Origin of the sequence: Campylobacter sp. BCW_6460, from assembly GCF_001762705.1 — a bacterium.
Lineage (GTDB): Bacteria > Campylobacterota > Campylobacteria > Campylobacterales > Campylobacteraceae > Campylobacter_D > Campylobacter_D jejuni.
Map to the genome: position 1 here is coordinate 1 of NZ_MJXI01000033.1, position 57671 is coordinate 57671.

A 57671-nucleotide genomic window follows, 5' to 3' on the forward strand; every position below is an offset into this window, starting at 1 on the left:
AAGATGGCAATACCCATACAGGATTTGCTCAGTTTAATTATCTTTGGTAATCTTATAAAAGATAATACTTAGTTTAATTAGTTTACTTCCCTACTTGTTAAAAATTTCATCCTGATAATTTTAAAATTATTGGGATGGATGTTGTTATATTTTTTTATTTTTGTTTTATTATTTAATTTTATAAAAATATAATTATCTTTTTATGCAACTTATAAGATAATATTAGATTTTAATGTAACTATCAAGGAAAAATATGTTTGATAAAATTCATTATTATTATTTTAATGCTAATTATGAAAAATGCTTAAACTTGAGTGAGCAATTTTTAAAAGAAAGTCCAAAATTTGCTTTAGAATTTGCTATGCTTTCTTCTTATAAACTTTCTCTTTTTCAAAAAGCTTTATATTATGCTCAAGAGCTTTTTTCTTTAAATCCTACAAGTTTTAATGGTCTTATGCTTGCTAAAAGCTATATTGAAAATTTAAGATTTGATGAAGCCTTGAATTTATTACAAACACTTTTAATTCGCAAAGATGATTTAGAGGATGAACTTAAGTTAGAATTGGCTTTTATTTATAAGCTGAGTAATAAATTAGAAGAATCTGAACAAATTTTCAAAGAATTACTTTCTAAAGATATGTATAATCTTAATCTATGGAAAAATTATGCAGAAATTTATTTTAAACATGATTTTACCAAGGCATTAAATGCACATGAGCACTTGTGTCATTTTATGCAAGATTTGATTGATAAACTACAAAAAGGAATCATTGCTGAACAAACCAATCTTAATTTAATTAAACTCGAAGATAGGCTTCATAGTAAAACCAAAGAAAATCTTACTATTTCTAAAATAGAAGATTTTTTAACTCATCAAATTTTACCCCAAAAAGCATACTTGCTTTTTAAGCTTTTTAGAATATCTGATTCTTTAGAACTTTTTCAATCACTACAAGAAGCCAATCAACACCATGCACAGTTTTGGCAAAACTATGCTAAGGTCTTAGAATTTAATTCAAACTATCAAGAAGCTTATCATGCTTATAAAAAATGTCTTAGCTTGGATTCTCATGCAACCTATCAATTTGATTTGGCTTATCTTTTGATGCGTATGGGAGTGGATGATAATTTTGAAGAGGGTAAGAAATATTATGAAAGCAGATTATTTTATGCTCATAATGAAACTTTTTCTACTTATCATTATAATGAAAGCCTAAAAGCTTTTAATAAATTTGGCGTTGATGCTTTTAAAAATAAAGAAGTTTTAGTATTTTGCGAGCAAGGCTTTGGCGATACTATAATGTATGCAAGATGCTTAGAAAAACTTTGTAAAATCGCTTCAAAGGTTTTATTTGCTCCTCAAAGTGCCATGTATGAAATGTTTAAAAATCAAATCAAATTTTTAAATCAAAATGATGATATTTTTAAAAATGTAAAGGTTTTAAAAAATCTACCTACAAATTTTGATTATGCTATTCCTATTTGTTCTTTGCCTTTTTTTATTGATATTAAGCTTGATGAGATTTCACGATTAAAAACACCTATATTGCCACAGAAAAAACCGCATAATCAAAGAAAAAAACTTGGTATTTTTTATGCTACTCCTAATGCTGAAAATTCTGATTTATTAAGAAATGTAAAATTTGAATTTTTATTTGATATATTAAAAAACTTAAATTATGAAATCATTTCTTTTCAAATGCAATTAAAAGAAGAATTACCTAAGGTAATAGAAGATAGAAGTAAGCTTATAGAAAATTGGAATGATACTCTAAATTATTTATATGATATTGACTGTATGCTTAGTATTGATAGTGCTATAGCGCATTTAAGTTTAGCTATGGATATTCCTACTATAGTTCTTTTACATCCTAGGTTTGATTGGCGTTGGGGAAAATTTGAAAATCCTAAAAGTTATTTTTGGCCAAAAGCAAAATGTTTTATCATAAAAGAACAAGAAGAAACAAAAAGGAATTTGCAAAAACTGATTAAAGATATTTTAAATTAAAGCTTAGTTTAAGAGCTTTAGGTGGAAAATTTGGTTTTTGATTTCCAAAAATTAAAAAATTGATTTTTAAACTAATCAAGGTATAATTTTAAAGTTAAAAATAAGGAATAACTATGCTCTATGTTTATATCAAAACTCAAAATGCTTTAGTTCAAAGAATCAACTTTAATCTCGATAGTCAAGAACTACCACAAAATATTTTATGGATTGATTTACTTCATCCAAGTGCAGCAGAAATTGCTTTTATATCAAGTGAATTTAATCTTGAGTTTCCTACAAAAGAAGAAAGAGAAGAAATAGAACTTAGCGCAAAATATTGGGAAGACAATGCGACAATAACCATCAATGCTCATTTTTTAGTAAGAGATCTTAAAAGCGATGAAGAAGATAGGAATTTAATCAAACTTCGCACAGAAATTGTTACTTTTGCTACAGCTAAAAATATCTTATTTACTATAAGATATAACGAATTTAGCACTTTTGAAGAAATTCAAGCAAGGATTTTAGCTAGTCCGAAGAATTTTGAAGATGGTTTTGATATTATTGATAAAATGTTTGAAGTGCGCGTTGAAAAAGATGCGGATTTACTAGAATGGATAGATAAAGAAGCAAGACGCTTAAGAACAAGTGTTTTAGAAAAAAAAGATGAATATAGTTATGATAAAATGCTAAAGGATATTTCAAGCTTACAAGAGCTTAATATGCGTGTAAGAGATTCTTTATTTGATAAACGTCGTGCTATGACTTCTTTGTTAAAAAGCGATAAAATCGATAAAGATATAAAACAAAATCTCACTATAGTTTTAAAAGACTTAAATTCTTTGGTTGAATTTAGTGTTTCACAACTTAATATCTTAGACAATATTCAAACCATTTTAGCCAGCCAAATCAACATAGAACAAAACAAAATCATTAAAATTTTTACCGTTGCAACTGTTGCCATGATGCCTCCTACTTTAATAGGAACTGTTTATGGTATGAATTTTAAATTCATGCCAGAACTTGAACTTCACTATGCTTATCCCATAGTGCTTGGCGTGATGGTAATTTCTATCATTTTACCTTTGGTTGTTTTCAAGAAAAAAGGATGGTTATAAAAATTTATTAAGGAGGAACAATGGATACGATAAACATAGGAATTTTAACCCTAAGCGATAGAGCAAGTAGTGGCATATACGAAGATAAAGCTACTGCTGAAATTGAAAGAGTGTTAAATTCATATATAAAAAATGATATTATTTATCATAAAGAATTAATCCCCGATGATTATGATTTGATCATTAAAAAATTACTTTATCTAGCAGATGAAAAAAAATGCGATTTGATTGTTACAAGCGGAGGTACAGGTCCAGCGCTTCGTGATGTAACCCCAGAAGCCACGGAAGCCGTGTGTGATAAAATGATGCCAGGTTTTGGAGAGCTTATGCGCTTAGAAAGTTTAAAATATGTCCCAACAGCCATACTTTCAAGACAGAGCGCAGGAATTCGCAATAAATCTTTTATCATTAATTTACCAGGAAATCCTAAAGCTATAAAAGAATGTCTAGAGCCTGTTTTTCCAGCTATACCTTATTGTATTGATTTAATAGAAGGTGCTTATATAGAAGCAAATGATGAAGTTATTAAGGTTTTTCGCCCTAAGAAAAAATGTCAAAATTAAAATTTATTAGCTCTGATAAGTCTGCTTAATTGTCTAGCAAGCAGACTTGCCGAAGCTTCATCTTTGCTTATCTTTTGCACTTTATTTTTAAACTTACAAAGTCTGTCATCTAAAATCATATCATTGATTGGAATTTTAGGCTTTTCTTTTTGCTTTTGTGAAATCTTTTTCTTAAAAAACATTCTTTAATCCTTTTTTATAAATATACATCAACTTAGTTGAAAAGAATATTATTTTAGATTTTAAGCTATTAACTTTATTTCATTATTTTAAGCTAGAATTCGCAAAAAACCAATCAAGGAAAAATAATGACTTTAATTGCAATTTTATGTCTTTACACAGCACTTTTATCTTGGATTTCCTATACTCAAATTCGTTTCTTAGAAAGAGAAAAAGACAAACAAGCTCAAATTTTAAGCGAAAAAGACTATCAAAATGCAGCAGACATTGCCATCGAAAATGAAAAATTTAAACTATTTTCCAATTTTTATAATTTAATCATCAATGTTGCATGGATAGGTTTTGGATTTTTATATCTTAAAGAATTACTTATCTCAAATAACACTCGTTTTGAAAATACTTTATTTTTATTATCTTTTTTAATAATCACAAGTATTTTAAATCTACCTTTAAGTATTTATGAAAGTTTTATCAAAGATAAAGCCCATGGTTTTTCAAATATGACTGTAAAACTTTTTATCAAAGACACTGTAAAAAGTCTTATTTTAACTTTAATATTTGGATTTTTAATCCTTTATGCTTTGCTTTTTTGCTATGATTTTTTTGGAACTTTTTGGTGGATTGCGGCCTTTATTTTTGCCTTTTGTATTATAGTAATTATAAATCTCATTTACCCTACCTTGATAGCACCTATTTTTAATAAAATGGAAAAACTAAACGATGAAAATTTGCTGAAAAAAATCAGCTCTTTAATGAAACAATGTGGGTTTAATGCAAATGGGGTTTATGTTATTGATGCAAGCAAAAGAGATAAACGTTTAAATGCTTATTTTGGTGGACTTTTTAAAAGCAAAAGAGTGGTTCTTTTTGATACATTATTAAAAGCTTTAAATGAAAGAGAACTTTTAGCTGTTTTAGGACACGAGCTTGGACATTTTATTCATAAAGATATTATCAAAGCTTTATTTAACGGTGCTATAACTATGTTTTTACTTTTTTTTGTTTTTGCAAATTTACCTGAATTTGTTTACTTAGAAAGTCATCTAGAAGGAGTAAATGGCGGTGTATTTGCTCTTTTATTTATCTTTGCAAATATTTTTAGCTTTTTAATCTCTCCTATACTTAATGCCTTAAGTAGAAAAAATGAATTTGCAGCTGATCAACACGGAGCTAAAGTTACAAGCAAAGAAGATATGAAAAATGCGTTGATAGCTCTAGCAAGAGAAAATAAAGCTTTTATCAAAACAAGTAAAATATATACATTTTTTTATCTCAGTCATCCAAGTATTAGCGATAGAATCAAGGCTCTTTCTTGACTATAAAAAATGCTCTTATAGAAGCTAAATCTAGGTTAAAAGGTTATGAAAATGAAGCAGTATTTATACTCTGTGAATATCTAAAAAAAGATAAAGCTTGGTTATTTTTAAACCAAGATATAGAAATAGATCACAAACCTTATTTTGAGCTTATAAGACGTTTTAAATCTGGAGAACCTTTTGAATATATATTTGAAAAAGTGGATTTTTGGGGCTTAGAATTTAAGATAAAAAAAGGTGTTCTAATCCCTCGTTACGATAGTGAAATTTTACTTTTTCAAATTTTAAATTTATGCAAAAAAAATACTTTTAATAAGATTTTAGAAATAGGATTTGGAAGCGGAATTTTAAGCATTGTTTTAGCCAAAGAACTTGGGTTAAAAATCACAGCCTGTGATATCAATCCTAAAGCCTTAGAATTAGCTTTAGAGAATGCCAAATTACACAAAGTCGATCACTTAATTGACTTTAAACTTTGTAATTTTAAGCAAATTAAAGAAAATTATGATTTTATTTTTTCAAATCCACCTTATATTAAAAATTCATATCCTATAGATATTTGGGTACAAAAAGAACCCAAAGAAGCTTTATTTGGCGGAGAAAAAGGATATGAAATTTTAGAAGAAATCATACATTTTTCCCTTGATAAAAAAGTTAAATTTTTAGCTTGCGAATTTGGCTATGATCAAAAAAAAATTTTGGAAAAAATTTTATATCAAAATAATTTCATTGTTGATTTTTTCAAAGATGAACAAGGTTATAATCGTGCTTTTATAGCTAAATTTACAAATATGCGTTATGATAAAAAATAAAAGGAGAAACTCTTGAAAGCTGTTAATTTATTTTTACTTGCCTCCATCATAGGGGTTGAACTCATACTAGGAATAGTTGTTGCACCAACAATTTTTTTTCCTCAAAATCTTATAGGAGAAGGAGTGTTGAGCCATTTTCAAAGTGGCTTAATGATGACGCAAATTTTTATTAAAATGGGATATTTACTGATTTTTGTTTCAGTGGTTAATTTTTTATATGAAATTTATTCTCTTATAAAAGATGAAATGAAATTTCAAATAAAATTTTCAAAATTTATGCTGAGTTTGCTTATTTTGATTTTAAGCTTAATATTTGTTTTTTATTTTACTAATACCATAATTGAACTCCAAAACTTAGGCGAAAACGCTACAAAAACTCAAGAATTTATCAGTATCCATAATGCAAGTGAAGTGGTGATTAAAATCATCTTGATAATGCAAGTTTTTTTATATTTCTTAAGCTTTAAAATAGCAAAAAAATGATAGAATATTAAATAAATCCAAAAGAGAAGGAGTAGGCCATGATGATCTCTGATGCAACTATGATGCAACAAAATTATTATTTAAACAATGCACAAAAAGCTAGCGATAAAGCTTTAGAAAATATTGCAGCTGTTCGCGCAATAAGTGGAGTTGATAGTGCCAATTTAGCTATTGCTGATTCTTTAAGATCTCAATCAAGCACTATAGATCAAGGTGTCGCAAATGCTTATGATGCTATAGGGGTTTTACAAATTGCAGATGCTAGCCTTACCAATATCTCTCAAAGCACAGATAGACTTAATGAACTTTCAGTAAAAATGAACAATGCTACACTTAATGATTCTCAAAAAGGAATGCTAAGAACAGAAGCAACACGCATACAAGAATCCATCAATGATTCTTTTAATAATGCAACTTATAATGGAAAAAATGTCTTTCAAACTATGAATTTTGTAGTAGGTAGCGGAACTGAAACTACAAATTTAAATCCATTAGCAACAGGTGGATTAAGCATAGATAATCAAGATAGTATTACAAATTTTATGGATCAACTTGGAAGTTTAAGAAGTGAAATAGGCTCAGGTATCAATGCCATTACATCAAATATTAATGCAAGTGTTCAAAACAGCATCAACTCAAAAGCAGCTGAAAATAATTTACTAAATAATGACATAGCAAAAAATGTTAATGATTTTAATGCCAATTATCTAAAAGAAAATGCTGCTGCTTTTGTTGCTGCGCAATCCAACATGCAGCTTCAAAGCAAAATTGCTAATTTATTACAATAATATAAGCCCTAAATAGGGCTTATTTCTTTATCAAAATGACTTTAGAGCAAATTTTAGAAAAAACCAAAAACGTTCGTCTTGTAGCCGCAAGCAAGTATGTCGATGCAAGTATAATTGAAAAGCTTTTTGATCAAGGTATAGTAGAATTTGGAGAAAATCAAGTCCAAGCTCTAGCACAAAAAAAAGAAAATCTTGATGAAAAAAAATTAGACATAAAGTGGCATTTTATAGGAACTCTACAAAGCAACAAAATCAATCTCTTAATCAAACAAAAACCTATATTATGGCACTCTTGTAATGGTATTAAAATAGCTAAAGCTATGGACAAAAGACTTGATTATAAATTAAATACTTTATTAGAAATCAATAGTGCAAATGAAAATAGCAAAAGCGGTCTAGATCCAAATCAAGCTGTAGAAGAATATTTACAAATACAAGAAGAATGCTCTAATCTAAATCTTTGTGGCGTAATGAGCATAGGATCACACAGCCAAGATAAAGAAAGTATTATCAAAAGCTTTGAAACTACATTTAAAATTTATGAAATTCTTCAAAAACATGGGGCTAAAATTTGCTCTATGGGGATGAGTAATGATTTTGAAATTGCTATAAAATGCGGATCCAACTTAGTAAGACTTGGAAGCATTTTATTTAAAAATCTTAAGTAAGAACAATCTTACTTAAGCATATTTATTAGAAATTTCCTCTACTATACTATCAGAGATAATAAAATCTGTATGATAAAGCAAGCAAGATCCCGCGCTAATAACTTTTAAAACAAGTTTTTTATTATTTTTTTCATTAGGATTATGTGCATTTCTAGCAATTTCATGAATTTCATAGATTAATTCTCTATTTAATCTTGTCAAATCTAGCTCTATGATATTTTTTTCAAATTCCTTAGGTTCTGCGGTAAAATGATTTTCTTCTTTATTTTTGAAATCTTTTTTTGCTCCAAATTTTTTTATAGCTTTAATCTCGCCATCTTCAAGACTTTGTAAATCTTTAATTGCTTTTAAAAAAAAGCTAGGCTTCTCCCCTCCCTCAGCTTTAAATCCCAATACAAAACCATAGGCATTATTTTTTAAATTTTCATCTTTGATGATGTTTTCTATTTCTTCTACATTGCTTTCAAATACAGTAGCATCAAACGAAGAATAATAATCCAAAATTTCAATTCTACCATAACGCTTATTATTTTTACTCATCATGGATTTGAAATCTTCAATTTTACCTATACTTAAAATTTCTCCATTGTTTTTTAAACTTTCAAAATCTAAACTTTTAACATAATCTATGGCATTAATTTGTTCATAAAATCGATCTAAAGGATGGCCTGAAACATAAATTCCTAAAATTTCTTTTTCATATCCTAATTTTTCCATCACTTCAAATTCTTCATTTTTGGGAGTAAAATTTACTTGAACACCTGAAGTTAATTCCTCTTCACCAAAAAGAGAACTTGCAGCATTTTTTCTTACTTCAGCCATTTTACGCGATGCTTCGCTAAGATTTTCCATATTATCAAACAAAGCTTTTCTAGTAAAACCAAACTCATCAAAAGCCCCTGCCTTAATAAGACTTTCTAATGTTCTACGGTTTATTTTGGTAGGATCTATCTTACCTAAGAAATCATTAATATCCTTAAATTCTCCATCTTGTCTTGCTTCAAGTAAATTTTCAACTGCAGGAATACCCACACTTTTTATAGCCCCAAGTCCGTATATAATAGCATCCTTGCCATCTTGCTCTAAAGCACTAAATTCACGGATCGCTTTGTTAATCGATGGAGGTAAAAGTTTAATATTCATTTTTTTCATCTCATCAATATAAACAGCAATTTTATCCACATTGTTTTCTTCGCTTGTTAAAAGCGCTGCCATAAATTCACTAGGATAATAAGTTTTTAAATAAGCTGTTTGAAAAGTAATCAACGCATAAGCCGCAGAGTGAGATTTATTAAAACCATATCCTGCAAATTTTACGATAAGCTCCCATAAATCCTCAGCTTTTGCTCTATCATATCCTTGTTTTTCTGCTCCATCTGCAAAATCAGTCTTAAGCTTTTTCATCTTTTCAGGATCTTTTTTACCCATAGCACGACGCACTACATCAGCACCTCCTAAAGAAAAGCCACCTATAATTTGAACAATTTGCATAACCTGTTCTTGATAAACGATAACCCCATAAGTAGGCTCTAAAACCTTTTCTAAACTGTCAAAAGGATATTCTATACTTTTTAAACCATGCTTTCTGTCGATAAAATCATCAAGCATTCCTGATTCCATAGGGCCTGGACGATAAAGCGCAAGAACCGCAATGATATCTTCAAAACGCTCTGGTTTTAAGCGTGCATTTAAGCTTTGCATACCGCCTGATTCGATTTGAAAAATCCCTAAAGTATTTCCACTTTGTATGGTTTTATAAACTTTGCTATCATTTACATCTATAGTTTCCCAAATAATGTCTTTATTATAACGCTTTTTAATAAGCTTGATTGCATTATTGATTACTGTTAAGGTTTTAAGACCTAAAAAGTCAAATTTTATCAAATCCACATCTTCTAAATGATCTTTAGAATACTGCGTTACCAAATGTCTTTCATCATTTTTACTTTGTCTAAAAAGCGGAGTTTTCTTCCATAAACTCTCATTAGAAATTACAACACCTGCTGCGTGCATACCCGCATTGCGATTTAATCCTTCTAAAGCTCTTGCATACTCCCAAACTTCAGGACCTTTAGGATGACGATCGATAAATTCTTTGATTTTAGGTTCTTTTTCATAAGCAGCATCAAGAGTGATTTTAAGCTCTTCAGGCACAAGTTTAGCAAGCTCATCAGCATCTTGAATACTCATATCACAAACTCTAGCCACATCACGAATCACCCCTTTAGCTAAAAGCTTACCAAAGGTAATAACCTGTGCAACCTTATCTGCTCCATATTTATCAATCACATAATCAATCACTTCAGCACGTCTGTCTTGACAAAAATCCACATCAATATCAGGCATGCTCACACGCTCAGGATTTAAAAAACGCTCAAAAAGTAAACTATAAGGAATAGGATCTAAATCCGTAATCCTCAAACAATAAGAAACCAAACTTCCTGCAGCTGATCCTCTTCCAGGACCTACTGGAATGCCTTTATCTTTAGCCACTTTAATAAAATCATGAACAATAAGCATATAACCTGAAAATTTCATATTTTTAATGATATTAATTTCTACCTCAAGTCTTTGTTTGTATTCTTTATGCTTGCTTTCATCGATAAATTTTAATCTCTCTTCAAGTCCCTTTTTACAAAGCTCTTCAAAAACTATGTCATCATTATCAAAGCTAAATTCTTTTGTTTCTTCAGGCAAGGTAATATTATGATCTTTAGCATATTCTCTTGTAAATTTGAAATTCGGTGGAGTGGGATTGCCAAGATTAAGCTCTAAATTACATTTTTGCGCGATTTCTTGTGTATTTTCTATAGCTTCTGGAATATCTGCAAAAAGCTCACTCATTTGCTCAGGGCTTTTAACATAAAATTCATGCACACTATGACGCATTCTATCAGGGTCATTAAGTTTTTTTCCCATAGCTATACACATAAAAACCTCATGGGCAGCCGCTCTTTCTTTAAAAGTATAATGCGTATCATTTGTAGCAATGATTTTTATATTTAATTCTTTAGAAAGTCTGATAATATCATCATCTATCATTCTTTGATCACCTATACCATGACGCATGATTTCAAAATAAAAATCATCTTTAAAAACTTTTTTATACCATAATGCTGCTTCTTTTGCTGCTTCATAGCCTTTTGCACCAAAACGCACATTTCTTTCACTATAAGTATTTAAGTGCCAATTTACTTCACCTTGCAAGCAAGCAGAAGAACAAATAAGACCTTCGCTATATTTTTCTAAAAGCTTTTTATTGATACGCGGATAATAATACAAACCTTTAATATAACTTTGAGAACTTAAATACATTAAATTTTGATATCCGATCTCATTTTTTGCATACAAACAAAGGTGAAAACGCTGACGAGAACTTTTATCATCTAATTCATCGTGATTATGTAAATACGCTTCCATACCAATGATAGGTTTTAAACCTTGTGCTTTCATTGTTTGATAAAAATCAATTGCCCCAAACATATTTCCATGATCTGTCATAGCAACACTTGTAGCACCCTGCTCTTTTAAAGTCAAAGCTAATTCTTTAAGCTTATTAGCTCCATCAAGCAAAGAATATTCTGTATGTAAATGCAAGTGTGTAAATTGACTCATTTTCTTCCTTTAGTTTTTTAAGGCTTATTTTAATTTTGATAAAAATTATAAATTTTTCTCGCTGAATTTGAAAGAAATTGACCCTAAATTTCAACTTAAATTTTACAAAAAAGGCAAAAATTCAGCCAAAATAAACTATAATAAAAATTTAAGATTTTAATCTTAAATAAAATAAACTTTTCAAAGGATGAAATGATGAAAGTAAAAATTGCTTATTGCAATCTTTGAAATTATCGCCCACAAGCTGCAAGGGTTGCAGAAGAACTACAAAGCGATTTCAAAGATGTTGAAGTAGAATTTGAAATTGGCGACAGAGGTGATTTTATCGTTGAAGTAGACGGAAAAGTTATCTTCTCTAAAACACAACTTATTAATTGCGAAAGTGAAAGATTTCCATATCAAAATGAAATTAATCAATTAATAAAAAATAGAGTGTAATCAAACACTCTATCATAATATTTTCTCATATTCCTTGCCAATATATATGTTTTGCTCATACTCGATAATAGGACGCTTAATACAGCTTGGATTTTCTAATACAATTTTCTCAAGTTCTTTTTCATTTAAACTTTTAACTTTTTCTTTGTTTAAACCAAGTTTTTTAGAAGTTAATCCAGCAGTATTGATAAGATCTTCAAAAGATTTTTGTTTTAACCATGTGTATAAAATATCTTGATTAATCTTTTTAATATCCATAAAATCAAATACAACACCTTTTTGTGTTAAAGCATCCATAGCTTTCTTTACAGAATTACAATTTTTAATACCATAAAGTTTCATTTTCTAGCCTTTTTTACTAAATCTGCAATTAAAAAAGCAAGCTCTAATGCTTGATCCGCATTAAGCCTTGGATCGCATTGAGTCTCATAACGATCTTCTAAGCTTTGAGCAGTAACATTGCTTGCACCACCTGTGCATTCTGTTACATCTTTTCCGGTCATTTCAAGATGCACTCCACCTGGATAAATCCCTTCGCTTATTGCAATCTCAAAAAAAGATCCCACTTCTTGCATGATTTTATCAAACTCACGTGTTTTAAAATTACCTGCTTTTACTGTATTTCCATGCATAGGATCTATGCTGTATACTAAATTTAAACCTTCACTTTTAAGTTTGGAGAAAATTTTTGGCAAATTATTGATAATTTTATCTGCACCCATGCGGATAATAATATTTAATCTTCCTTCTTCATTATTTGGATTTAAAACATTTGCTAAAGCTATGATATCATCAGCACTTGCACTAGGTCCTATTTTAACCCCTAAAGGATTTTTTACTCCTCTTAAAAAATGTACATGAGCTTCATCAAGCGCCCTTGTTCTTTCACCTATCCAAAGCATGTGAGCTGAACAATCGTAAATTTCTCCACTTAAACTATCCACTCTAGTTAAAGCTTCTTCATAAGGCAAAAGCAAAGCTTCATGTGAAGTATAAACACTAACTTCTCTTAGACTCGGAGTATTACTTGTATTAATCCCACAAGCTTCCATAAAAGCCAAAGCTTGTGAAATTTTTTCACTGATATCAGTATATTGCTTATGGAGTTCACTCTTTTTTAAAAACCTCAAATTCCAACGATGCACTTCATGCAAATCTGCTAAACCACCCTTAGCAAATCCGCGCAACAAATTTAGCGTTGTTGCACTTTGATAATAAGCTTCAAGCATTCTATGAGGATCAGGAATGCGCGCTTGTTCGCTAAATTCAAAACCATTAATAATATCACCACGATAACTAGGAAGACTTATACCATTTAACTCTTCAAAATCACTACTTCTTGGCTTGGCAAACTGCCCTGCAATACGACCAATTTTTACAACAGGACATCCACCGGCAAATGTAAGCACTATAGCCATTTGAAGTAAAATCTTAAACATGTCACGGATATTTACAGCGCCAAAATTTTCAAAGCTTTCAGCACAATCTCCACCTTGAAGTAAAAAAGCTTCTTTTTTACAAACTCTTGCTAAAGACTTTTGAAGATTTCTCACTTCTCCAGCAAAAACCAAAGGAGGAAGTTTCTCAAGTCTTGCTAAAACTCTATTCATTTCCTCTTGATCTGGATAGATAGGTTGCTGTTTTATGGGATAGTTTTTCCAAGAATTCTTAGTCCACATGGTTTTTTCTTTCGTTTTATTGATCAGCTTCCTCTATAAGTTGAATAACCAAAAGGAGAAAGGGTTATTGGAACATGATAATGTTTTTGATCTTTAGAAAGCTCAAAACTTACCTCTACAAAAGGATAAAAAGTATTTATTTTGTGTGATGTGTAATAGTCTTTTGTAAAAAATTTAAGCTTATAAATTCCAAAAGCCCTATTTTCAGCTTTTTCATATGGTAATAAATCCCCTATTCTACCATTTTCTTCGGTAAATTCTTCACTTACTTTTTTCCACTGTTGATTTGCTTCCAACTTATAAAGCTCAACTTTTACTTTAGGAGCGGGTTGTCCAGAAGTAATATCCAAGACATGAGTGCTTAATTGATATTCAGTAGCACTCAAAAACATTGGCACGCTTGCTAATATTAATAAAGTTTTTTTAATAGAAAACATTTTCTCTCCTTATATAATATTTACAAGGAATATTATATAAGAGCATTATTAATAATTAAAATCAAATAATAAAAATTATAAATTAATTATAATTATTTAATTGTTAGACTTATAATAAAAAATAATTATAAATTATTTTTTAAGCTCTTTAATACGTGCTGCTTTACCGCGTCTATCTCTTAAGTAGAATAATCTTGCACGGCGTACACGACCACGACGCAAAACAATAATACTTTCCAAACTCTCACTATAAATAGGGAAAATTCTCTCAACGCCAACATTATTAGCACCCATTTTACGTACGATAAAAGTTTCGCTTACGCCATTACCTCTTCTAGCAATACAAATACCCTCAAAATTTTGGATTCTTGTTTTATCTCCTTCTTTGATACGAATTGCAAGCTTTAAAGTATCACCAGCACGAAAATCTGGAACATTTTTACCTTCAATTTGTTTTACTTCAAATTGTTCTATATATTTATTTTTCATAAAAATCCCTTATTTTTTGCGTTCATGCTCTAAAAATAAATCTGGACGAAAAAATTTCGTTTTGCAAGACGCCAAAGTAGTTTTTAAACTTGCAATTCTAGCGTGATTACCCTTTAAAAACTCTGAAGGAGTATAAAATTTTTGATTTTTTTTCTCAAAAATAAAAGGTTTTGAAAAAGCAGGTGCTTCGAGTAAATTATTTTCAAAGCTTTCTTCTTCCAAACTTTCCATATTCCCTAAAACCCCGTTAACATTTCTTAAAATCGCATCACACATTACAAGCGCAGGTAATTCTCCTCCTGTTAAAATAAAATCCCCTATGCTAAAAACTTCATTCGCAAAAATTTCAAGCACTCTTTCATCTATACCTTCATAGCGCCCACATACAAAAACTATGTGTTCTTTTTTACTTAAGCGTTTGGCGTCTTTTTGATTAAAAGTTTTACCACTTGGATTTAAAAAAATAAAATAGGGATTTTCTTTTTTTTCTTGAATACTTTTTAACACCTCATACATAGGTTCAACTTGCATCAAAAGTCCAGCTCCACCACCTATTTTATAATCATCGACTTTATGATAAGAATTTTTAGAAAAATCTCTTGGGTTATAAAAATTAAGTTTGAAAAGTTTTTTTTCTTTTGCTCTTGCAAGTATAGAATCCTGAAAGTAAAATTTCATAAGATTAGGGAATAAAGAAACGAAACTAAATTTCATGAATTTTCTAAAATTAAAAAAGCATCTTGCGTGCAAAAAATCTGTCGTTTTTCTATATCTATATTTTTAACAAATTTATCTAGATACGGAATAAAAAATATTTTAGAATATTTTTTATTCACCCATTTTTCATCACTTTGAATTTCAAATAAATAAGAAGCTCCAATTTCCAAGATATCAACAACTTTACCTAATCTTTTATCTTCTTCAAAAACTTCACACTCTAAAATATCAAAATAAAAAAACTCATCTTTTTTTAATTTACAAGTTTGTCTGCTTTTCTCGATACTCTGAAAAAGAATAAGATTGGTTAATTCTTTAGCTTTTTCTATATCTTCATAATTCTCAAATAAAACAGTAGAATTGCTTGCATTATAATGCTTAATCTTTAATATTTCTTTGGTATTTTTTATAAAAAAGGTAGCATCTTTTTTAAATTGAGAAGAAAAGTCGCTCAGGTTATGCAATTTTACATAACCCTTAAGACCCACAGTTTTACCAAGTTTTGCAACTTGAACAAAATCTTTTTCACTCAAGTGCTTTTACCGTTACCCTATAAGAACTTGCATCCTTGCTCTTATAAGCAGAGATTACGGTTTTTATAGCATTGATCATTTTTCCATTTTTACCTATAAGCTTACCTGTATCAACCTTATGTGCAAAAAGAACAATCTCAAAAAAATTTTCACTTAATTCAATTTTTTGAGTGTTAATCTGTTCAGGATAATCTGCAATTAATTTTGCGTATTCCCTAAGAAAATTCTCTACCATGATTATTTGCTAGTGATAGAAGCAACTTTATCGCTAAGTTTTGCACCAACACTTTTCCAATAAGCTAAACGCTCTGCATCAACTTTAATTACCTCAGGTTCTACCATAGGATTATAATATCCAATACTTTCTATCCAACCACCATCGCGACGTTTCCTACTGTCTGTAACCACAATACGATAAAATGGTCTTTTAGTTCTACCCATTCTTGTAAGTCTAATAACTGTCATTTATACTCCTTAAAAATTAAAAATTTTATTTATAGATACTATAAAAAGTATTTATAAATAAAATTTAAAATTGTCTTCTAGCTTGGCTCATCATTTGTGTCAAATTCTCCATTCCTTTTTTGCCTGAAAATCTTTTTGCAAGTTTTGCTGCATTACTAAATTGTTTTAAAAAACGATTGACTTCTACCTGAGAAAGACCTGCTCCCTCTGCTATACGACGTTTTCTAGCATTATTTAACAAATCAGGATTTTCTCTTTCTTTTGGAGTCATTGAAGAAATCATTGCCTTAATATGTATAATCTCTTTAGAATTATCCAAATCTATATCTTTTACCGCATTTGCCATTCCGCCAAGCCCTGGTATCATACCGATTAAAGACTTCATACTTCCTAATTTTTTAATACTTTCCATTTGGTTAAGAAAATCATTAAAATTAAATTCACCTTTTTTGATTTTTTGATTGAGTTTTTTAGCTTCTTTTTCATCAATCACTGCAGCAGTTTTTTCAGCTAAAGTAGCCAAATCACCCTCGCCCATGATACGACTTACTATGCGATCTGGTATAAAAACTTCTAAATCTGCTACTTTTTCACCTACACCAATAAATCTTAAAGGAATACCGATTTGTTTTGCTATACCTAAGGCTACTCCACCTTTAGTATCTGCATCAAATTTTGATAAAATTACCCCGCTGATACCTAAAACTTCATTAAAACTAGCCGCAGTCTTAACCCCATCTTGACCACTCATTGCATCAGCAACATAGAAAATCTCATCAGGATTTAAAACATCCTTAACTGCTTTTAATTCATTCATCAAAGTCTCATCTATAGCCAAACGCCCAGCAGTATCCACAAGCAAAACATCCACCATAGAACTTTCAGCCTTTTTTAAAGCCTCTTTAGCAACCCTAATAGGATCTTTTTCATTTTCTATGAAGAAAAGTTCAATTTCATTAGCTTCACAAAGTTGTCTTAGCTGCTCCACTGCCGCTAAACGCTGTAAATCACAAGCTGCAACTAAAACTTTTTTATTGCGTAATTTTAAATAATTTGCAAGTTTGATAGTGCTTGTAGTCTTACCGCCCCCTTGCAAACCTGCCATTAGAACTACTGTTGGGGGTTTAGAAGCAAAAACAAAACCTTGATTTTTGCCATTGACACTTAAAATATTTTCTAAATTTACTTTAATGGCATTTAAAAATTGTTTTTGACCTATTCCGTTTTGCTTTACATCTTCTTCTATCGAAGTCAAAAGCTCTTTAGTTACCTTATGGTGAACATCTGCTTTTAAAAGAGCTTTTTTTAAGGTTTCTAAAGCGTTCTTAAGTGCTTTTTCATCATCAACAAAACGTAATTTATTAATCGCTGATTTAAAAGATTCGCTAACTAACTCAAACACTTTATCACCTTTCTATAAAATTTTTAAATTAAACCTTGCATTATACAAAATTTTTTCTTAAATGGCTTTAAAAATCTAAATTTTTTATCTCAAAGCCAACTTTTGCAAAACTATTATCTAGCTCAGCCTTAAAATAATAATCAAAAATTTTAATTTCATAACTATGTAAATACATTCTATCGCTTGAAATTTTAGCATATTTTTCATCACCTACAACGCCATGTTTTATAAATTTAGCATGCACTCTGATTTGATGAGTTCTACCTGTTTGAATGACTATTTTTGCTAAGGTTTTTTTTGACTGCAACATAATAGGAGTAATGATACTTAAGGCACTTAAACCATCTTTTGAAACTTTACTTAATGCTCCACATTTTGCTTTTATGGTAAAAATAGGCTCATTCACTTCAACCTCTTCAGCCAAAACCCCATCTAAAACCGCAATATAACTTTTATAAACTCTGTGTTTTTTAAATTCTTCTATACAAAGCTTTCTAAAATCTTCATCTTTGCAAAGCAAAATCACACCGCTTGTTTCTTTGTCTAAACGATTTAAAAGCTTGGCATTAAATTTTTTCTCCAAGTCTTCACTCACATAAGCGTAAGGTTTATTAATAGCAATAATCTTATCATCTTCAAAAATAATTTGAGGATTTTTGGTTTTTATCACATTAAATCTTGCCTTATCGTTCATCAAAGCTCTAGCAACCACAACTTTTTTTCCATGTGAAAAAACACAACCCTTATCAATCAAATCTTTAGCTTCACGATTTGAAATTTTTTCTTGCAAAGCTAAGAGTTTATAAGCTTTTTCTTGCATCAATTCCCTTTTGTATAGTTTGCATGATAAGATCTAAATTTTCTTTTTTGGAAATTTTAGCTTTTAAATTTAAATAATGGATTTTATCATTTAAATCTTTTAAATTTTCACAAAAATATACATTTTCCACTTCTTCAAACAAAGCCTTTTGATTGTGAATAAATTTCCCGCTGATTAATACATTGTCAAAATATGCCACTTCTATAGGATTGTGTCCTCCTATGCCTTCTATGAAAGAACCTCCAAGTACAACAACATCAGAAATTGCATAAAAATTTACAAGCTCCCCTAAAGTATCTAAAAGTAAAATTTTTTTAGAAAATTTCTTATTTTCATCTTTTAAAGAGCTAAATTTTTCAAATTCTAAACCTTTGTTTAAAAGTAAATTTTCAACTTCTTTAAAACGCTCAGGGTGTCGTGGGGCGATAATGAGTTTTTCATTTTCTTCTAGTTTAAAATGATCAAGTAAAAGCTCTTCTTCATCTTTATGAGTACTAGCAAAAATGATAAGTTTTTCCTTAGGTTTGGTATAAATTTTATTATTTTTAATTTCTAAATTTGCCTTAATATTTTTAAAAATTTTAACATTTTTAGCTCCCAAACTTTCAAGTCTTACTTTATCTAATTCACTTTGAGCAAAAACTTCATCAATATAAGAAAAAATTTTTTTATAAAAAAAAGAAAATTTTTGATAAGAATGATAAGATTTATCAGATATTCTCGCATTAAGCAAAATAATCTTAGCCTTATAAATACGTGCCATAAAAACAAGCATAAGCCAATATTCTGCTTCAAAAATTACCAAAACCTTACAAGGATTAAACCAAAAAGGCAAAAAATTTTCAAAAGCAAGATAATTTACCTTTTTACAAAATTCTTTTGCACATTCAAAACCTGTTTGAGTAATAGTAGTTATTCTTGAATCAAATTTCAAAACCAAAGCTTTAATACTTCTTACCTCCCCGTAAGAACAAGCATGAAAATGTACATCAGCTTTTTCTTGATGTAAATTTTTATAAAGAAAAAATCGAGATTTTAAACTAATTTTGTATTTGGATTTTAAAAAAGAAAGCAAAAGAATAAAGACGGCACAAAATAAAAATGCCGTCCAAGTTAAAAAATAATAAAAAAAGATCAATTTTGTTCTTCTTGCTCTTTATAAAGAATTCTTCCGCAATGAGGACAAGTTACAATCTCTTCACCTTTTACAACGGACAGATAAGTCTTATCGTAAATTTTCATAAAACATCCATAGCATGCTTGTTTTTTAACAGGAACTACAGCAGTATTCTTCGCCCATTTGCGAATTTTCTCATAAAAACTTAAAACTTTTTGATTCATCTCACTCACAAGTTTAGTTTTTTTATCATAAACACTCATTCTATCTTTTTCAAGAACTTCCATTTCAGATTTAATACTTACTCTAATCTCGTTAATATTTTGCTCTTGTTTGATTTTTTCTTCTTCGAGTTCTTTTTTATAAGTTTCTTTATTCTCTAAAATTTTATCTAGTCTTACAATCTCATCATTTGCAGCGTCTAATTGCTCTTTTGCGATATCTTCTTCAATTTTTAAAGCATTAGCTTCTTTTTCTGTTTTTACCGCACCACTTTTTTTAGAAAGATCTTTAATTTTTGCTGAAAACTCGGAAATATGAGCATTATTTTGTACTTTTTGATTTTCTATATCTTTGATTTCTTCATCAATTTTTTCTAAATCTGTGTTGATTTTTCCTATTTTTAACTCAGCATCTTTTAAAGTCTTATTAATACTGTCTATTTTTGGTTCATAACTATCAATCTCTTGATCTATTTTTGATAAAAGCACTAATTGTTCAAGATATTTATTCATTTATTTTCCTTAAAAATATTGAAATGGATTTTTTGAAACTGTTATTATAACTTGTAGCGGCAAATTTTTCAAGTCTTTTGCTAAACATTGAGAAAAATATCTCTCACTTTCAAAATGACCCAAATCAATAAGACTGATTTGATTACTAAGCGCCTCTAAAGCTTGATGATATTTAAAATCTCCACTTAAAAAACAATCCGCATCTACTTTAGAAATTAAATCTCCACCACTTCCAGTACATATAGCAATACGCTTAATGTCTTTTTTACCACAATCGCTTACACGTAAAATTTGTAAATTTAACCTTTTTTTCACCCGGTCACACAAAGCTTCAAAAGACATAAAATTTTCTACATAAATCAAAAATTCGTCTTTAAAAGAAATTTTAAAACCTAAAATTTCTTTCGTAAAATAAGTATTTAAATGACTTAAATCATAATTTGTATGCATACTGATTAAAGAAATATTTTTACAAATCATTTCTTTAACAAAAGCCCTAGGATAAGTTTTGTCATATAAATCTTTTAAACCTTTAAATATCAAAGGATGGTGTGTGATAATTAAAGAATTTTCACTCGCTTTTTTAATGATATTTTCATCAATATCTAAGCTTAAATAAACAGTTGAAATTTCGCTATCCTTATCTCCAAGCAAAATTCCACTATTATCCCATGATTCTTGAGTATTAAAAGGACTTAATTGATCTAAAAAATTATAAATTTCACTCAGTTTCATTTAAATTTTTCTTATAAACTTCAGCACAATTTTTTGAAAGCTCACGAATTTTTAACATATAATCTTGTCTTTGTGCTACAGAAATTGCTCCTCTTGCATCTAAAAGATTAAAAGTATGTGCAGCAAGCATACAATAATCATAAGCAGGTAAAGCTAGTCCTTGTTCTAAAATATTTTTACATTCTTTGTAAGAATTTTCAAACTGCTCATTCAAGATTTTAACATCACTTACTTCAAAATTGTATTTACTAAATTCATATTCACTTTGCTTATGCACATCTGAATATTTAATTTTTTCTCCATTAAATTCACTCCAAACTATATCATAAACATTATCAACATTTTGAAGATACATGGCTATTCTTTCAAGACCATAGGTAATTTCAGCACTTACTAAATCTACTGCTATACCGCCAACTTGCTGAAAATAAGTAAATTGAGTAACTTCCATACCATCAAGCCATACTTCCCAGCCTAAACCCCAAGCACCTAAACTTGGACTCTCCCAATTATCTTCAACAAAACGAATATCATGACTTTTTAAATCAAAACCCAAATTTTCAAGACTTTTAAGATATAATTCTTGGATATTATCAGGACTAGGTTTAATCAAAACTTGAAATTGATAATAAGCACCTAAGCGATTAGGATTTTCACCATAACGTCCATCAGTAGGCCTTCTACTTGGAGCTACATAAGCAGCTGCCCAAGGTTTTTTTCCTAAACTTCTTAAAAAAGTTGCTGGATGAAAGGTTCCTGCACCTGCTGGCATATCATAAGGTTGCATAATCGCACAACCTTGCTCTTGCCAATAATTTTGTAAATTAAGTATCATTTGCGAAAAAGTCATTGCATCTCTCTTTATTGTTCCATATTTTCAATAGGTTTTTCTAAATTTTTATTCATTTCCAAATCAGGCTCTGTCTTAGCTCCAAAAATTTCTGCAGTTTTACTCCACATTAATTTATATTTACGCTTGAGAAATTCTATCTCTTCACGCGCATGTTTTAACTCATTGTTTAAGGTTTCTATAGTTTTTCTATCTTCATCATAAAGTTCTTGCATAGAATAAAGAGCATCTTTTAAAAATTTATTCTCATTTTTTAATGCTTCAAGTGTTTCATCTTTAGCATCTAAAACTTTTTCATGTAAATTTAAAATAGTTCCTATTGTTTTTTCAACAAAACTTTCCCCTGCTAAAGTCATTGAATTTACCATTGCAGGTTGAGATTTTGCAGCACTAGGCACCACACTAAAAGTACCTTGATGAGCTTCGATGTAAATTTTACCCTCTTCTTCTTTAAAATTTAAAGCCCCATTAGCCATCATACCTTTAACCACATCTTCATTTAAATGCACAAGTTTACAAAATTCTTCAAGTTCAAGATAGGTTTGCATTTTTATCCCTTATAATAAAACTTCTACCTCTTTTGAATCAGATACAAGTTTTTTTTCTTTTTCAAGACGATCTTCTTTAAGTTTTTGTGCTAAATCAACATCATAAATAGCTAAAATTTGCATAGCCAAATAAGCAGCATTGATTGCTCCAGCCTTACCAATAGCTAAAGTTCCTACAGGAATTCCACTAGGCATTTGCACCGTAGAAAACAAAGAATCCATACTTGCAAGATTACTTCCTGGCATAGGCACTCCTAAAACAGGTTTTGTGGTATAAGCTGCAACAGCTCCAGCCAAATGCGCTGCCATTCCAGCTGCTGCTATAAAAACTTTCGCACCTTTTTCTTCAGCATTTGCAATATACTCTTTTGTTCTTTTTGGGCTACGATGAGCTGATGAGATAATAAGTTCATACTTTACCCCAAAACTTTCTAAAGTTTTAGCAGCCTCTTTCATAGTCTCATAATCACTCTTGCTTCCCATTAAAATAGAAACAAAATTCATCTATATTTCCTTTCTTAAAAAACTTAATACACTGATTTTACTTGGTAATTGAATTTCATGTTCATTACCGCTATGAATTTCACTAAATTCTTTATTGTTTTTAGCAATGAGTTTTTTAAACTCTATAAAATATTTATCCTCTTTTTGATAAATTTTACCTAGTTCATTGTCACAAGTTTGAATCACATCGCCTAAAGGAGCTAAAATTTCATAAGGCGTGTTTAAAACGATTTTTCCTTTGCATTTAAAAAAGCTTCCATCTTCGCTTATAGCATGCACTTGATGAGAGCCTTCTTCTATGCTTGTATTATGATTTTGTGTGTCGGTTTTTTCTAAAGGACGCGAAACAAGATAGCCATCTGTAAAACCACGATTCTTAAGCGTAGCAATCTCTTTTTCATACTTGTTTGACTCAAACTTACCCTCTAAAACATCCTGTATAGCCATTTTATAAGTTCTTGTTGTAAGCGCAACATAATATTCGCTTTTGGTGCGTCCTTCTATCTTAAAAGCACTGATACAATTTTCTTGCATGATTTTTTCTATATAAGAACAAAGATTTAAATCTTTGGAATTAAAAACATGAGTACCATTTTCATCTTCTTCTAAACGAAATAAAGTACCATTTTCTGGATTTTTAGCATAAAGCTCATAATTAAATCTGCAATCATTTGCACAAGATCCACGATTACTCATTCTTCCACTTTGTACAGAGCTTATTAAACAACGCCCAGAATAAGCAAAACACATAGAACCATGCACAAAGGCTTCAAGTTCAATATCGCAATTTTCTTTTAAAGCTTTAGCATCTTTAAGCCCTAATTCTCTCGCAATTACAACCCTTTTAGCGCCCATATCCTTATAAACTTGAGCATCTAAATAATTTAAAATATTCGCCTGAGTAGAAACATGTAAAGAAATTTCAGGTGCAAGCTCTTTAACAAGACGCATAGTTCCAACAGAAGCTACAATAAAAGCATCGGGTTTCATCTCACGTAATTTTAATATATGTCTTTTTAAGCCTTCAATTTGAGAGCTTAAATGAAAACCATTTAAAGTAACATAAATTTTCTTACCACGCTCATGAGTATATTTGATAGCTTCTTCAAAACTTTCATAATTAAATTCTCTTGCAGTGCGCGATCTTAAAGAAAAATTATTCACACCCGCATAAACCGCATCTGCGCCATAAGCTAAAGCAATTTTTAATTTTGTGAAATTTCCTGCAGGAGCTACTATTTCAGGAATGATCATTTTTGCCCTAAACTTGCAATTAAAGCTTCTATATCATCATTACTTACAACATCAGCAGTACTATCACCTTCAATATGCACTGCAGAACTTACACGTTTTTTATCATCAATTTTACCTTCAAATAAAGAACTCATATAACGGCTTAAAGCACGCATTACATTAATAACACGTTCGATTTTTTGACGATGTATATCTTGATACTGCATTGCATCCATTGCCATCATCACTTCATCTTGTCCGCTTTGAAGATTTCCGACAATCTCCTTAGAACTTTTTTTAGCTTGATTGTTTAATTCTAAAGCTTCACTGAAACTTTCCACATTAGGAAATTTTTCATTAAGTTTAGAAAAAATATCAATATTTTTTTCTATTGCTTTATTTATTTCTTTGAGTAAACTTTCAGAATCCGCAAAAAAATTATTAATACTTTCAAGCTTATCCATCATTTCCGTTGCTTTAAGCTCGCTATCTTTTGTAACATCATCTAACTGATGTACAACTTTATGCTCCTGATTTGGTGGGGGTGGTGGCCATACTACACTAGGATTAGGTTTGTAATCAGCTATTTTGACATCTTCTAACATCAAAGCATCTTCTTCGGTATTCGATTCTTCGGTTTTTATCTCTGCTTCTGTCTCTGAATCAAGATCAACATCACCATTCATCAAAGCATCAAGCTCTTCTTGAGTCATTTTTTTCCCTTTTTTAAATCTAGATTTTCAATAATTGCTCAAAATTATAATCAATTTTATCTAAAACAAAAATATAAATTTTTATTTTTTAATCTTTTTAAATTAAATTTTTAAATTTATTAAAAAAAATATATTAATTAAATCTTAATTAAAAATTTTATGATATAATTTTATAAATTTAATTACGTAAAGGAGTAAAAATATGGGAAAATTTGTTAATAATATAGATGATTTTTTCAAATTTTGCAAACAAAATGAAGTGCTTTTTGTTGATTTTCGTTTTACAGATATGATAGGAACTTGGCATCATATTACCTATAATCTTCATGCAATCAATGAAGAAACATTTCAAACTGGCATTCCATTTGATGGAAGCTCAATCCATGGATGGCAGCCTATAGAAAAATCAGATATGATTTTAAAACCTGATGCTCAAAGTGCTTTTTTAGATCCTTTTACAGCTGATCCTACTATCATAGTATTTTGTGATGTGTATGATATTTACAAAGGACAAATGTATGAAAAATGTCCAAGAAGCATAGCAAAAAAAGCAATGGAACACCTTAAAAATAGTGGCATAGCTGATACTGCTTACTTTGGACCAGAAAATGAATTCTTTGTTTTTGATAGTGTAAAAATAGTTGATACTACTCATTGTTCTAAGTATGAAGTTGATACCGAAGAAGGAGAGTGGAATGATGATAGAGAATTTACCGATAGCTACAATACTGGACACAGGCCAAGAAACAAAGGTGGATATTTTCCAGTTCAGCCAATTGATTCTTTAGTAGATATTCGTTCTGAAATGGTTCAAACCCTTGAAAAAGTAGGTCTTAAAACTTTTGTTCATCATCATGAAGTTGCACAAGGACAAGCTGAAATAGGAGTAAATTTTGACACGCTTGTAGAAGCAGCTGACAATGTTCAAATTTATAAATATGTTGTAAAAATGGTAGCTCATTTAAATGGCAAAACTGCCACTTTTATGCCAAAACCTTTATACGGAGATAATGGCAATGGTATGCATGTTCATATGAGCTTATGGAAAGATGGGGTAAATTTATTTTACGATAAAGATGGATACAGTGGACTTAGTCAAACTGCTATAAATTATATAGGTGGAATTTTAAAAAATGCTAGAAGTGTCGCAGCTTTTACAAATCCAAGTTCCAACTCTTACAAAAGAATAGTTCCTGGCTTTGAAGCTCCTTGTATTTTAACTTATTCTTGTCAAAACAGATCAGCAAGTTGTCGCGTTCCTTATGGCATAGGTAAAAATTCAGCTCGTATAGAAATTCGCTTCCCTGATAGTACTGCTAATCCTTATTTAGCTTTTGTTAGTCTTTTAATGGCAGGGCTTGATGGAATCAAAAATAAAACCATTCCTGTAGGTCCTATGGATGAAAATTTATTTGATCTTACTTTGGATGAAATACGTGAAAAAGGGATAGAGCAATTACCACATACTCTAAGAGGAAGTTTAGAAGCTTTAATCCGACATAATTCTTATTTAAAACCTGTAATGAGCGATATTTTTATCGATGACTATCAGCATTTAAAATTTGAAACACAAGTTTGGCCAGTAGAAGCTCGTCCAACTGCTTATGAATTTAAAACTTGCTACTCTTGCTAAAAATTTAATGGCGTTTAACACGCCATTAAACTAAAAAAGAATTAAAAATATTTATTTTATATCAACTATCGCTTAAGTTGATTTACAATTCCTAGCATATCATCACTTGTTGTAATTGCCTTAGAACCCGCTTCATAAGCCCTTTGTCCTGTGATAAGATCTGTCATTTCTTCAACAAGCTGAACATTACTAAGTTCTATAAATCCATGTCTTATTGTTCCAAGTCCATCTTGTCCTGCTATACCCGCAACAGGTGCACCACTTGCTCCTGTTTCAAGATAAAGATTATCACCCATAGAATGAAGACCCGCTGGATTTATAAACTGAACTAGCTCCACTTGGCCAATTTGAGTTTCTTGTTGCTCCCCTGGTAGCATTACAGAAACGGTTCCATCTGTAGCAACATTAATTGCTGTTGCGCCTTCAGGTATTGTCATTTCAGGTAAAAGTCTATAACCATCTGAATTTACAATATTGCCTTCATTATCTTTTGTAAATTGCCCATTTCTAGTATATCCTATAGTGCCATCAGGAAGTTGTATTTGAAAAAACCCATTACCTGCAATAGCCATATCAAGACCATCAGTACTTGTTGATTTTAAATTTCCTTCAGTAAAAACTTTAGTTACCGCTGTTGGACGCACACCCACACCCACTTCTATACCCGAAGGAGAAAGAGTAGTAGCTGAAGTTGAAGTTCCTGCATACTTCATAACTTGATACATAAGATCAGCAAATTCTGCGCGACTTTTCTTAAAACCTGCTGTATTAACATTGGCGATGTTATTTGAAGTAACATCAATTTGTGTTTGCTGCGCTACCATTCCCGTAGCAGCAGTATGAAGTGATCTCATCATTTTTAATCCTTTTTTTATTTTATTTTAAATTATTTAACAGCTGCAAGCTTATTGATAGCTTCTTGATTTAAGTCATCCATATGAGCTGTCATAACTTTTTGATACATTTCTACCATTCTGTTTGCTTCAATCAGTCCTACCATTTCAGTAACTGGATTAACATTTGATCCCTGAGAAAAACCTTGGCGAATAGCATTGGAGTTTTCCAAATCTCTAATGCGGGTTAGATCATCTATTTTATAGACATTATCCCCATCTTTTTGCAAAGCTCTTATATCATCTACTTGTGCTACAAATAATCTTGCATTTTGAGCTCCATCAACCTCAATGCTTCCGTTTTTATCAACGCTAATTTGAACAGCACCATTAGGAATGCGTATGCCAGCATTCTGAGGATTATTAAAATAATCACTACTTAATACCTTGTATCCTTGCTTATTTACCAAATAACCCTCATCATCAAGTTGAAAATTTCCATCTTTAGTTAATCTTACTTCTCCATCTTTGGTTTGAACCAAATAAAAAGCATCTTCTCTAGTCATTGCCAAATCCAAAGGATTGTTTGTGGCCTTTAAAGAACCTAGGCTAAAATCCGTATATTCTTGAGAAACTTGCGGGATTCCATCTATTGTAGTATTTACAAAACGAGATGCATCTCTTGTGTGATTTTCTATAGGCAACTCATCCTGAGTTTCTTTAAAAATCCTTTTAAAATCTGCAATAACCACATCATCTCTTTTGTATCCACTTGTATTAATATTGGCAAGATTATTAGTAATCACATCAAGTTTATTAAACTGAGTTACCATTCCACCAGTTGCTTGATAATATCCATTTTGCATATTTTCACCTATAAAATTAAGATTTTATAGCTATAAAAGCAAAGAGTGTTCCAACTTTTAAAAACAAAGAAAAATAAATATTTGAAAGATTATTAGGAGAGAATTTTAAACTATAAAAAGCAAGATTTGACTCAATCTTGCTTTAAAAATCAATTTTAATCCATTTGACGACGCAAGAAAGTCGGTGTTTCAATTTGCGCCATTATCTCTTCATCGTAACCACCGCTTACCTTTTTAAGACTTAAATAAGGATTTTTCTTAGAAGCTTGAGCTTCTTCGGTAGATTTTTTAGCTACTGCATCTTTGTCTTCAAACCCTGTCGCAATAATAGTCACTTCAACTCTATCTTCCATGCTATCATCTGTGGTAGAACCAAAAATAATCTTAGCATTTTCATCAACAATTTCTTGTATGCTATTTGCTGCTGCTGAAATTTCAAACAAAGAGCAATTAGAACTTGTTTTAAAATGTAAAATAACTCCCTTGGCACCTTTAATATCCATTCCATCAAGCAAAGGAGATTCTATAGCGTTTGAAAGAGCCTCTTCTATAGCATTTTCACCACTAGCACTACCAACACCCATAAGTGCGAGTCCGCGATGACTCATGATGGTTCTTACATCCGCAAAGTCAACATTAATATCTCCATTATCAAGCAAGATAGACACCATACCTTTTACAGCACGAGCTAAAATATCATCAACCAATCTAAAAGCATCTTTAATGCCTGCTTTTTTATCAATAATGCTCAATAATTTTTCATTTTGAATTACAAGAATAGAATCACTTTCTTTTTTAAGCTCAAGGAGACCGCTTTCAGCAAGTTTTTTTCTTTGTTTTCCTTCGAATGCAAAAGGCATAGTTACAACAGAAACAGTTAAAGCTCCAATCTCTTTAGCTGCTTGTGCAATAACTGGAGTGGCACCCGTTCCAGTACCTCCACCAAAACCTGAAGCAATAAATACAATATCACTTTGACTAAGACTTGCTTTTATTTCTTCAAAACTTTCTCTAGCACTTTCTGCACCTACTTCAGGAAGCATACCAGCGCCTAAACCTTTAGTTTTTTTCTCGCCAAGTTGAATTTTAGTTTTTGCTAATGAAATTGAAATAGCTTGTGCATCAGTATTTGCTGCAATTAAATCAAGATCATTTAATCCCATTTTAACCATATGGTTGATCATATTACCGCCACCGCCACCGCAACCTATAACCTTAATTTTTGCACCTTTATTATGTTGCATTTCTTCTACTAAAAATTCACTCATAAAAATTTCTCCTTGTTAAAATTGATTCATAATTTTATGCCAGATATTTGAAAAAACGCTAGGTTTTTTTTCTTTTGGCTCTTTAAAATCTAATTGTTCTTGTATTGCAATTGTATCATTTTCTTGCAAATTTTCATCAAAAAAATCAGATTTTATTTCACTTTCTGCATCTTTTTGCAAAACAATATCTTGTTTAATTTGACGATTAAAATTTTCAATTTCCCCTTTATATCTTAATTTTTCATTAGAATCAAGTTCATAAGGCGTAAAATACCCCGCTCCATATAAACAAAGTCCTATAGCACAAGTATTTTCAGGATCATTAAAAATTTCACTAAAACCAGTAATCAAATCTTTTCTTGCAGTAGCCAGTCTAACTGAGCGATTATCAAATGTTGCAGGAGCAAGCTCATCAATACCTGCTAACTTAGTCATTCCACCTGTTAAAACAACTCCACCGCCTGTAGCATTGGCATAACGATTATCACTTAAGATTTTTGCCAAAATCATCAAAGTTTCTTCCGCTCTTGCATAAATTACGTTTGAAATAATATCCAAAGAAACTTCATTAACCTTTCTTTCATCGCCCATTGAAGGAATTTGTATAAGGGTGTTAGGCTGTTGCGAAAGAGCTGCATAATTAAGCTTGATTTTTTCTGCTTCTTTTAAAGGTGTATGCAATGCCATTGATAAATCTTGGGTGATATTAATCGAGCCAATTTGCAAACAATCATTGTATCTAATTGAATTTCCAGTATGAACAACCATATCACAAATCGCTCCACCCATATCAATCAAAACAGCGCCTAATTCCTTTTCGCTATCATCTAAACAAGCTATAGCTGAAGCATATCCTGAAAGAACTATATTATCCACTCTTAAATCAGCTAATTCAACCGCTTTCTTAAGATTTTTAATATGAGATTCTTGTGAAATCACTATATGGGTTGAAACTTCTAAACGATTGCCACTCATTCCCAAAGGATCATCAACATGTTCAAGATCATTAACCTTAAAATTATAAGGCAAAACATGGATAATTTCATAACCACTTGGTAGATTGGCAGTATGCTTAGCTGTACTTACAGCACGATGGATTTCTTTAATGCCTATTTCATGATTTGGAATATTAACAACACCTACACTATCAACGCTTTTAGTATAAGCACCTGATATAGACACCACAACCTTATCATAATGAACTCCGCTCATCATCTCAGCACTTCTAACAGCTTCTTCAATAGATTTAGAAGCAAGCTCTATATTGGTAATGGCACCTTTTTTAACCCCGTTGGTTTTTGACTTGGAAAAACCAATAATTTTTAATCCATCTTCATCTTTTTGAGCAATAATGGCACAAGTCTGGGTTGAGCCTAAGTCAATTCCTAATATATTCAAAATCAATTCCCTTTATAATAAATTTTTATTGGATATATCTTTTTAAGTTCATCAACAAGTTCTTGCTTAAGCTCATTTGCTTTTAAATTTTGCAAATTTTGCTCAAGCATAGTTTTGTATTGTTTAAATTTATCGGAGTTCATATCTAATTTTTGTTTATTTATTTTATATAATATTGCTTTATTGTCGTTAATGACCACATAAGAACTATTTTGATCAGCATTAAATACATTCATTAAAAAATAAGCAAATTCAGAATCATTTAATATCTTATCACTAAGCTTTACACTCTCGCGAGAACTATCTCGACTTACAAAGCCTATATCATCGCCTTTAAAATTTACTAAACTATTTTTGGCTTTTTCTTCTAAATTTTTTCTAGCTTGTTCACTTAAATACATAGGTAAAACTTCTTCTCTAGCTTCTTCAAAAGTTTTATTTCTTATAGGATCTACTTTATTTAGTTTAACTATGATATATCCGTTATTATAAGGTGCTGGTCGTAAAACATCTCCATTTTTAGCTTTATTCAAAAGATCAATTGGATAATAAACATCAGATTCACTAATATTTTGATCTTTTTGAAAATTATCTTTCCCATTTTTTAAATCTAAAAATTTAGCATTAGCCACATTCTTTAGTTGCATTAAGGCGTAATCTTTAGCAACTTCATTTTTAGCAGACTGAAAATCCATCACTTTACCTGCAAAATCTTTATATTTTAGTTTATTTTCATCTTGATTGTAAAATTTTTCTAATTCTTTGTCGTCAATTTTCTCATTGCTAACTGGCAAAAAATAAGTTGAAATTTCATATATTTTTTTAGTTTTATAATCTTCTTTATGTTCATTCCAAAGCTTTTTTAAATCCTCTTCATTAATCTTAATATTTTTTTTGTCATAATCAATTTTTGCAATACTTAAAGCATCTTGCATAAAATAACTAGAAGCTAACATTTTTAATTCCTCATCTTTGCTAGGAATATTAAAAATTTGATTAAGTTTATCAGTAATTACTTCATTTGCAAGTTGTGTTTCATAATCTTTTGGAGTTAAATTATTGGCATTTAAAAGTTCATAATAAATTGTTTTGTTAAAATCCCCTGTAGGATCTTGAAATTCTCTAGTATTTGCAAGTTTTTGTAAAATTTCATTCTCGTTTACGCCAATACCCAAATCTTTAGCAAAATTTAACAAAAGCTTATCTTCAACAAGGGAGCTTAAGGCTATATTTTTAATGCCTAGTTGCTCAGCATTTTCTGGAGTTAAAGCACCATTGCTAATTTGATTATAATAACTTAAAATCTGTCTATATCTAGTATCAAATTCGCTAAAACCTATCTTTTCATTTCCTACAGTTGCAACACTCGAACTTCTATTGAGATTAAAATCATAAGCACCCCAACCTAAAAAGCCGGCGCCAACAAAAGCTATAGTACTAACCCATATAGTAACAACGAGATATTTTTTGTGATGTTGCATCCAAGTAAGCATATCATTCCTTGATTAAATTTAAACTAGATATTGTATCGTAGAAGTGTTTAAGTAGAGTTTAATTATAAAATTTTTACCAAAAAATATTTGTTCTTTAAATTTTATGATTTTTACAATGAAATTTAGTTATAATTATAGTTTATAAAAATTTATTAGGATTGATTTTGGAAATTCCTCATATCCCAGTTTTACTTAATGAAGTTCAAGAGATTTTTAAAAATCTTAAAACAGGTTATTTTTTAGACTGCACTTTAGGATTTGGCGGACACAGTGAAGCTTTGCTTAAAAATCATCCTGATCTTGAAATCATTGCTTGCGATCAAGATCAACAAGCTTTAGAATTTTCTAAAAAACGTCTTAAAGATTTTCACAATAGGATAACTTTTATACAAAGTAATTTTAGTGAAGTTTTAGAAAAAATTTCACATAAAGAAGAATTAAGAGGTATTTTAGCAGACATTGGAGTTTCTTCATTTCAACTTGATAGTAACGAAAGAGGTTTTAGTGTAAATTCTGACTTTTTGGATATGAGAATGAATCAAAACTCCAAAATATCGGCTTATGAGGTTGTTAATACTTATGCAAAAGAGCAATTAACTTCCATTTTTAAAGATTATGGAGAATTGCACGATGCACATTTTATTGCTGAAAAAATTTGCCTAGAAAGAAGTAAAAATCCAATCAAAAGCGCCAAAGAACTTTATCAAATCATAGGAAAAGGCAAGCAAAATCATAGAAAAATTTCCAAAGCTACTTTAGCATTTCAAGCCATTAGAATAGAAGTAAATCAAGAACTTAAAGTGCTTAAAGATTTTCTTGAGCATTTAGAAAATTTAAAACCAAAAAATTGCATTTTAGCAATCATTAGTTTTCATTCTTTAGAAGATAGAATAGTAAAAAATTTTTTCAAAAAATGGTCAAAAAACTGCATTTGTCATGAAAAAATAATGCGTTGCGAATGTGGAAATAACCATAGCCTAGGGCAAATAATAACCAAAAAAGCCATAAGCGCAAGCAAGGAAGAACTTTTAAAAAATTCTCGCTCTAGTTGCGCTAAAATGCGGGCTTTTTATTTTAATAATTTGGATAATAAATAATGCTAGAAGATGATTTTATAAAAGAACGCCAAAACATACGCCAAAAAATGCTGAAATTTTCTCGTGCTATAAATCAAGGCAAACCGCTTGATGATGATTTAAGAGATGAAATTTCTAGCGATGACATTTTAAGACGTCGTTTTAAAAAAAAGACTCCTAATAAATTCTTAGAAGAACTCGATGAAGAGTATGAGTCAAAACATACTAAAAAATCAAATATATATTTAAAAGAAGATCTGATCAATGTTAAATTAGAAGAAAAGCAATCTCTTGCTAAAAAAATTTTTTCCAAAATGAAAGAAAGAAAAAAAGAAGAAAATAAAAAAACTAAAAAGATTTTTTCGTTTGGAAGAAAAAAAATAAACGAGATAAAAAATATTCAAACCAAACCAAAAATTCAAACAAAAAATGATCAAAACCCTATCCAAGATAAAAAAGAAAAAAAAGAATCTATAAAACCTATAGAAAAAATTCAAAAAACTGAACCTAAGATACAAAATTCTCAAACTATAGAAAAACAACCCGATATTAAACAAAGTTTGGAAAATTTACAAAAAAAAATAACACCACAAGAAAATAAACAAGAACTTCCAAAACCATCTAATCAAGCTCAAGAAAAACAACAAAATGATGAAGATGCTCAAAAGGCAAAAAATGTTTTACTAGAAGGCTTCTCTAATGCCACCAAAGAAGATAGAAACCTAAATTTCAATCATCTTCTTTTTGCGGCTTTACTTGTTAGTTTTGCGTTATTTTTATTTGCTCCACAAATTTATATTAGAAATCAAATTTATTATCTTAGTAGAGAAATTGCTACATTAAGAACAGAAGAAAGCGTTTTAAACGAAGAAAATAAAGATTTAAAAAGAAGACTTGAAAATATGCGATTCCAAAATCAAATTTTAGATTATTTAGAATGAATAATCTTATCTAAAACATACTGCTCTAAATTTGCTTTTGGAATTTCTTCTTTTAAGGCTTCCTTATAAATTTCACCTGCCATTATAGAGTATTTTTCATAAGCAAAATAAGGGAAATGCAAAGCCCAGGCTTTTTGTATTATTTTTTTTGAGATTATTTTGCGAGTATAAACTTTAAAAATATCATATCCTATAAATACACAAGCAGTAACCATAACAGCACTCACTATGCTTATATGAAAGTCAAGTTTTGTTAAAAAATAATGAGTAATTAAAAGCAATGGTAACAAAACCACAGCACAAAAAACACCAAAATAAATATAAGAATTTAGAATTTTGAAATTAAAATTTAGCTTAGAAGGATCTACAAGCATACCGTCATTAAAAAGTGCATTTGCTTCTAATAAATCCTTCACTAAAACAGGTTGTTCTGATACTTTAAATAAAAAACGAAGGCTAAATTCTTTAAATTTTTTCATAATCCATGCTTTATTTTTTAATTAAAATTTTATCTAAAGAAAATTAATTTTTACTAAATATAAACCTCTTTCAATTGCTTATTAATTCTTCTGTGATTCTAGCGATTTCTAATTCTTCATCTGTAGGAATAACAAGCACTTTAACTTTAGAATTGGCATGATTTATCATTCTTTCGCCCAAAATCCTTTGTTTGTTAAGTTCAAAATCTAACTCGATACCAAGATGAGCTAATCTCTCACATACTTTTTGTCGAACCAAACTATCATTTTCTCCTATACCACCTGTAAAAATAATAGCATCGGTTTTTGGCAACACGGCAAAGTAGGCTCCCATGTATTTTACAAGACGATAGCAAAACATATCAAGAGCCAAACGTGCTTTATCGTTACCTTGTTCTATCTCTCTTTCTATATCTCTAAAATCATTATAACCACAAATTCCATATACTCCACTTTTTTTATTCATCAGCGTATCTATTTCTTCTATAGTTAAACTTTTAATATGGCTTATAAAAGGTAAAATAGCAGGATCTATATCCCCACAACGCGTTCCCATAATAAGTCCTTCAAGCGGAGTAAATCCCATAGAAGTATCCACACTCTTACCTTTTTCTATAGCACATACACTTGCACCATTTCCAAGATGAGCAGAGATAATATTTAATTCATCTTGATCTTTTTGAAGAAATTTTGCCGCTCTAGAACTAACATAAGCATGGGAAGTCCCATGAAAACCATATCTTCTAATATTATGCTTATCATAAAAATCATAAGGCAAAGCATACATATAAGCAAAATCAGGCATAGTACGATGAAAAGCTGTATCAAAAATAGCCACATTTGCAACACTAGGTGCAGCTTTAATCATTGTTTTTATACCTGCTAAATGCGCAGGATTATGCAAAGGAGCAAAAATACTAACCCTATCTATCTCTTTAAGAACATAGTCATCTACTAAACAATGCTCACTTAAATTTCTTCCCCCATGAACTATACGATGACCACAGCCATCAAGAGCATTTAAATCCGCTAAAATTCCTGATTCTTTAAAAAGCTCATTGACTATACTAAGCCCTTCTTCGTGATTATTTATCGTTAATTCTCTTTCAAAACTTTCATTATTTAAAACATTTTTTAATATAACTTTTGAATTTTGCTCTCCGATTTTCTCTACTAAACCACTCGCTTTAACGATTTTATTATCAAAAAATTTAAATTTAATCGATGAAGAACCTGAATTTAAAACTAAAATTTTCATTTATTATTCCTTTCTATTGAGCTTGTATAGCACTTAAAATAACAGTATCTACAATATCATCCACCAAACATCCGCGACTTAAATCATTAACAGGCTTTTTAAGACCTTGTAAAATAGGACCGATTGCTAAAGCATTAGCGGTTCTTTGAACTGCTTTATAACAAATATTTGCTGCATTAAGATCAGGAAAAATATATACATTTGCATGGCCTGCTATCTTAGAATTTGGCATTTTCTTTGCTGCAGTCTTTAGGTCATAAGCACAATCAAACTGCATAGGACCATCTATATTTAACTCAGGGTATTTTTCTTTGGCAATCTTTAATGCTTCTTTTACAAGATCTACGCTTTCTCCCTTACCACTATCGCCACTAGAATAAGAAAGCAAAGCTATTTTTGGTTCAAGTCCAAAAGACTTAGCAGTCATAGCACTTACATAAGCACTAGTTGCAAGCTGTTCAGCGCTTGGACTTGGATTTACAGCACAATCCGCAAAAGCTAAAACTTGATCTTCAAGCCCCATAAAGAAAATTCCCGAAACAGAACTAATACCTTCTTTGGTTTTAATAAGCTGCAATGCAGGGCGAATCGTTTCAGCTGTAGTAGTTGATGCTCCGCTAACCATAGCATCAGCTTTTCCAGTATGTATAAGCAAAGTTCCAAAATAAGTTTTATCCTGAACTAGCATCTTAGCCTCTTCTAAACTCATTCCTTTAGATTTTCTTGCCTCGTAAAGAATGGAAGTAAATTCTTGATTATATTCTGAATTGAGCGGATTTATAATTTTTATAGTGCTTAAATCAAGACTTAATCTAGCAGCATCTTGTTTGATTTTTTCCTCATCACCCAATAAAATAAGATCAACAACTTTACTTTTTAATAAAATTTCAGCAGCTTTTAAAATTCTCTCATCATTACTTTCTGGCAAAACAACAGTTTTTTTATTTTTTACGCTTTGTTTAATCAATTCATATTTAAAACGATGCGGAGTTATAAAATCATACTCTTCAAGCTTTTGCACTTCTTCAAAATTAAATTTTTCATTAATCAAAACATAATTACGACCATCTAGGGCATGATCGAAATATTTTTGAGCTATAAGTTTATCTTCATCGTTAATAATAGCAGCGATAGGGGTATTAAGATTTTTAGCCAATTTTATACTAAGATCAAATCCATCAAGTATTCCAAATTCGCAAAAGCTATTTACAAGCACAAAATCGTATTTGCGTTTTAACTCTTCGTATTCTTCTAAAATAACATTAAAAAAATTATGAGGATCTTTACTAAATTCCTCCATTGCCTCTCTAAAGGTAAAACCATAAGCGCTTTTTACAGTTTGATTGATATTAAATTCTTCCAACCAACCTTGCAAAACAGGGACGCGATGTATGTATATTACAGGGCAATAAATTGCGATATTTTTGTAAATTTTGCTATAATTTTTAAGCAAATTTGTACTAATAATAGTATTCAACTCATCACTTCTAGATCTCATCAAATAAAGATTTGCCATCATTTTCTCCTTAAATTTATAAATGTGGAACACTCTTTGCTTTTTCTAATTTTAACAAAAGAAAAATAAAAAATTTATATTTTAAAGGACGAAAATGAAAAAAGTTTTATTTTATGTGTTACCGTTTGCATTTTTTGGTTGTTCTGCAACGGTTGATCCACAAATTTCAATGAAACCACCTGCTTATGTAGAAGAACTTGCACCAAAACAAAGTAATAATATAGAAAGTGCACCAGGATCGCTTTTTGGCAAAGGGGATAATCCTTTATTTTCAGATAAAAAAGCTATGAATGTAAATGATTTAGTTACAGTTGTTATACAAGAAAGTACCACTCAAAGCACACAAGCTAATAAAGCAACAAGTAGAACTAATACCTCAAATTTAGGCGGAGGTGCTTTAACAGGAAGTTCAGGAGTGGTAGCTAATGCTCTTAATAAAGTCAATGCTTATTCTAATATAGGCTTTCAAACCAATAGTTCAAACAACTACACAGGAACAGGCTCACAAAGCAGAAATGAAAGTTTCAAGACTACAATTTCAACGCGTGTAATTAAAATTTTATCAAATGGTAATTATTTTATCGAAGGCTCAAGAGAGCTTTTAATCAACGGAGAGAAACAAATCATACAATTAAGCGGTGTTATTCGTCCTTATGACATCGGTCAAGACAATACTATAGATAGTAAATATATAGCAGATGCTAAAATTCTTTATAAAACAGAAGGTGAAGTGGATAGAAGCACAAGAAAACCTTGGGGTAGCAAAGTTATAGAAGCGATATGGCCATTCTAAAAGCAAGGTTAAACCTTGCTTCTTGGCTTTTATTCTTTTACAGTCCTACTTTTAACCTCATCTTCAACTTCAGCTAAAAATCTATCTACAAGTTCACTTTCTTTTAATTTAGCTACAACTTCACCATGTCTTATAACAAGTCCTTGATTTTTCCCAAAGGCTATAGCCACATCAGCGCCCTTAGCTTCACCTAAAGCATTTACTACACAACCCATAACACTGATATTTAAAGGTTCTTTTATATGCTTGGTTTTTTCTTCTACGATTTTAATCGCGCTTAACAAATCACTTTGAATCCTACCGCAAGTTGGACATGAGATGATATTTACTCCGCTTTTTTGCACTCCACTATCTTGCAAAATCGCTCTTGCTACACGAATTTCCTCTTCAAGCTCACCCGTCATAGAAACACGCATAGTATCGCCTATACCTTTAAGAAGTAAATTTCCTAAAGCTATAGAACTTTTTACAGTGCTATGAAATTTAGTTCCTGCTTCAGTTACCCCTAAGTGAAAAGGATAATCACAAAGCGGTCTTAATCTCTCATAAGCTTCTATAGTTTTTTGAGCATCTGAAGTCTTCATGGAAATTTTAATATCAAAAAAGTCTAAATCCTCTAAAAGCTTGATATTATACATCGCACTTTCTAGCATAGCATCGACACCATAGCCAAATTTATTGCTAAATTGTTTTTCTATGGAGCCGTGATTTACACCGATGCGTATAGGGATACCCTGTTCTTTACATGCTTTTACCACTTCTTTGATATTTTCTTTAGAACCTATATTGCCAGGATTTATACGCACTCCATCGATAAATTCAGCACAATATACAGCCAAATTATGATTAAAATGAATATCTACAATTAAAGGCAAAGGACTTTTAGCTTTAATCTCTTTTAAAGCCCTTGCATCGGCCATATCCAAGCACGCCAAACGCACTATATTTGCTCCTGCAAAATAAAGACGATTGATTTGCTCTAAAGAACCTTCTATATCTCTTGTCTTAGTAAAAAGCATAGATTGAACTGAAATGGGTGCATCACCGCCTATTAAAACATCTCCTACTTTGATTTGTCTGGTTTTAAATCTTTTATACTCCATAACTTCACTCTTTAAAAAAATTTTAATATCAAATTTTAACTTTTTATTGCTTTAATTAAAGTTTATTTTTGATAATATATTTAAATTTCATGATATTTAAATATTTATGAATTATATATAAATTAAATACAATTAAAAGAGATTATATGCAAAATCTTTTACTCTATATAAAAAATAACCTAACTCCAACCCTAGCTCAAATTCTTTTACAAGCTTTAAAAAATTCGAATAATGAAAAATTTTTTACCTTTGTTTTGAAAAATATTGAAACAATTTGCACTTGGCTCAATTCTAGCGAATTTAAGAATAGATATTTATCAACAAAACATCCTTATCCACCTTTAATCAATCCTAATTTCATAGAAATAGATGCTAGTCAACATTGTGCAGAATTAGCCTGGGATTTAAATTTACCCCTACCTAAACACTATAAATTTATCTATATTTCTCCACATGGCGTTGGAGCAGCAGCATTTTTAAGATACCTTAATCAATGTTGCGATGTAACTTGTTTTGCCTCCTGGGTTTTACCACCTGATGCCAAAGAAAGATATTGTCTTAATTACATGTGTCTAAATGACAATACGATTACTCAATATGCTATTAATATATCAGAAATTAATCTACCTTATTTTGATAAATATCTATCTTTATTGGATTTTAACTCTAAAATTATTTGCGGAGTTCGCGATCCAATAGGAATTTTAAAGCACAACTGGGGAAGAGATTGGAGTAAAGTTTTAAGAAACTATCCCTCTGAATTTAATCTAACTTATGATTGGCGTTATTATATTGACTATCTTACTCATCAAAATCATAAAATTAAAATCGATATAAACAAACTACAACAAGGAGTTTTTATCATCTCTTATTTATTAAAATATTTTAACAAAGACAATGTATACTATCTTGATATGGAAGAAATCCGTCAATCAAAGGCCTTCGATACTATGAATTTGCTTGCTATAAATTTTAATTTTACCCCCCCCCATAAAGATAAATTAGATTTATTTAAAATTAAAGAATTTAGAGGTTATATTCGCTATCTTTTTCCTATCACACTCTATGCAAATTCTAAAGATATTAATAACACCTTTTATATTAATACTCCTAAAAATAATAAAAATTTCAATATTGATAAAACTTCTAGCATTCCCATAATTTTAGACAGAAAACATATCAATCATGAAAAAATAGACATAATACAAGAAATTATAAAAAACGACCTATGTAATGATATGGGTGTATATATTAATAAAAATGATTTTAAGCAATTAGAACAAAACAATCTTTTATTTTCAACAATTAAACATTATTTGTATGATTTTTTATATCAAATTAAAATAACCATAGATGAAACAGAATCAAAAATGATGAAAGAAAAAGATGTAATAGATTATTTTATAAAAAATAAATCACTTATTCACACTTTTTTTAATATTTTTGAAAATGATCTAAATCATTTAAAGCAAAAATTTCCCAATATAATTAACTCTTGGACATACTATAAAGAATTTGAAAAATGCGTCAAGAGTTAGATGACAATATTCAGGGAAAAGATGTAAGGGGTATTTTAAAAAGAACATGTAACTATCCCTAAATAATTTTAGCAAAACCACCAAATAATAGGATTTTAAAGCTCATAAAAATAACTTTTTATCTTTCCTAATTTAAAGTGTAAAAAATCCCAAATATCCCAAAATATCCGTTTTGTCCCAAAAAAAGTGATTAAATGCTGTTTAAAAGGCAGATAAACACGAGTTTTGATTTTAATTTTATATCCCAAAAATGTTTTTAACCCTATAAGATAGTTGCATTTTTACTTAAAGTATTCTTATGTTTTTTAACCATGTAACTATCTATAGCTTTAAGGTTTGGAGGATAGTTACATATAAAACTTAAACATTTAGTTGGTTTTTGTAAGCTTATAATAGACTAAGATTACTTTAATTTATTTAAAAATTATTTTTATTTTTGATTTTATTTTTTAACTTTGATGATAACTTTTGCCAATTATAATGTTTTTTAAAAGAGAAATATAAAGAGTGGTATATTAACTTTTATATATATTTAGTTTTAGACTTGTAAATATAACTATATTATTTTTTAATTAATATGAATTATGTTTTTGTATATAGATATCGCATCTATTTTTCAATGCCATAAGTTTTTTGAGTCCCAAGGGATTATTTTTTTTGAAATCATCGCTATTTAAATAACAATCATATCTCCCTATGATGTTTTTTATCATATGTGCAAAATGTTCCATTATAATATTTTCATCTATCTTGTTGTTTTCAAAAAAAGTTTGAAGTATTTCAAAATAATTCATCATCATTATAATTGATCTTTCTAATTCTGGATTGTTTTTATCTTTAATTTTTTTTAATATTTCTTCATCTCCTTTTTCGTATTTTATATTTTGTTGCTCTCTTGTATAATCTCTTGCCTCTATAAAATGTTTTTCATCCCATTTGGATAATAACTGCATTGTTAAATTAAATTTATCTGCTCTTGTTTTTTCAAAAATAGAATAAGCATTTAGCACCAATGAGCCTGAAACCACATAAGCAGAAACAATAGATATAATAGCTTTAATTCTGCTTTCTAAATCACTAATAAATACAAAACATAAATACACTGCTATCAAAAACCCAATTATACATAGAAATATAATAAAGTATTTATTTTTTAATATTTTCATTAAAATCCCTTTAATATGTAATTAAATTTCATTAGAATTATATATTAAATTTTTTATTTAATCAAATTTTTAAAGTTGCTTTGTAAAATCAAAGTCTTATTTTTTCACTTTGATTTCTAATGCAAAATTAAATATATTTTTATTTATAAACTTATAATTTTAACTTAAAAAATCAACTTTTCAAAATAAAATATTTTAATTACTTTTTGTAATTTTATGTTTAAATTCTTTGAAATTAAAATTAAAGGATTTAAAATGCAAATGCAAGAAGTAATCGAAAAATTAAAAGACATACTTGCTAGTGAAGGTAAAAGATATTTAAAAACAAAAAATATAGCTAAAGAATGAAGTTTAGAAACCCCATTCCTTATCCACAAATACTCAATTTTTTACAAGAAAGAAATATAAGTATAAATTATTTCTTTTACGGAAGCTCTCCCAAAGATCAATTGGTAGTAAAGAGTGTGAGTTTATCACTTGCTATGGAGAAAGCATGGAGCCATCTATAAAAGATGGAAGTATTTGTGTAATAGATAGAAATAAAACTTTTAAAAATAAAAGCATTTGTGTGATTAATACTAGAGATGGACTTTTTATAAAACAAGTTTTAAAACAAGTTGATGGAGTGATTTTACACTCTTTACATCCTTTATATAAAGATATATTTTATAAAAATGGAGATTTTTTGCTAATTGGTGTGGTAATTGGAGAACTTTCTAAGATGTAACAGCACATATTCAGTCAAACGAAGCTAATCTTGTCTCATCAATACAAAAGGATATAAAGATGGATAGAGTATCAGCAGACATAAGACATGGTGTTAGCAAAAGATTTATAAACGCAATTAGCAATCATAACAACGAACTTGTTTTAGAATATCTTAAAAATGGCATGAGTGCTACTAAAGAATGTATAGGAGATAAACCTATATTTTATGCTATTACTCATAATAATTTTGGAGCGATTTTACTTTTATTAAAATACGGAGCTATTTTAGATAAAGAGTATCTAGAAGAAAGCAATAAAGATTTTAGCAAAGAAGCTTTAGAATTTTTAGCGTCTTTGCTTTAAATAGGTAAAATATCATTGGTTAAATACCCCAATTCATGTGCCAATGTAAAACGCTGTCTATTTTCATTTTTAAGTGGATTTATCCAGATAACAGGCTTACCTTTTACATCTATACTAATTTGACCCTCAGTGTCAATTTTATCAAGGTCAAGATCTTTAACTACATTTATACCTAACTTTTGAGCAATTTCAAACGGATTGAATGGCGGTTCTTTCATTTCTAATAAATCTAAAATCTCATAAGGGGTTTTATCTTTTATTTCTTTATAAGTCATTCCAAACCTCCTATTCTTGTTGATTTTTCTTGTTCGATATCTGTTAACATAGATATTTTATCATTTATTATATAAATCGACCATTTTTTCAAATTCTTCCATAAATTCACTATTTTTTAAAATTTTATTTATAAAATCATTGCGTAATTCCTCATCTTCTATAATTTTATCCAAAAATACATCAATTGCTTCTTTTAATAATTTTTTTCTATCTCGATTATAGTACATAGTAAGTCCTATGGCAACAATAGCTGTCAATAAAGTAGCAATAGTAACAATTGCAGTCGCATGGGTTAAATAAGAATTTGCAATAGCAATAATATCAGAATTGGTGTAATTGTTTTCTATAATAAATCCTTAAATTACTTTTAATTTTAAAGGTACTTTACCATATTTTTTACAAAATTAAATATTAAAGAGAGCATTTTTACTCTCTTAGCTTTTAAACAAAAGCTCTTTGCTTTCTTTTCTTTTTAAAACATTATTATTTAAAGAATACCTTACTTTCAACTCCTTAAAATTAAAATCTTTATAAAGCTTTCTTATAAGCTCACAATCATTATAAGAAAGCATAAATTTACCTTTGATATTTTTTAACAACTTGCAGCGAGATGCTAATTTTTATTCAATACCAAAACTTAATGTTTCCGCTTCTACCAGTGGTGACAATGAGTTAATTGGGCTCGAAGGATATGAAACAGGTGAAATGCTTGAGCTTAGTAAAGCCTTTTTTAAAACAACGCCTAAAAATGTGAAAGCTATTAAAGTTGATGGTTATTCTATGGTTCCAATGCTTTTACCTGATAGCTGGGTTGTTTTTGAAGAAACGCATAAGTATCAAGGAGATGGATTGTATATTTTAAATTTTGATAACCAATTAATGGTTAAACTTATGCAATTAGATCCAATAAGTAAAGTTTTAGATATTATTAGTGTAAATAAGGATTATAAAAGCTATAGTTTGGACTTAAAAGACTCGCAAGTTGAGCTGATTATACAAGGCAAAGTTTTGCGTTTTATTATATAATTTAAAGGAATTAAAGTGAATATTGTGTTGCTAATATTAATAATCTTTTATGTAATTATTTATATAGAAAAATAAAAGGAACACCAAATAAGCCGCTAAAAGAAATTTGGAATGAATATAAGCAGGAAATGCAAAAAATCAACGAAGAGCATAGGTAAAAAATGCAGAAAATTGATGAAAATTTTAAAAAAGAAAAAGAGCAAAATAAGGACTTGGAACTTAATAAATTTCAAATAACCTCACGCGAAATTTTTACCATAAAAACTCCAGAGAATAAAGATGTTGAGGTTGAATTAACTTGTACAGCTGGATTAATTCAAACTAGCCAAATTAATTATGAAGAGATTGCTAGAAAAGAATTTTTATACAAATGTTTTCCAGTAACTTGGAATGATTTTTTAAAGCTTAACAAGTATGAAAAAATATTGGCATATACAGTTAAAGATTGTGATGATATTGGATTGTTAAAAGAGGTTTATGAGCAAATATTCAAATATTTAAAATGACAAAGTGAACTTCCTGAATATTTTAAAAAATATATACGATCTAGGAAGAGATATTTGCACGAATTTTCGGACCCCGTTCAAATAAAAAGCAAATTAAGTTTAAGAGCTTATCGCTACTATATCGACTTCTTTTTAATGAAATACCAGAAGGAAGCTATTTTCCTATGCAAACAATGCATAGGAGTGATGAGTTGAATGAAGCTTTATATAATACTTACTTTTTTAAAAGATGATGAAAGTATAGATATATATTATCCGCCAAATTTTTATGAAGATACATCAATTTTTAATATAGTAGAACATAGTTTTTTTAACAGTAGGGAATATTATAAAAATTACAAACTTTTAATCGTTTTGATTTAAAGCCGCACTCTGATTACGACTTTAACATTCCAAAATATATAGTAAAGCATTATTTGGATATGAAAACTATTGTTAAAGAAGATGAACATCATAAACGAATTTTTTGTTAGTTTTATTTTAATAAAGTTATATTTTAAGTTTAAGGTTTGTAGAAAAATAAAATTTCCACTTTTATGGAAGTTTTATTTTTCCAAATGGAAATTTTATTTTTCCGCCGACAAAAGATTTGTAAATTAATAAAAAAAAGATATAATTGTGTTTAAAATTAGAGAAAGAAATTAATATGAAACAAGGAGATTTTACAGAGGTTGCAAAGCATTATCATAATAGACCTGCTTATAGTCCATTTTTACTTGAAAAACTTGTATCTTGTATCAATGATAAAAATAAAAATTTAAAAGATTTAAATATTGTTGAAGTAGGAGCTGGAACTGGAAAACTTACTAAGATGCTGGGAGAAATGTTTGGATGCCAAATTAGTGCTGTGGAGCCAAATGATAATATGCGTAAAGAAGGGCAAAAATTTACACAAAATTTATCAAATATTTCTTGGCACAAAGGAAGTGGTGAAGAAACCTGCATGAGCAACAATCAAGCTGATTGGGTCATCATGGCTAGTTCTTTTCATTGGACAGATCCTAAAAAATCTCTCCCAGAATTTAATCGTATATTGACAGGGGGGGGTATTTCACTGCGATTTGGAATCCTCGCCACATTGTAGAGGGTTCGGTTTTTGATGAAATCGAAAAGGAGATTAAACATATTGTTCCAGAGCTTGCTCGTGTAAGCAGTGGCACTCAAAATGTTAAAAAATGGGAAGAAATTCTTGTTTCAACAGGAGATTTCACAGACTGCTTTTTTATGGAGTGCGACTATAAAGAGTTTTGGGATAAAGAGCGTTATCTTGGAGCTTGGCATTCTGTAAATGATATACAAGCACAAGCAGGTGAAAAAAGATGGAAGGAAATTTTAGAGATGATAGAAGCTAAAATTTCCCATATGCAAAGTATAGAGATTCCTTATAAAATAAGAGCATGGACAGCTAGAAAAGCATAAAATACCTCTTTTTTTTCATCAAGCTTGTCAAAGATGAAAAAAAGGAAACAAAATGCAAAAACTAGTAGAACAAGTGTGGGATTATACCAAGCATGCTAAATTTTATAGCTATAGACCAAATTATACTCCAAAAACTATAGATATGCTAATTAGTCTTATTGGAAAAAGAGATATCAAGGTGGCTGATATCGGTGCAGGAACTGGAAATTTAAGCATTATGCTTTTAGAAAGAGGATGTAGGGTAGTATCTGTAGAACCAAATGATGCGATGCGTGAGATTGGGATAGAAAGAACCAAAGGTGAGAAGATTGATTGGGTTAGGGCAACAGGCTTAAACTCAACACTTCAAAATAGTGAATTTGATTGGGTGACTTTTGGTAGCAGTTTTAATGTAATGGATAGAAATGAAGCCTTAGAAGAGGCGCATCGCTTATTAAAATCAGAGGGATATTTTTCTTGTATGTGGAATCACAGGGATTTAAACGATCCTGTGCAAAAAATAGCTGAAGATACTATTGTAGAATTTGTACCAAATTATACAAGGGGAACAAGAAGAGAAGATCAAAGACCAATTATAGAGAGTCGAAAGGATCTTTTTGATAATATTGTTTATATTGAAGAGGATTTTTATTTTCATCAAAGCATTGAAAATTATATTAATGCATGGAAGAGTGTTAAAAATCCTTACTGGGATTTGGAGACTGATGAAGGAAATGAACTTTTTAATAAAATTAGTGATAAAATTTCACAAAGACTTCCTAAGGAATTTAGCATAAAATATACCACTCGTTGTTGGAGTGCTAAAAAAATATAAAACTAAGGAAAAATATGGCGGAGTTAAAATTTAAAACCAAAGCACAAAATTTAAAAAATTTACAAACAAAATTAAAAAAAGCAAAAGTTCTACCTTTGGTTTTAACTTCGCTTGAAGAATTAATATCAAATGAAGATAAAGTTTTACAGGGCATTCAAACTTTAAAGGCTAATAGACTCATTATAAGAAGTTCTTCTTTAAGTGAAGATAGTATGAAAAACTCCAATGCAGGCGCTTTTCTTTCTTTGGCAAATATTAAAGCTGATTCTAAAGATGAATTATTAAAAGCTTTATATGAAGTTGCCAATTCTATGCCATCAAAAAGCGATGAAATTTTAGTTCAACCTATGCTTGAAAACATTACTCTTTGCGGTGTTGGTTTTAGTGTTGATAAGGATAATTTTTCCCCTTATTTTTGTCTTCAATATGATGAAAATGGTTCAAATAGCTCTATTACAGATGGAAGTAGTAAGAGTGCAAAAACTTACTATCATTACAGAGATTATTTAGAATTTAAAGATATTAGACTTCAAAAAATTATAGAACTTATAAAAGAATTAGAAGTTTTATATGACTGTTGTTTTTTAGATGTTGAATTTGCATTTGCTATTCAAGATGATGAGGAAGAACTTTTTTGCTTGCAAGTGCGTCCTTTGGTTATGCATGAAAAAAATAATTTATTTCACTCTTTACCAAAAGAAGCTTTATATAGATTTTATAAACGTTTTGAGTCTTTAAAAGAATCAAGATCTAGGGTTTTGGGAGATAAAGCCATTTTTGGGGTAATGCCTGATTGGAATCCAGCTGAAATCATAGGGTTAAGACCTAAGCGTTTAGCTTTTAGTTTATATAAAGAAATCATTACAGATAATATCTGGGCATATCAAAGAGATAATTATGGTTATAGAGATTTAAGATCCCATCCTTTAATCCATTCTTTTTTAGGCATTCCTTATGTGGATGTAAGATTATCTTTTAATTCTTTTATACCAAAAAAATTAGATGAAAATATCGCGCAAAAACTTGTCAATTTTTACTTAGATAAGCTTAATAAAAATCATGAATTGCACGATAAGATTGAATTTAATATAGTTTATTCTTGTTATGACTTTAATAGTTCTAAAAAATTAGAAGAACTTTTAAATCATGGTTTTAATGAAAATGAAATCAAAAGATTAGAATTTTCATTATTGGAACTTACAAATAAGATTATTAATCCTAGATCAGGGCTTTATTTAAAAGACATACAAAAAGCTTATAAGCTAAAAGAAAGATATGATGGCATTATTAATTCTAATTTTTCTTTAATTGATAAAATTTATTGGCTTATTGAAGAATGCAAGCGTTATGGAACATTGCCTTTTGCTGGGGTGGCTAGGGCTGCATTTGCAGCAATGCAACTTTTAAATTCTTTAGTTGAGATTGATTTTATAACTAAAGAGGAAAAAGATGATTTTTTAAATTCACTCAATACAGTGAGTAAAAATTTAAGCAAACAAACAAACCATCTTAATTTTCACAACAAAGATCAATTTTTGAAAGATTTTGGACACTTAAGAGCAGGAACTTATAATATTTTATCTCCAAGATATGATGAAGATTTTGAACTTTATTTTGATGTGGATCAAAAAGATAGTAAAGTTTATTTACAAGATAAAGCTTTTGTTTTTTCAGAAGAAAAGACAAAAGCTTTAAATGCTTTACTTAGAGAACATGGATTAGAGATTAATGCTTGTGAATTTTTTGATTTTTTAAAGCAGGCTATTGAGGGTAGAGAGCTTGTTAAATTTGAATTCACTAGATTGCTTTCTAAGGCTATAGTTTATATAGAAGAATTAGGCAAATATTATGGTATTGAAAAAGAAGATTTGGCTCATCTTGATATAAAAAGCATTTTAAATCTTTATTCTAGTCTTTATTCTATAAATCCAAAAGAGCAGTTTGTAAAAGAAATTAATCGCAATAAAAAAGAATATGAACTTACACAAGCTATAAAACTTCCTTCTTTACTTTGCAATGCCGATGAAATTTTTTCTTTTTATAATCATAGTATTATTCCAAATTTTATTACACAAAAGAGCATTACTGCATTTACGGCGAAGGAAAATGATAAAGATTTAGAAGGAAAGATTGTTTTAATTTATGCAGCAGATCCTGGATATGATTATTTATTTACAAAAAATATAGCAGGACTTATTACATGTTATGGGGGTGCTAATTCACATATGGCCATTCGTGCCTCAGAACTTGGAATGCCTGCTGTTATAGGAGTTGGAGAAGAAAATTTTGAAAAATATTTAAAAGCTAAAAAAATAAATATAGAATGTGAAAGTGAGCAAATATTTTGTTTATAGGTATTACTCAAAGGCTTATTTGCAACGAAAGTTATCATGAAGAAAGAGAATGTTTGGCTTTGGATTGGGGGAAATTATTTAATAAAGATTTATTTAAAAATTTTACTCCTCTTCCTCTTAGCTATGAAATAGATTTTTCTCATTATAAACATCTAATAAAAGCTGTGATATTAAGCGGTGGTAATGATTTAAGTTTTTATAGTCCTAATGTTTTATCTAAAAAGAGAGATTTATACGAAAAGCAAGTTATAGAAATTTGTTTAAAAGAAAAAATACCACTTTTAGGAATTTGCAGAGGAGCTCAGATGATAGCTCATTATTTTAACAGTCATATAAGTCCTTGTGAAAATCATATAGGCAAACATGAAGTATTTTTCTCAAAAGAAAAATTTATAAGTAATTCTTTTCATAATTTTGCTATTGAAAAATTAGGTGAAGATCTTGTAGAACTTTGCTTAGCAAAAGATAATACTATAGAAGCTTTTAAACATAAGTATGAAAATATTTTTGGTATAATGTGGCATATTGAAAGAGAAAATGGGCTTAATAATATTCAAATTTTAAAAGAGTGGTTTAGTTTAATCAAGGAATAATATGAATGCAATTATCTTAGCAGCAGGTTTTGGATCAAGGCTGATGCCTTTAACAAAAGATCAACCAAAGTGTATGGTTGAGTATAAGAATAAAAAAATAATAGATTATGAAATCGAAGCTTTAAAATCAGCAGGTATAAATGAAATAGCTGTTGTGGGTGGATATTTAAACGATGTGCTAAAAAATTATCTTAATAAATATGATATTGAGCATTTTTTTATTAATTCAAAATATGATAAAACCAATATGGTTCATACTTTTTTTTGCGCTAAAGATTTTATGTTAAAATGCATCGAAGAAAAACAAGATTTGATTATTTCTTATGCGGATATTGTTTATTTTCAAGATTGCGTGCAAAAGCTTATAAATGCCAAAGAAGAACTTGCTATAGTAGTTGATAAGTCTTGGCGTAAGCTTTGGAGCAAACGCTTTATAAATCCTTTAGAAGATGCTGAAACATTAAAGATGACAAATGGTTATATTATAGAACTTGGAAAAAAAGCTAATGCCTATGATGAGATAGAAGCTCAATATATAGGACTTTTTAAATTTTCTTATCAATTTCTTTCTGAAGTTATTACTTTTTATGAAATGCTTGACCGAGATATTTTATATGATAATAAAAATTTTGAAAATATGTATATGACAAGTTTTTTGCAGGCTTTAATTGAAAAATACAACAACGCAAAAGCAGTGGAAATTGATGGCAATTGGTGTGAAATTGATTTTATGAGTGATTTAAAAATTGATTTCATATAAAATCAATAGGGTCAATATCCGCGCTTACATTTTTAAATTGCAAAATATAATTTTCAATTGCCACTAAAGCTTTATAATTTTCACTTCTAAGTAATAAATAAAAACGATATTTTCCATGCAGCATTTCAACTCCACAAATTCCATAGCCTACCAATTCTACCTGTTTGATATTTTTAAATTGATAAGCAAGTTTTTCGCAAAGCTTTTGTGAGGATTGTTGATCCTTATCTTCTATAAGAACTCTTAAAAGGCGTTTAAATGGAGGATAAAGATCTTTTCTATTTTCTAACTCATCTTTTAAAAAAGCATCATAATCCTCTATATACCTTTCAAAAAAAGCTCTATTTTTTGTTTGCAAAAGCACTCTTGCTTCACCTTTACGCCCTGCCCTACCTGCAACTTGCATAGCTAAAGCTAAAGTTTCTTCACTCGCTCTAAAACTAGGACGCAACAAATACTCATCAAGTCCTAAAATCACACTCAAATCCACACTATGATAATCATGTCCTTTAGCAAGCATAGAGGTGCCAATAAGTATATCGATCTTATTTTCATTAAAGTCTTTTAAAATAGTATTAAGCTTTTTAACGCTTGTGATTTCATCGCTATCAAATTTTGCTATTTTTGCTAAAGGCAAAGCATTTTGCAAAAGCTCTAAAAGTTCAGCAGTCCCCATTTTTCTAGCTTCTAACATTTCTCCTTTGCAACTTGGACAATTTTGCTCTATCAAAGAAGTATAATTACAATAATGACATTTTAAAACATTTTTCTTTTTATGCATACTCATAGCAATAGAACAAAAAGGACATTTTATCGTTTCCCCGCAATCCTTGCAAATGATTTGCCTAAAATTAGCCCTTGTAGGTAAAAACACTATAGCTTGTTTTTGATGTTTTAAACTTTTTTCTAATTCACTTAAAAGCATAGGCGTTATACCAAGCTCATTTTCATCATATAAAAAATGCTTTTTACTCTCAAAAAAAGTTCCTTTTAGTCTAAAACTTTTTTGTTTGTAAAAACTCGTTAAAGATGGGGTTGCAGAACCTAAAACCACTTTAATATTATTTTTTTGACCCAAAAAAAGTGCTAAATCTCTTGCATTGATAAAAGGCTGATTAGAAGCCTTATAAGAATTATCATGTTCTTCATCTACTACAATAAGCCCTAAATTTCTAAAAGGCAAAAACAAAGCCGATCTTGCACCCGCTACTAAAAGCACTTCTCCCTTACAAAAACGCTCTAAATATTCTTGCTTTTTTTTCTTTGAAATTTTAGAATGCCACAGGAAAAAATTATCCTTAAAATACACTTCTAAACGCTTTTGCATTTGTGGAGTAAGTGCGATTTCTGGCATTAAAAGTAAAGCTTGCTTACCCTGTTCTAAACACTCTTTTATCAAAGAAATATAAATTTCAGTCTTGCCACTACCCGTATCAGCAAAAAGCAAGGAGTTATTTTCTTTTTGAAGAAAACTTAAGGCATTTTGTTGTTGATTGCTTAGTTTAGGAGTATCTTTAAAAAACATTTTGTGACATTCATACTTAGGACTAGTTTCAAAAAAACCCAAAACAAAACCAAGTTTTGAAGCATAATAATAAACAATAAAATTTACCAATTCAAACTGCAAAGGAGTTAGAAAATACCCTGTAATTTCTTTAATTTCTACGGTTTTAAAATCAGGTTTTTGACATTCTTTAAGCACGATAGCTTTAAGGTTTTTTTTAGTTTTTAAATCCACTAATACTTGTGTTAAAGGTTTGATTTCATCAAAACTATGAAAAGTTAAATTATCCAAATACAAACCACAAATTGCAAGTTCATAATATCTTATATCAGATCTTTGCATCTAGAACTTCCTATACACTTTAACAAACCTTCTTTAGAATCATAAATAAATTCAATCATCTCTTTGGCGTTTAATGCAAATCTATAGTGATTTTTACCTATTTTTATCCAAGATTTAAAATCAGAATAAATAGGCGTATCAAGCAAAGAATAATCACAATCATTTAAACAATAAAAGAGTTTTTCTTTGGCTTGATTGTTTTGCGCATTATCTAAAATTTCTGGAAAATTTAAATTTTTAAGTCTCATTTGACTACGCATTAAAGCAAGAGCTGAGCTTAGCATTTCATAGTCCATTTTTAATTTTAAAATTTTAACCTCATCTTTTGTAGTATTGATAAAAGATAAAGATAAGCTTGATAAAATTCCCAAAATCAAAATCACAAAAACAAGCTCAAGCAAAGTAAAAGCTTTATTCATTTTGTCGGGAGTTCTTCATTGATTGCTTTTATTAGTTTCTTAAGTTCTCTTTCTAAAATATAATTTTCATAACTTTTTTTAACAAACGCATCTACAAAGCGTTTAAGTTCTATTTTTTTAGTACCGCCAGAAATCAAAGCGATATCATCTTCTAAAAAATTTGCAAATTCTTCACTACACTTAACAATGAAATCTTTTGCATTAACATTAACAATGACTTGTTTTAGATTATCTGCCAAGAACAGCCTCTATTTTCTTATAAATATCTTCGCTTTCTATATTGCGAGATTTAAGTTCTTCTTCTAAACGCATGATTTGATTACTTTTTGCTTCATTTTGTGCTTTAACGCTTACAAGCTCATTTCTTAAAGCCTCATTGGCTTCACAAACTTCGTTATACTTTTCAATTAATTCATTTACTTTATCTGTCATAGTATTGATTATTTTTTCATCAAACATATTTTTGCCTTCTTAAGAAATTTGTAATTTATGGAAAATATTATTTGATATTGTAGCAGAAAAAAATTTAAATTTAGGTTTTTATTGTCAATTAATTTTTAATTAAAGTATTTTCTTTTAAAATTTTTTCAAAAATAAAAATAAAGTAAAAAAATGTTAGAACTTACCAGCGAATTTAAACCCAGTCCCGATCAACAAGAAGCCATAAAAGGCATAGTAAAAAGTATAAAAAAAGGCAACAAATATCAAACCTTACTAGGCGTTACAGGAAGTGGAAAAACCTTTACCATGGCAAATGTCATTAAAGAACTTAATATACCCACTCTTATCATGAGTCACAACAAAAGCCTTTGTGCACAACTTTATAGCGAATTTAAAGGCTTTTTTTCTAAAAATCATGTGGAATATTTTATATCTTATTATGATTATTATCAACCTGAAGCCTATATCCCACGCACTGATGTTTTCATAGAAAAAGACAGCTCAACCAATGAAGACTTAGAGCGTTTAAGACTGAGTGCTACTGCTTCTCTTTTAAGTTATGAAGATGTAGTTTGCATAGCTAGTGTTTCAGCAAATTATGGACTTGGTAATCCAAATGAATACATAGGCATGGTTTTAATCTTTGAACTAGGTATGCAAATTTCACAAAAAGAACTTTTAAAAAAACTTGTAGATATGGGTTATAAAAGAAATGATAATTTTTTTGATCGTGCAGATTTTAGAGTTCAAGGAGATATTATAGACATTTATCCAGCTTATTATGAAGATGAAGTAGTAAGGCTTGAATTTTTTGGCGATGAGCTTGATGCTATGTATCATTACAATGTTTTAGAAAATAAAAAAGGCAAAGATTTAAAACGCTTCATACTCTATCCTACAAGCCAGTTTAGCGTGGGCGAAACAAGATTAAAACAAGCGATAAAAGACATAAAAACAGAACTTAACGAACGCCTTGCTTATTTTGAACATGAAAATAAACTCGTAGAATATCAACGCCTTAAACAAAGGGTTGAATTTGATCTTGAAATGCTTACAAGCACAGGAATGTGTAAAGGTGTTGAAAATTATGCAAGGCATTTAACAGGACTTAAAGAAGGTGATACTCCTTATACGCTTTTTGATTATTTTGCGATTAAAGATAGAAAATTTCTTGTTATAGTCGATGAAAGCCATGTATCTTTACCACAATTTAGGGGTATGTTTGCAGGAGATAGAAGCAGAAAACAAACCTTGGTTGATTATGGTTTTCGTTTGCCTTCAGCCTTGGATAACCGTCCTTTAATGTTTGATGAATTTATCCATAAAAATTGTCAATTTCTTTTTGTTTCAGCCACACCCGCACCTTTAGAACTTGAACTTAGTAAAGAAAATATCTTTCATCAAATCATGCGTCCTACAGGACTGCTTGATCCTTTAATAGAATTAAAAGATAGTGATAATCAGGTTGAAATTTTATTTGATGAGGCTAAAAAAGTCATACAAAGAAACGAACGGGTTTTAGTAACCGTGCTGACTAAAAAACTCGCTGAAGAACTTACAAGGTATTATTTAGAACTTGGTATAAAAGTCAAATACATGCACTCAGATATCGATGCTATAGAACGCAATGAAATCATAAGAGGTTTAAGAAGCGGTGCTTTTGATATGCTAATTGGCATTAACTTACTTAGAGAAGGACTAGACCTACCTGAAGTTTCACTCATTGCCATTATGGATGCAGATAAGGAAGGCTTTTTAAGAAGTACAACAAGTTTAATCCAAACCATGGGAAGAGCAGCTAGAAATGTTAATGGTAAGGTTTTGCTTTTTTGCAAAAAGATTACAAAATCCATGCAAGAAGCTATGGATACCACCAATGAACGTCGCAAACTTCAAATGGCTTATAATAAAAAATATAATATCACGCCAGCTTCAGTCAAACGCCATATTGAAGAAAGCTTGAAAAATGAAGAGGATTTAGGCGAAATTTATCGCAAAGGTAAAAAACTAGAAAAAATGCCTGCTAGCGAAAGAGCAAAACTTGTCAAGGAATTAAGAAAGCAAATGCTTGAAGCAGCAAAAGCACTTGAGTTTGAAAAAGCTGCTGCAATTAGAGATGAGATTAATAAATTAAGGGATTTATAATAAAAATATATCCCTTGTTCTAACTCCCGCCTCATTAAGTAAAGCACTTAAAATTTCATACTGAAAGTCTTGTAAGGGACGTTTTTCTTTTAAAACTATACCTATGACCCCTTTAGTTTTTTCCCCATCTTCTATAGGTAAATACATAGCATTAGCATTAGGCAGGGTATTTGTACAAACACCTGCTCTTTCTTTATTTGTTGCAACCCATTGAGCAATAGCAATCTCATCGGCACTAAAACAATTTTTTAACATTTGCTTATCATCGTTAAAAAACAACAAAGGTTTTGATAAAATATTGTTTTTATTTATAGGATAAATAATAATAGGTAAATTTAATAATTTTAAAGCTTGATTTCCAAGTTGTTCCCAAAGCTCTTGTTTGCTTTTTACTCTTGCTAACTTTTCACTATTTTCAAGCAAAATAGCTGTTCTATAAGCTCTTTTAGTGAGTTCTTTAGATTGCAATTTTAATCTTCTAGTAAAAACAGCTGTTAAAAATCCAACTATAAACATAGTTGTAAAAGTAATAATATTTCCACTATCATGAACTTTAAGACTAAAAATAGGTTCTAAAAAGAAAAAATTATAAATCAAGACACTTACCAAAGAAGAATAAAAGGCGAAAATTTTATTATCAGAAATAAAAGAAGAAGCAAAAACTGCTAAAATAAAAATCATAACTATATTACTTGGCTGAGTATTAAATTTATGAAATACAAAAGCTATAAAAGTTGCTAAAAGCAAAACTCCTGTGATTTTTAAAAAACCTAAAAAATCAAAACCTTTTTTACTTCGTATTTTAGGAGTAGAAATTTGATTTTCATTAACAAGATATAAATCAATATTGGGTGCTTTTTTAGCAACAGCTTCAAAAATCTCTTCTTTAAACTTTTTTTTATCTTTATTTTTACCTAAAACAATTTTAGAAACATTGCTAAGGCTTGAATACTCTGCAATTTGTCTTGCTATATCATCATCATATACGCTAATGATTTCAGCATCAAAACTTTTAGCTAGTTCTATATTTTCTTCTAAGGCTTTTTCTTCTTTAATATTGGGATTTTTTATATAAAGCGCACTCAATTTAGCATGAAAAGCTAAAGCAAGTCTTGCAGCTGCACGAATAACCTTTGCATTTGAAGCATTAATACAAACTAAAATATGCTCTCCAGTATGATAAGCTAAATCATCATTAATAAGCCTTTGTTCACTTGCTCTTAAATTCACTCTTGAAGCAAGTCTTCTTAAGGCAATCTCACGCAAAGCTATAAGTCTTTCTTGTCGAAAGAAATTTTCAAGTGCTAGTTTAGCTTGTTTTTCCTTATAAATTTTGCCATCTTGCATTCTTTTTAAAAGCTTATTGGGTTCAATATCAACAAGTTCAACCTGATCAGCCTCATCAAAAATACGATCAGGAATACGCTCTTTAACTTCTATCTTACTGATATTAGCGACTAAATCATTTAAACTTTCTAAATGTTGTATATTTAAAGTAGTATAAACATCAATCCCTGCTTTTAGAAGTTCTTCTATATCTTGAAAACGCTTTTCATTACGCAAGCCTTTAGCATTAGTGTGTGCAAGCTCATCTACTAAAACCAAAGCAGGTTTTCTCTTAAGGGTAGCGTCTAAATCAAATTCTTTTAATACTATATTTTTATAAGGAATTTCAAGATTAGCTATACTTTCAAAA

Annotated in this window: 60 protein-coding genes and 3 pseudogenes (1 of these 63 running past the window's edge); 25 read left to right on the forward strand and 38 right to left on the reverse strand. The window is 29.6% G+C overall.

Annotated features, from left to right (window positions below):
- The first annotated feature begins 253 nt into the window (after nt 1–253).
- The 3 genes from AJ881_RS05695 to mog all read left to right on the forward strand — a co-directional run bounded on the left by AJ881_RS05695 (nt 254) and on the right by mog (nt 3668).
- Nucleotides 254–2008 carry a tetratricopeptide repeat protein gene (locus AJ881_RS05695; RefSeq protein ID WP_070285349.1) on the forward strand — a complete coding sequence of 585 codons (1755 nt, stop codon included), beginning with the start codon at nt 254–256 and terminating at the stop codon, nt 2006–2008.
- A gap of 113 nt (nt 2009–2121) precedes the next feature.
- On the forward strand, nt 2122–3105 hold the full coding sequence (gene corA, locus AJ881_RS05700; protein ID WP_070274956.1) for a magnesium/cobalt transporter CorA: 984 nt from the start codon (nt 2122–2124) through the stop codon (nt 3103–3105).
- A gap of 20 nt (nt 3106–3125) precedes the next feature.
- Entirely contained in the window at nt 3126–3668 is a 543-nt protein-coding gene (gene mog / locus AJ881_RS05705; RefSeq protein WP_002842823.1) for a molybdopterin adenylyltransferase, read from the forward strand.
- Here the strand turns inward: mog and AJ881_RS05710 are convergent.
- Entirely contained in the window at nt 3665–3850 is a 186-nt protein-coding gene (locus tag AJ881_RS05710; RefSeq protein WP_002861403.1) for a hypothetical protein, read from the reverse strand. The genes mog and AJ881_RS05710 overlap by 4 nt on opposite strands.
- A gap of 126 nt (nt 3851–3976) precedes the next feature.
- Between AJ881_RS05710 and AJ881_RS05715 the strand changes: the two genes are divergently transcribed.
- Genes AJ881_RS05715 through AJ881_RS05735 form a run of 5 tightly spaced genes read left to right on the forward strand, consistent with a single transcriptional unit; the run spans nt 3977 to nt 7915 of the window.
- Nucleotides 3977–5164 carry a M48 family metallopeptidase gene (locus AJ881_RS05715; RefSeq protein WP_070282770.1) on the forward strand — a complete coding sequence of 396 codons (1188 nt, stop codon included), beginning with the start codon at nt 3977–3979 and terminating at the stop codon, nt 5162–5164.
- A complete protein-coding gene (locus AJ881_RS05720) occupies nt 5161–5976 on the forward strand; it encodes a HemK/PrmC family methyltransferase (RefSeq protein WP_002871298.1) in 816 nt (271 codons plus the stop codon). Before AJ881_RS05715 ends, AJ881_RS05720 begins: the two co-directional genes overlap by 4 nt.
- Before the next feature lie 12 nt (nt 5977–5988).
- Nucleotides 5989–6459 (forward strand): DUF4149 domain-containing protein, encoded by a 471-nt coding sequence (locus AJ881_RS05725; protein ID WP_002858582.1) that lies wholly within the window; start codon nt 5989–5991, stop codon nt 6457–6459.
- Nucleotides 6460–6497: 38 nt separating this feature from the next.
- Complete coding sequence (flaC, locus tag AJ881_RS05730) at nt 6498–7247, forward strand: flagellin C (RefSeq protein WP_070282768.1); 750 nt, start codon at nt 6498–6500, stop codon at nt 7245–7247.
- Nucleotides 7248–7282: 35 nt separating this feature from the next.
- The gene (locus AJ881_RS05735; RefSeq protein WP_002855231.1) at nt 7283–7915 is read left to right on the forward strand and encodes a YggS family pyridoxal phosphate-dependent enzyme; all 633 of its coding nucleotides are present in this window, start codon (nt 7283–7285) and stop codon (nt 7913–7915) included.
- Nucleotides 7916–7927: 12 nt separating this feature from the next.
- On the opposite strand, the gene dnaE is transcribed toward AJ881_RS05735, so the two are convergent.
- Nucleotides 7928–11530: a DNA polymerase III subunit alpha gene (dnaE, locus tag AJ881_RS05740; protein WP_070282766.1), complete on the reverse strand. Its 3603-nt coding sequence runs from the start codon at nt 11528–11530 to the stop codon at nt 7928–7930.
- A gap of 195 nt (nt 11531–11725) precedes the next feature.
- Between dnaE and AJ881_RS09205 the strand changes: the two genes are divergently transcribed.
- Nucleotides 11726–11968: a SelT/SelW/SelH family (seleno)protein gene (locus AJ881_RS09205; RefSeq protein ID WP_257841545.1), complete on the forward strand. Its 243-nt coding sequence runs from the start codon at nt 11726–11728 to the stop codon at nt 11966–11968.
- A 12-nt stretch (nt 11969–11980) separates the two neighbouring features.
- Here the strand turns inward: AJ881_RS09205 and AJ881_RS05745 are convergent, their stop codons facing one another.
- From AJ881_RS05745 to AJ881_RS05830, 18 genes are all read right to left on the reverse strand, one after another.
- The gene (locus tag AJ881_RS05745; RefSeq protein WP_002861397.1) at nt 11981–12310 is read right to left on the reverse strand and encodes an ArsC/Spx/MgsR family protein; all 330 of its coding nucleotides are present in this window, start codon (nt 12308–12310) and stop codon (nt 11981–11983) included.
- Nucleotides 12307–13647: a class II 3-deoxy-7-phosphoheptulonate synthase gene (locus AJ881_RS05750; protein ID WP_002861396.1), complete on the reverse strand. Its 1341-nt coding sequence runs from the start codon at nt 13645–13647 to the stop codon at nt 12307–12309. Before AJ881_RS05750 ends, AJ881_RS05745 begins: the two co-directional genes overlap by 4 nt.
- Nucleotides 13648–13670: 23 nt before the next feature.
- Nucleotides 13671–14084: a hydroxyisourate hydrolase gene (uraH, locus tag AJ881_RS05755; RefSeq protein ID WP_002852246.1), complete on the reverse strand. Its 414-nt coding sequence runs from the start codon at nt 14082–14084 to the stop codon at nt 13671–13673.
- A gap of 132 nt (nt 14085–14216) precedes the next feature.
- Nucleotides 14217–14573: a 50S ribosomal protein L19 gene (gene rplS, locus AJ881_RS05760; RefSeq protein ID WP_070282764.1), complete on the reverse strand. Its 357-nt coding sequence runs from the start codon at nt 14571–14573 to the stop codon at nt 14217–14219.
- Between the two features lie 9 nt (nt 14574–14582).
- Nucleotides 14583–15287 (reverse strand): tRNA (guanosine(37)-N1)-methyltransferase TrmD, encoded by a 705-nt coding sequence (gene trmD / locus AJ881_RS05765; protein WP_004305579.1) that lies wholly within the window; start codon nt 15285–15287, stop codon nt 14583–14585.
- A complete protein-coding gene (gene rimM / locus AJ881_RS05770) occupies nt 15284–15823 on the reverse strand; it encodes a ribosome maturation factor RimM (protein WP_004305577.1) in 540 nt (179 codons plus the stop codon). The genes trmD and rimM overlap by 4 nt, the downstream gene beginning before the upstream one ends.
- Entirely contained in the window at nt 15816–16058 is a 243-nt protein-coding gene (locus AJ881_RS05775; protein WP_002861392.1) for a KH domain-containing protein, read from the reverse strand. The genes rimM and AJ881_RS05775 overlap by 8 nt, the downstream gene beginning before the upstream one ends.
- A 2-nt stretch (nt 16059–16060) precedes the next feature.
- The gene (gene rpsP / locus AJ881_RS05780; RefSeq protein ID WP_002852274.1) at nt 16061–16288 is read right to left on the reverse strand and encodes a 30S ribosomal protein S16; all 228 of its coding nucleotides are present in this window, start codon (nt 16286–16288) and stop codon (nt 16061–16063) included.
- A gap of 64 nt (nt 16289–16352) precedes the next feature.
- Nucleotides 16353–17690 (reverse strand): signal recognition particle protein, encoded by a 1338-nt coding sequence (gene ffh / locus AJ881_RS05785; protein WP_002861391.1) that lies wholly within the window; start codon nt 17688–17690, stop codon nt 16353–16355.
- Between the two features lie 67 nt (nt 17691–17757).
- A complete protein-coding gene (locus AJ881_RS05790) occupies nt 17758–18510 on the reverse strand; it encodes an RluA family pseudouridine synthase (RefSeq protein WP_002861390.1) in 753 nt (250 codons plus the stop codon).
- The gene (gene waaA / locus AJ881_RS05795) at nt 18491–19648 is read right to left on the reverse strand and encodes a lipid IV(A) 3-deoxy-D-manno-octulosonic acid transferase (protein ID WP_004305574.1); all 1158 of its coding nucleotides are present in this window, start codon (nt 19646–19648) and stop codon (nt 18491–18493) included. The genes AJ881_RS05790 and waaA overlap by 20 nt, the downstream gene beginning before the upstream one ends.
- A complete protein-coding gene (locus tag AJ881_RS05800) occupies nt 19645–20361 on the reverse strand; it encodes a zinc ribbon domain-containing protein (RefSeq protein WP_002861388.1) in 717 nt (238 codons plus the stop codon). The genes waaA and AJ881_RS05800 overlap by 4 nt, the downstream gene beginning before the upstream one ends.
- Nucleotides 20362–20370: 9 nt before the next feature.
- Nucleotides 20371–21096 (reverse strand): Nif3-like dinuclear metal center hexameric protein, encoded by a 726-nt coding sequence (locus AJ881_RS05805; RefSeq protein WP_002861387.1) that lies wholly within the window; start codon nt 21094–21096, stop codon nt 20371–20373.
- Nucleotides 21083–21946 (reverse strand): glycine--tRNA ligase subunit alpha, encoded by an 864-nt coding sequence (gene glyQ / locus AJ881_RS05810; RefSeq protein ID WP_070282762.1) that lies wholly within the window; start codon nt 21944–21946, stop codon nt 21083–21085. The genes AJ881_RS05805 and glyQ overlap by 14 nt, the downstream gene beginning before the upstream one ends.
- 11 nt (nt 21947–21957) lie before the next feature.
- Nucleotides 21958–22494, reverse strand: a complete 537-nt coding sequence (locus AJ881_RS05815) for a DUF3972 domain-containing protein (RefSeq protein ID WP_002861385.1) — start codon at nt 22492–22494, stop codon at nt 21958–21960.
- 9 nt (nt 22495–22503) lie between these two features.
- Nucleotides 22504–22998, reverse strand: a complete 495-nt coding sequence (gene purE / locus AJ881_RS05820) for a 5-(carboxyamino)imidazole ribonucleotide mutase (protein ID WP_002866547.1) — start codon at nt 22996–22998, stop codon at nt 22504–22506.
- Complete coding sequence (locus tag AJ881_RS05825) at nt 22999–24252, reverse strand: peptidase U32 family protein (protein ID WP_044778944.1); 1254 nt, start codon at nt 24250–24252, stop codon at nt 22999–23001.
- On the reverse strand, nt 24249–24944 hold the full coding sequence (locus tag AJ881_RS05830; RefSeq protein WP_002861382.1) for a chemotaxis protein: 696 nt from the start codon (nt 24942–24944) through the stop codon (nt 24249–24251). Before AJ881_RS05830 ends, AJ881_RS05825 begins: the two co-directional genes overlap by 4 nt.
- 202 nt (nt 24945–25146) lie before the next feature.
- On the opposite strand from AJ881_RS05830, the gene glnA reads away from it, so the two are divergent.
- Nucleotides 25147–26577 (forward strand): type I glutamate--ammonia ligase, encoded by a 1431-nt coding sequence (gene glnA / locus AJ881_RS05835; RefSeq protein ID WP_070282760.1) that lies wholly within the window; start codon nt 25147–25149, stop codon nt 26575–26577.
- Nucleotides 26578–26642: 65 nt separating this feature from the next.
- Here the strand turns inward: glnA and flgG are convergent, their stop codons facing one another.
- The 5 genes from flgG to AJ881_RS05860 all read right to left on the reverse strand — a co-directional run bounded on the left by flgG (nt 26643) and on the right by AJ881_RS05860 (nt 32435).
- Nucleotides 26643–27434: a flagellar basal-body rod protein FlgG gene (flgG, locus tag AJ881_RS05840; RefSeq protein ID WP_002852142.1), complete on the reverse strand. Its 792-nt coding sequence runs from the start codon at nt 27432–27434 to the stop codon at nt 26643–26645.
- Nucleotides 27435–27463: 29 nt separating this feature from the next.
- The gene (locus tag AJ881_RS05845; RefSeq protein ID WP_002854829.1) at nt 27464–28276 is read right to left on the reverse strand and encodes a flagellar hook-basal body protein; all 813 of its coding nucleotides are present in this window, start codon (nt 28274–28276) and stop codon (nt 27464–27466) included.
- A 155-nt stretch (nt 28277–28431) separates the two neighbouring features.
- Nucleotides 28432–29544, reverse strand: a complete 1113-nt coding sequence (gene ftsZ / locus AJ881_RS05850) for a cell division protein FtsZ (protein WP_002871313.1) — start codon at nt 29542–29544, stop codon at nt 28432–28434.
- 15 nt (nt 29545–29559) lie between these two features.
- Entirely contained in the window at nt 29560–30948 is a 1389-nt protein-coding gene (ftsA, locus tag AJ881_RS05855; RefSeq protein ID WP_079728982.1) for a cell division protein FtsA, read from the reverse strand.
- Nucleotides 30945–32435 (reverse strand): peptidylprolyl isomerase, encoded by a 1491-nt coding sequence (locus tag AJ881_RS05860; RefSeq protein ID WP_070282758.1) that lies wholly within the window; start codon nt 32433–32435, stop codon nt 30945–30947. Before AJ881_RS05860 ends, ftsA begins: the two co-directional genes overlap by 4 nt.
- 158 nt (nt 32436–32593) lie before the next feature.
- Between AJ881_RS05860 and rsmH the strand changes: the two genes are divergently transcribed.
- Both rsmH and AJ881_RS05870 read left to right on the forward strand, forming a co-directional pair.
- Complete coding sequence (rsmH, locus tag AJ881_RS05865; protein WP_074487067.1) at nt 32594–33532, forward strand: 16S rRNA (cytosine(1402)-N(4))-methyltransferase RsmH; 939 nt, start codon at nt 32594–32596, stop codon at nt 33530–33532.
- Nucleotides 33532–34452 carry a hypothetical protein gene (locus AJ881_RS05870; RefSeq protein WP_070282757.1) on the forward strand — a complete coding sequence of 307 codons (921 nt, stop codon included), beginning with the start codon at nt 33532–33534 and terminating at the stop codon, nt 34450–34452. Before rsmH ends, AJ881_RS05870 begins: the two co-directional genes overlap by 1 nt.
- On the opposite strand, the gene AJ881_RS05875 is transcribed toward AJ881_RS05870, so the two are convergent.
- The 3 genes from AJ881_RS05875 to pta form a co-directional block, all read right to left on the reverse strand.
- Nucleotides 34440–34931 (reverse strand): hypothetical protein, encoded by a 492-nt coding sequence (locus AJ881_RS05875; protein ID WP_002855147.1) that lies wholly within the window; start codon nt 34929–34931, stop codon nt 34440–34442. The two genes, AJ881_RS05870 and AJ881_RS05875, sit on opposite strands and share 13 nt — an antisense overlap.
- A gap of 70 nt (nt 34932–35001) precedes the next feature.
- Complete coding sequence (locus tag AJ881_RS05880) at nt 35002–36189, reverse strand: acetate kinase (protein WP_070282755.1); 1188 nt, start codon at nt 36187–36189, stop codon at nt 35002–35004.
- A 13-nt stretch (nt 36190–36202) separates the two neighbouring features.
- Complete coding sequence (pta, locus tag AJ881_RS05885; protein ID WP_083259456.1) at nt 36203–37708, reverse strand: phosphate acetyltransferase; 1506 nt, start codon at nt 37706–37708, stop codon at nt 36203–36205.
- A gap of 91 nt (nt 37709–37799) precedes the next feature.
- On the opposite strand from pta, the gene flgH reads away from it, so the two are divergent.
- Nucleotides 37800–38498 carry a flagellar basal body L-ring protein FlgH gene (gene flgH, locus AJ881_RS05890; protein ID WP_002883373.1) on the forward strand — a complete coding sequence of 233 codons (699 nt, stop codon included), beginning with the start codon at nt 37800–37802 and terminating at the stop codon, nt 38496–38498.
- A gap of 29 nt (nt 38499–38527) precedes the next feature.
- On the opposite strand, the gene ispG is transcribed toward flgH, so the two are convergent.
- Nucleotides 38528–39601, reverse strand: a complete 1074-nt coding sequence (ispG, locus tag AJ881_RS05895) for a flavodoxin-dependent (E)-4-hydroxy-3-methylbut-2-enyl-diphosphate synthase (protein ID WP_070276190.1) — start codon at nt 39599–39601, stop codon at nt 38528–38530.
- A gap of 146 nt (nt 39602–39747) precedes the next feature.
- On the opposite strand from ispG, the gene AJ881_RS05900 reads away from it, so the two are divergent.
- Nucleotides 39748–41139: a DUF2972 domain-containing protein gene (locus AJ881_RS05900; RefSeq protein WP_070282751.1), complete on the forward strand. Its 1392-nt coding sequence runs from the start codon at nt 39748–39750 to the stop codon at nt 41137–41139.
- A gap of 572 nt (nt 41140–41711) precedes the next feature.
- Here AJ881_RS05900 and AJ881_RS05905 read toward each other — a convergent pair.
- Nucleotides 41712–42305 (reverse strand): hypothetical protein, encoded by a 594-nt coding sequence (locus AJ881_RS05905; protein ID WP_070261444.1) that lies wholly within the window; start codon nt 42303–42305, stop codon nt 41712–41714.
- Nucleotides 42306–42560: 255 nt separating this feature from the next.
- On the opposite strand from AJ881_RS05905, the pseudogene AJ881_RS05910 reads away from it, so the two are divergent.
- Nucleotides 42561–43032: pseudogene (locus AJ881_RS05910) on the forward strand (S24 family peptidase).
- A 59-nt stretch (nt 43033–43091) separates the two neighbouring features.
- Nucleotides 43092–43376, forward strand: a complete 285-nt coding sequence (locus tag AJ881_RS05915; protein ID WP_070261443.1) for a hypothetical protein — start codon at nt 43092–43094, stop codon at nt 43374–43376.
- Here AJ881_RS05915 and AJ881_RS05920 read toward each other — a convergent pair.
- The 3 genes and pseudogenes from AJ881_RS05920 to AJ881_RS09215 all read right to left on the reverse strand — a co-directional run.
- Nucleotides 43373–43651 (reverse strand): ImmA/IrrE family metallo-endopeptidase, encoded by a 279-nt coding sequence (locus AJ881_RS05920; RefSeq protein ID WP_180371133.1) that lies wholly within the window; start codon nt 43649–43651, stop codon nt 43373–43375. The two genes, AJ881_RS05915 and AJ881_RS05920, sit on opposite strands and share 4 nt — an antisense overlap.
- Nucleotides 43652–43711: 60 nt before the next feature.
- Entirely contained in the window at nt 43712–43879 is a 168-nt protein-coding gene (locus AJ881_RS09435; protein ID WP_162298020.1) for a hypothetical protein, read from the reverse strand.
- A gap of 207 nt (nt 43880–44086) precedes the next feature.
- Nucleotides 44087–44257, reverse strand: a pseudogene (locus AJ881_RS09215) (DNA adenine methylase); the annotation flags it as partial.
- Here AJ881_RS09215 and AJ881_RS05925 point away from each other — a divergent pair.
- The 8 genes and pseudogenes from AJ881_RS05925 (at nt 44235) to AJ881_RS05955 (ending at nt 51124) form a co-directional block, all read left to right on the forward strand.
- Nucleotides 44235–44678, forward strand: a complete 444-nt coding sequence (locus AJ881_RS05925) for a helix-turn-helix transcriptional regulator (protein WP_070261442.1) — start codon at nt 44235–44237, stop codon at nt 44676–44678. The pseudogene AJ881_RS09215 and the gene AJ881_RS05925 overlap by 23 nt on opposite strands.
- 161 nt (nt 44679–44839) lie before the next feature.
- Nucleotides 44840–45184, forward strand: a complete 345-nt coding sequence (locus tag AJ881_RS09440) for a hypothetical protein (protein ID WP_171824254.1) — start codon at nt 44840–44842, stop codon at nt 45182–45184.
- Nucleotides 45185–45379: 195 nt separating this feature from the next.
- A complete protein-coding gene (locus AJ881_RS09445; RefSeq protein WP_002877668.1) occupies nt 45380–45547 on the forward strand; it encodes a hypothetical protein in 168 nt (55 codons plus the stop codon).
- A 283-nt stretch (nt 45548–45830) separates the two neighbouring features.
- Nucleotides 45831–46603: pseudogene (locus AJ881_RS05935) on the forward strand (class I SAM-dependent methyltransferase).
- 52 nt (nt 46604–46655) lie between these two features.
- Nucleotides 46656–47417 carry a class I SAM-dependent methyltransferase gene (locus tag AJ881_RS05940; protein WP_070282749.1) on the forward strand — a complete coding sequence of 254 codons (762 nt, stop codon included), beginning with the start codon at nt 46656–46658 and terminating at the stop codon, nt 47415–47417.
- A 14-nt stretch (nt 47418–47431) separates the two neighbouring features.
- Nucleotides 47432–49771, forward strand: a complete 2340-nt coding sequence (locus AJ881_RS05945) for a PEP-utilizing enzyme (RefSeq protein WP_070282748.1) — start codon at nt 47432–47434, stop codon at nt 49769–49771.
- Nucleotides 49762–50364 (forward strand): gamma-glutamyl-CDP-amidate hydrolase, encoded by a 603-nt coding sequence (locus AJ881_RS05950; protein ID WP_052804305.1) that lies wholly within the window; start codon nt 49762–49764, stop codon nt 50362–50364. The genes AJ881_RS05945 and AJ881_RS05950 overlap by 10 nt, the downstream gene beginning before the upstream one ends.
- Nucleotide 50365: 1 nt before the next feature.
- Nucleotides 50366–51124 (forward strand): CTP:phosphoglutamine cytidylyltransferase, encoded by a 759-nt coding sequence (locus tag AJ881_RS05955; RefSeq protein WP_070261152.1) that lies wholly within the window; start codon nt 50366–50368, stop codon nt 51122–51124.
- Here AJ881_RS05955 and AJ881_RS05960 read toward each other — a convergent pair.
- From AJ881_RS05960 to AJ881_RS05975, 4 genes are read right to left on the reverse strand one after another with little or no spacing between them, the layout of a single operon-like run.
- A complete protein-coding gene (locus tag AJ881_RS05960; RefSeq protein ID WP_083259455.1) occupies nt 51117–52970 on the reverse strand; it encodes a primosomal protein N' in 1854 nt (617 codons plus the stop codon). The genes AJ881_RS05955 and AJ881_RS05960 overlap by 8 nt on opposite strands.
- Nucleotides 52952–53389 carry a prepilin-type N-terminal cleavage/methylation domain-containing protein gene (locus AJ881_RS05965; protein ID WP_002893056.1) on the reverse strand — a complete coding sequence of 146 codons (438 nt, stop codon included), beginning with the start codon at nt 53387–53389 and terminating at the stop codon, nt 52952–52954. Before AJ881_RS05965 ends, AJ881_RS05960 begins: the two co-directional genes overlap by 19 nt.
- Nucleotides 53386–53628, reverse strand: a complete 243-nt coding sequence (locus tag AJ881_RS05970; protein ID WP_002854947.1) for a hypothetical protein — start codon at nt 53626–53628, stop codon at nt 53386–53388. The genes AJ881_RS05965 and AJ881_RS05970 overlap by 4 nt, the downstream gene beginning before the upstream one ends.
- The gene (locus AJ881_RS05975; protein WP_002852327.1) at nt 53618–53848 is read right to left on the reverse strand and encodes a hypothetical protein; all 231 of its coding nucleotides are present in this window, start codon (nt 53846–53848) and stop codon (nt 53618–53620) included. The genes AJ881_RS05970 and AJ881_RS05975 overlap by 11 nt, the downstream gene beginning before the upstream one ends.
- A 153-nt stretch (nt 53849–54001) precedes the next feature.
- Between AJ881_RS05975 and uvrB the strand changes: the two genes are divergently transcribed.
- Nucleotides 54002–55975, forward strand: coding sequence for an excinuclease ABC subunit UvrB (gene uvrB, locus AJ881_RS05980; protein ID WP_070282746.1), 1974 nt, complete (start codon nt 54002–54004; stop codon nt 55973–55975).
- On the opposite strand, the gene AJ881_RS05985 is transcribed toward uvrB, so the two are convergent.
- Nucleotides 55970–57671 carry the 3' portion of a sensor histidine kinase gene (locus AJ881_RS05985; protein WP_070282744.1) on the reverse strand. The gene runs 230 nt beyond the window's last position, so only the last 1702 of its 1932 coding nucleotides appear in the window; its start codon lies off the right edge, out of view — the gene reads right to left on this strand; its stop codon occupies nt 55970–55972. The genes uvrB and AJ881_RS05985 overlap by 6 nt on opposite strands.

Bases quoted from the DNA above. Each gene is read 5' to 3' on its own strand.
- AJ881_RS05790 (WP_002861390.1), bottom strand. From the start codon at position 18,510: ATGCAAGAAAAAGCTTATAAACTCTTAGCTTTGCAAGAAAAAATTTCA.
- ispG (WP_070276190.1), bottom strand. From the start codon at position 39,601: ATGGAGTATAAAAGATTTAAAACCAGACAAATCAAAGTAGGAGATGTT.
- AJ881_RS05830 (WP_002861382.1), bottom strand. From the start codon at position 24,944: ATGACTCAAGAAGAGCTTGATGCTTTGATGAATGGTGATGTTGATCTT.
- AJ881_RS09435 (WP_162298020.1), bottom strand. From the start codon at position 43,879: ATGTACTATAATCGAGATAGAAAAAAATTATTAAAAGAAGCAATTGAT.
- AJ881_RS05715 (WP_070282770.1), top strand. From the start codon at position 3,977: ATGACTTTAATTGCAATTTTATGTCTTTACACAGCACTTTTATCTTGG.
- AJ881_RS05750 (WP_002861396.1), bottom strand. From the start codon at position 13,647: ATGTGGACTAAGAATTCTTGGAAAAACTATCCCATAAAACAGCAACCT.
- AJ881_RS09440 (WP_171824254.1), top strand. From the start codon at position 44,840: ATGCAGAAAATTGATGAAAATTTTAAAAAAGAAAAAGAGCAAAATAAG.
- AJ881_RS05945 (WP_070282748.1), top strand. From the start codon at position 47,432: ATGGCGGAGTTAAAATTTAAAACCAAAGCACAAAATTTAAAAAATTTA.
- trmD (WP_004305579.1), bottom strand. From the start codon at position 15,287: ATGAAATTTAGTTTCGTTTCTTTATTCCCTAATCTTATGAAATTTTAC.
- AJ881_RS05695 (WP_070285349.1), top strand. From the start codon at position 254: ATGTTTGATAAAATTCATTATTATTATTTTAATGCTAATTATGAAAAA.
- AJ881_RS05735 (WP_002855231.1), top strand. From the start codon at position 7,283: ATGACTTTAGAGCAAATTTTAGAAAAAACCAAAAACGTTCGTCTTGTA.
- corA (WP_070274956.1), top strand. From the start codon at position 2,122: ATGCTCTATGTTTATATCAAAACTCAAAATGCTTTAGTTCAAAGAATC.
- AJ881_RS05860 (WP_070282758.1), bottom strand. From the start codon at position 32,435: ATGCTTACTTGGATGCAACATCACAAAAAATATCTCGTTGTTACTATA.
- purE (WP_002866547.1), bottom strand. From the start codon at position 22,998: ATGAATTTTGTTTCTATTTTAATGGGAAGCAAGAGTGATTATGAGACT.
- mog (WP_002842823.1), top strand. From the start codon at position 3,126: ATGGATACGATAAACATAGGAATTTTAACCCTAAGCGATAGAGCAAGT.
- AJ881_RS05800 (WP_002861388.1), bottom strand. From the start codon at position 20,361: ATGAATAAATATCTTGAACAATTAGTGCTTTTATCAAAAATAGATCAA.
- AJ881_RS05710 (WP_002861403.1), bottom strand. From the start codon at position 3,850: ATGTTTTTTAAGAAAAAGATTTCACAAAAGCAAAAAGAAAAGCCTAAA.
- AJ881_RS09445 (WP_002877668.1), top strand. From the start codon at position 45,380: ATGAAGCTTTATATAATACTTACTTTTTTAAAAGATGATGAAAGTATA.
- AJ881_RS05875 (WP_002855147.1), bottom strand. From the start codon at position 34,931: ATGAAAAAATTTAAAGAATTTAGCCTTCGTTTTTTATTTAAAGTATCA.
- AJ881_RS05955 (WP_070261152.1), top strand. From the start codon at position 50,366: ATGAATGCAATTATCTTAGCAGCAGGTTTTGGATCAAGGCTGATGCCT.
- rpsP (WP_002852274.1), bottom strand. From the start codon at position 16,288: ATGACAGTTATTAGACTTACAAGAATGGGTAGAACTAAAAGACCATTT.
- AJ881_RS05870 (WP_070282757.1), top strand. From the start codon at position 33,532: ATGCTAGAAGATGATTTTATAAAAGAACGCCAAAACATACGCCAAAAA.
- dnaE (WP_070282766.1), bottom strand. From the start codon at position 11,530: ATGAGTCAATTTACACACTTGCATTTACATACAGAATATTCTTTGCTT.
- flgG (WP_002852142.1), bottom strand. From the start codon at position 27,434: ATGATGAGATCACTTCATACTGCTGCTACGGGAATGGTAGCGCAGCAA.
- uvrB (WP_070282746.1), top strand. From the start codon at position 54,002: ATGTTAGAACTTACCAGCGAATTTAAACCCAGTCCCGATCAACAAGAA.
- AJ881_RS05845 (WP_002854829.1), bottom strand. From the start codon at position 28,276: ATGCAAAATGGATATTATCAAGCAACTGGTGGAATGGTAACTCAGTTT.
- AJ881_RS05975 (WP_002852327.1), bottom strand. From the start codon at position 53,848: ATGTTTGATGAAAAAATAATCAATACTATGACAGATAAAGTAAATGAA.
- AJ881_RS05745 (WP_002861397.1), bottom strand. From the start codon at position 12,310: ATGAAACTTTATGGTATTAAAAATTGTAATTCTGTAAAGAAAGCTATG.
- AJ881_RS05960 (WP_083259455.1), bottom strand. From the start codon at position 52,970: ATGCAAAGATCTGATATAAGATATTATGAACTTGCAATTTGTGGTTTG.
- glyQ (WP_070282762.1), bottom strand. From the start codon at position 21,946: ATGACTTTTTCGCAAATGATACTTAATTTACAAAATTATTGGCAAGAG.
- AJ881_RS05920 (WP_180371133.1), bottom strand. From the start codon at position 43,651: ATGACTTATAAAGAAATAAAAGATAAAACCCCTTATGAGATTTTAGAT.
- AJ881_RS05940 (WP_070282749.1), top strand. From the start codon at position 46,656: ATGCAAAAACTAGTAGAACAAGTGTGGGATTATACCAAGCATGCTAAA.
- pta (WP_083259456.1), bottom strand. From the start codon at position 37,708: ATGATGGCAAATCTTTATTTGATGAGATCTAGAAGTGATGAGTTGAAT.
- glnA (WP_070282760.1), top strand. From the start codon at position 25,147: ATGGGAAAATTTGTTAATAATATAGATGATTTTTTCAAATTTTGCAAA.
- AJ881_RS05805 (WP_002861387.1), bottom strand. From the start codon at position 21,096: ATGAAACTGAGTGAAATTTATAATTTTTTAGATCAATTAAGTCCTTTT.
- AJ881_RS05825 (WP_044778944.1), bottom strand. From the start codon at position 24,252: ATGATCATTCCTGAAATAGTAGCTCCTGCAGGAAATTTCACAAAATTA.
- uraH (WP_002852246.1), bottom strand. From the start codon at position 14,084: ATGTTTTCTATTAAAAAAACTTTATTAATATTAGCAAGCGTGCCAATG.
- AJ881_RS05900 (WP_070282751.1), top strand. From the start codon at position 39,748: ATGCAAAATCTTTTACTCTATATAAAAAATAACCTAACTCCAACCCTA.
- AJ881_RS05815 (WP_002861385.1), bottom strand. From the start codon at position 22,494: ATGCAAACCTATCTTGAACTTGAAGAATTTTGTAAACTTGTGCATTTA.
- flaC (WP_070282768.1), top strand. From the start codon at position 6,498: ATGATGATCTCTGATGCAACTATGATGCAACAAAATTATTATTTAAAC.
- AJ881_RS05915 (WP_070261443.1), top strand. From the start codon at position 43,092: ATGGATAGAGTATCAGCAGACATAAGACATGGTGTTAGCAAAAGATTT.
- flgH (WP_002883373.1), top strand. From the start codon at position 37,800: ATGAAAAAAGTTTTATTTTATGTGTTACCGTTTGCATTTTTTGGTTGT.
- AJ881_RS05965 (WP_002893056.1), bottom strand. From the start codon at position 53,389: ATGAATAAAGCTTTTACTTTGCTTGAGCTTGTTTTTGTGATTTTGATT.
- rplS (WP_070282764.1), bottom strand. From the start codon at position 14,573: ATGAAAAATAAATATATAGAACAATTTGAAGTAAAACAAATTGAAGGT.
- ftsZ (WP_002871313.1), bottom strand. From the start codon at position 29,544: ATGAGTGAATTTTTAGTAGAAGAAATGCAACATAATAAAGGTGCAAAA.
- AJ881_RS05775 (WP_002861392.1), bottom strand. From the start codon at position 16,058: ATGGTAGAGAATTTTCTTAGGGAATACGCAAAATTAATTGCAGATTAT.
- AJ881_RS05880 (WP_070282755.1), bottom strand. From the start codon at position 36,189: ATGAAAATTTTAGTTTTAAATTCAGGTTCTTCATCGATTAAATTTAAA.
- AJ881_RS05905 (WP_070261444.1), bottom strand. From the start codon at position 42,305: ATGAAAATATTAAAAAATAAATACTTTATTATATTTCTATGTATAATT.